Origin of the sequence: Streptomyces sp. NPDC053755 (genome assembly GCF_040677675.1) — a bacterium.
GTDB lineage: Bacteria > Actinomycetota > Actinomycetes > Streptomycetales > Streptomycetaceae > Streptomyces.
This window is the reverse complement of record NZ_JBFASK010000021.1, coordinates 1-54105: the sequence shown is the minus strand read 5'-3', so window position 1 is coordinate 54105 and position 54105 is coordinate 1. Positions and strand designations below refer to the sequence as shown.

Annotated in this window: 60 protein-coding genes (1 of these 60 only partly in view); 6 read left to right on the top strand and 54 right to left on the bottom strand. The window is 70.1% G+C overall.

Annotated elements, in window-relative coordinates:
- Nucleotides 1-616, bottom strand: the 5' portion of a protein-coding gene (gene tsaB / locus AB0K65_RS20780; protein WP_365718537.1) for a tRNA (adenosine(37)-N6)-threonylcarbamoyltransferase complex dimerization subunit type 1 TsaB. Its footprint begins 38 nt before the window's first position; the window shows 616 of its 654 coding nt (coding positions 1-616); it begins with the start codon at nucleotides 614-616; its stop codon lies off the left edge, out of view.
- A 101-nt stretch (nucleotides 617-717) separates the two neighbouring features.
- Here tsaB and AB0K65_RS20775 point away from each other — a divergent pair, with 101 nt between their 5' ends.
- Nucleotides 718-1281: a hypothetical protein gene (locus AB0K65_RS20775; protein ID WP_365718535.1), complete on the top strand. Its 564-nt coding sequence runs from the start codon at nucleotides 718-720 to the stop codon at nucleotides 1279-1281.
- Nucleotides 1282-1507: 226 nt separating this feature from the next.
- Here AB0K65_RS20775 and AB0K65_RS20770 read toward each other — a convergent pair whose 3' ends face one another.
- The 8 genes from AB0K65_RS20770 to AB0K65_RS20735 form a co-directional block, all read right to left on the bottom strand.
- Complete coding sequence (locus AB0K65_RS20770) at nucleotides 1508-1678, bottom strand: hypothetical protein (RefSeq protein WP_365718533.1); 171 nt, start codon at nucleotides 1676-1678, stop codon at nucleotides 1508-1510.
- Nucleotides 1679-1800: 122 nt separating this feature from the next.
- Nucleotides 1801-2295 (bottom strand): tRNA (adenosine(37)-N6)-threonylcarbamoyltransferase complex ATPase subunit type 1 TsaE, encoded by a 495-nt coding sequence (tsaE, locus tag AB0K65_RS20765; RefSeq protein WP_365718531.1) that lies wholly within the window; start codon nucleotides 2293-2295, stop codon nucleotides 1801-1803.
- A 10-nt stretch (nucleotides 2296-2305) separates the two neighbouring features.
- The gene (locus AB0K65_RS20760; protein ID WP_365718529.1) at nucleotides 2306-3481 is read right to left on the bottom strand and encodes an alpha/beta hydrolase; all 1176 of its coding nucleotides are present in this window, start codon (nucleotides 3479-3481) and stop codon (nucleotides 2306-2308) included.
- Between the two features lie 63 nt (nucleotides 3482-3544).
- Nucleotides 3545-4708: an alanine racemase gene (alr, locus tag AB0K65_RS20755; protein WP_365718527.1), complete on the bottom strand. Its 1164-nt coding sequence runs from the start codon at nucleotides 4706-4708 to the stop codon at nucleotides 3545-3547.
- 438 nt (nucleotides 4709-5146) lie between these two features.
- On the bottom strand, nucleotides 5147-6622 hold the full coding sequence (locus AB0K65_RS20750; protein ID WP_365718525.1) for an NAD(P)H-hydrate dehydratase: 1476 nt from the start codon (nucleotides 6620-6622) through the stop codon (nucleotides 5147-5149).
- Between the two features lie 292 nt (nucleotides 6623-6914).
- Entirely contained in the window at nucleotides 6915-7283 is a 369-nt protein-coding gene (locus AB0K65_RS20745) for a holo-ACP synthase (protein WP_365718523.1), read from the bottom strand.
- A 4-nt stretch (nucleotides 7284-7287) separates the two neighbouring features.
- Nucleotides 7288-9135 carry a glutamine--fructose-6-phosphate transaminase (isomerizing) gene (gene glmS, locus AB0K65_RS20740; RefSeq protein WP_365718522.1) on the bottom strand — a complete coding sequence of 616 codons (1848 nt, stop codon included), beginning with the start codon at nucleotides 9133-9135 and terminating at the stop codon, nucleotides 7288-7290.
- A 39-nt stretch (nucleotides 9136-9174) separates the two neighbouring features.
- Nucleotides 9175-9933 carry a hypothetical protein gene (locus AB0K65_RS20735; protein ID WP_365718520.1) on the bottom strand — a complete coding sequence of 253 codons (759 nt, stop codon included), beginning with the start codon at nucleotides 9931-9933 and terminating at the stop codon, nucleotides 9175-9177.
- 740 nt (nucleotides 9934-10673) lie between these two features.
- On the opposite strand from AB0K65_RS20735, the gene AB0K65_RS20730 reads away from it, so the two are divergent.
- From AB0K65_RS20730 to AB0K65_RS20720, 3 genes are read left to right on the top strand one after another with little or no spacing between them, the layout of a single operon-like run.
- Complete coding sequence (locus AB0K65_RS20730) at nucleotides 10674-11768, top strand: acyltransferase (RefSeq protein WP_365718518.1); 1095 nt, start codon at nucleotides 10674-10676, stop codon at nucleotides 11766-11768.
- Between the two features lie 46 nt (nucleotides 11769-11814).
- Entirely contained in the window at nucleotides 11815-12846 is a 1032-nt protein-coding gene (gene coaA / locus AB0K65_RS20725; RefSeq protein WP_365718516.1) for a type I pantothenate kinase, read from the top strand.
- Between the two features lie 20 nt (nucleotides 12847-12866).
- On the top strand, nucleotides 12867-13850 hold the full coding sequence (locus tag AB0K65_RS20720) for a DUF389 domain-containing protein (protein ID WP_365718514.1): 984 nt from the start codon (nucleotides 12867-12869) through the stop codon (nucleotides 13848-13850).
- 12 nt (nucleotides 13851-13862) lie between these two features.
- Here the strand turns inward: AB0K65_RS20720 and glmM are convergent, their stop codons facing one another.
- The 4 genes from glmM to AB0K65_RS20700 form a co-directional block, all read right to left on the bottom strand.
- Nucleotides 13863-15221: a phosphoglucosamine mutase gene (glmM, locus tag AB0K65_RS20715; protein ID WP_365718511.1), complete on the bottom strand. Its 1359-nt coding sequence runs from the start codon at nucleotides 15219-15221 to the stop codon at nucleotides 13863-13865.
- A gap of 178 nt (nucleotides 15222-15399) precedes the next feature.
- A complete protein-coding gene (gene rpsI, locus AB0K65_RS20710) occupies nucleotides 15400-15918 on the bottom strand; it encodes a 30S ribosomal protein S9 (protein ID WP_365718509.1) in 519 nt (172 codons plus the stop codon).
- A gap of 42 nt (nucleotides 15919-15960) precedes the next feature.
- Nucleotides 15961-16404, bottom strand: a complete 444-nt coding sequence (gene rplM / locus AB0K65_RS20705; RefSeq protein WP_365718507.1) for a 50S ribosomal protein L13 — start codon at nucleotides 16402-16404, stop codon at nucleotides 15961-15963.
- A gap of 219 nt (nucleotides 16405-16623) precedes the next feature.
- Nucleotides 16624-18246, bottom strand: a complete 1623-nt coding sequence (locus AB0K65_RS20700; protein ID WP_365718505.1) for an ATP-binding cassette domain-containing protein — start codon at nucleotides 18244-18246, stop codon at nucleotides 16624-16626.
- Between the two features lie 56 nt (nucleotides 18247-18302).
- On the opposite strand from AB0K65_RS20700, the gene AB0K65_RS20695 reads away from it, so the two are divergent.
- Complete coding sequence (locus AB0K65_RS20695; protein ID WP_365718503.1) at nucleotides 18303-19187, top strand: hypothetical protein; 885 nt, start codon at nucleotides 18303-18305, stop codon at nucleotides 19185-19187.
- Here the strand turns inward: AB0K65_RS20695 and AB0K65_RS20690 are convergent.
- From AB0K65_RS20690 to AB0K65_RS20515, 36 genes are all read right to left on the bottom strand, one after another.
- A complete protein-coding gene (locus AB0K65_RS20690) occupies nucleotides 19133-20659 on the bottom strand; it encodes a glycosyltransferase family 39 protein (protein ID WP_365718501.1) in 1527 nt (508 codons plus the stop codon). The genes AB0K65_RS20695 and AB0K65_RS20690 overlap by 55 nt on opposite strands.
- Complete coding sequence (locus AB0K65_RS20685) at nucleotides 20656-22251, bottom strand: glycosyltransferase family 39 protein (RefSeq protein WP_365718499.1); 1596 nt, start codon at nucleotides 22249-22251, stop codon at nucleotides 20656-20658. The genes AB0K65_RS20690 and AB0K65_RS20685 overlap by 4 nt, the downstream gene beginning before the upstream one ends.
- Entirely contained in the window at nucleotides 22248-23243 is a 996-nt protein-coding gene (locus AB0K65_RS20680; protein WP_365718497.1) for a glycosyl hydrolase, read from the bottom strand. The genes AB0K65_RS20685 and AB0K65_RS20680 overlap by 4 nt, the downstream gene beginning before the upstream one ends.
- Nucleotides 23243-24613, bottom strand: a complete 1371-nt coding sequence (locus AB0K65_RS20675) for a glycosyltransferase family 2 protein (RefSeq protein ID WP_365718645.1) — start codon at nucleotides 24611-24613, stop codon at nucleotides 23243-23245. Before AB0K65_RS20675 ends, AB0K65_RS20680 begins: the two co-directional genes overlap by 1 nt.
- A gap of 380 nt (nucleotides 24614-24993) precedes the next feature.
- A complete protein-coding gene (gene truA / locus AB0K65_RS20670) occupies nucleotides 24994-25848 on the bottom strand; it encodes a tRNA pseudouridine(38-40) synthase TruA (RefSeq protein ID WP_365718495.1) in 855 nt (284 codons plus the stop codon).
- An 88-nt stretch (nucleotides 25849-25936) separates the two neighbouring features.
- Nucleotides 25937-26431 carry a 50S ribosomal protein L17 gene (gene rplQ / locus AB0K65_RS20665; protein WP_365718493.1) on the bottom strand — a complete coding sequence of 165 codons (495 nt, stop codon included), beginning with the start codon at nucleotides 26429-26431 and terminating at the stop codon, nucleotides 25937-25939.
- Nucleotides 26432-26638: 207 nt separating this feature from the next.
- A complete protein-coding gene (locus tag AB0K65_RS20660; RefSeq protein WP_069171149.1) occupies nucleotides 26639-27661 on the bottom strand; it encodes a DNA-directed RNA polymerase subunit alpha in 1023 nt (340 codons plus the stop codon).
- Between the two features lie 134 nt (nucleotides 27662-27795).
- The gene (rpsK, locus tag AB0K65_RS20655; RefSeq protein ID WP_003956432.1) at nucleotides 27796-28200 is read right to left on the bottom strand and encodes a 30S ribosomal protein S11; all 405 of its coding nucleotides are present in this window, start codon (nucleotides 28198-28200) and stop codon (nucleotides 27796-27798) included.
- 66 nt (nucleotides 28201-28266) lie between these two features.
- Entirely contained in the window at nucleotides 28267-28647 is a 381-nt protein-coding gene (gene rpsM / locus AB0K65_RS20650) for a 30S ribosomal protein S13 (RefSeq protein ID WP_365718491.1), read from the bottom strand.
- Nucleotides 28648-28845: 198 nt separating this feature from the next.
- Nucleotides 28846-28959, bottom strand: a complete 114-nt coding sequence (rpmJ, locus tag AB0K65_RS20645; protein WP_003956441.1) for a 50S ribosomal protein L36 — start codon at nucleotides 28957-28959, stop codon at nucleotides 28846-28848.
- Nucleotides 28960-29025: 66 nt separating this feature from the next.
- The gene (infA, locus tag AB0K65_RS20640) at nucleotides 29026-29247 is read right to left on the bottom strand and encodes a translation initiation factor IF-1 (RefSeq protein ID WP_003956442.1); all 222 of its coding nucleotides are present in this window, start codon (nucleotides 29245-29247) and stop codon (nucleotides 29026-29028) included.
- Between the two features lie 186 nt (nucleotides 29248-29433).
- Entirely contained in the window at nucleotides 29434-30270 is an 837-nt protein-coding gene (gene map, locus AB0K65_RS20635; protein ID WP_365718489.1) for a type I methionyl aminopeptidase, read from the bottom strand.
- Between the two features lie 107 nt (nucleotides 30271-30377).
- Nucleotides 30378-31028 carry an adenylate kinase gene (locus AB0K65_RS20630; protein ID WP_365718487.1) on the bottom strand — a complete coding sequence of 217 codons (651 nt, stop codon included), beginning with the start codon at nucleotides 31026-31028 and terminating at the stop codon, nucleotides 30378-30380.
- On the bottom strand, nucleotides 31028-32347 hold the full coding sequence (secY, locus tag AB0K65_RS20625) for a preprotein translocase subunit SecY (RefSeq protein WP_365718485.1): 1320 nt from the start codon (nucleotides 32345-32347) through the stop codon (nucleotides 31028-31030). The genes AB0K65_RS20630 and secY overlap by 1 nt, the downstream gene beginning before the upstream one ends.
- Before the next feature lie 213 nt (nucleotides 32348-32560).
- Nucleotides 32561-33016 carry a 50S ribosomal protein L15 gene (gene rplO, locus AB0K65_RS20620; protein ID WP_158989434.1) on the bottom strand — a complete coding sequence of 152 codons (456 nt, stop codon included), beginning with the start codon at nucleotides 33014-33016 and terminating at the stop codon, nucleotides 32561-32563.
- A gap of 1 nt (nucleotide 33017) precedes the next feature.
- Nucleotides 33018-33200, bottom strand: coding sequence for a 50S ribosomal protein L30 (gene rpmD, locus AB0K65_RS20615; protein ID WP_041130781.1), 183 nt, complete (start codon nucleotides 33198-33200; stop codon nucleotides 33018-33020).
- Nucleotides 33200-33802, bottom strand: a complete 603-nt coding sequence (gene rpsE / locus AB0K65_RS20610) for a 30S ribosomal protein S5 (RefSeq protein WP_015035588.1) — start codon at nucleotides 33800-33802, stop codon at nucleotides 33200-33202. The genes rpmD and rpsE overlap by 1 nt, the downstream gene beginning before the upstream one ends.
- Before the next feature lie 45 nt (nucleotides 33803-33847).
- Nucleotides 33848-34231 carry a 50S ribosomal protein L18 gene (rplR, locus tag AB0K65_RS20605; protein ID WP_056651228.1) on the bottom strand — a complete coding sequence of 128 codons (384 nt, stop codon included), beginning with the start codon at nucleotides 34229-34231 and terminating at the stop codon, nucleotides 33848-33850.
- A gap of 3 nt (nucleotides 34232-34234) precedes the next feature.
- On the bottom strand, nucleotides 34235-34774 hold the full coding sequence (gene rplF / locus AB0K65_RS20600) for a 50S ribosomal protein L6 (RefSeq protein ID WP_365718481.1): 540 nt from the start codon (nucleotides 34772-34774) through the stop codon (nucleotides 34235-34237).
- Between the two features lie 21 nt (nucleotides 34775-34795).
- Nucleotides 34796-35194, bottom strand: a complete 399-nt coding sequence (gene rpsH / locus AB0K65_RS20595; protein WP_015035585.1) for a 30S ribosomal protein S8 — start codon at nucleotides 35192-35194, stop codon at nucleotides 34796-34798.
- A 209-nt stretch (nucleotides 35195-35403) separates the two neighbouring features.
- Nucleotides 35404-35589 (bottom strand): type Z 30S ribosomal protein S14, encoded by a 186-nt coding sequence (locus AB0K65_RS20590; protein ID WP_003956452.1) that lies wholly within the window; start codon nucleotides 35587-35589, stop codon nucleotides 35404-35406.
- Nucleotides 35590-35594: 5 nt separating this feature from the next.
- Entirely contained in the window at nucleotides 35595-36152 is a 558-nt protein-coding gene (rplE, locus tag AB0K65_RS20585) for a 50S ribosomal protein L5 (RefSeq protein ID WP_019329632.1), read from the bottom strand.
- Nucleotides 36152-36463 (bottom strand): 50S ribosomal protein L24, encoded by a 312-nt coding sequence (gene rplX, locus AB0K65_RS20580; protein WP_137993932.1) that lies wholly within the window; start codon nucleotides 36461-36463, stop codon nucleotides 36152-36154. Before rplX ends, rplE begins: the two co-directional genes overlap by 1 nt.
- Before the next feature lie 2 nt (nucleotides 36464-36465).
- The gene (rplN, locus tag AB0K65_RS20575) at nucleotides 36466-36834 is read right to left on the bottom strand and encodes a 50S ribosomal protein L14 (RefSeq protein WP_003956455.1); all 369 of its coding nucleotides are present in this window, start codon (nucleotides 36832-36834) and stop codon (nucleotides 36466-36468) included.
- A 100-nt stretch (nucleotides 36835-36934) separates the two neighbouring features.
- Nucleotides 36935-37219, bottom strand: a complete 285-nt coding sequence (gene rpsQ, locus AB0K65_RS20570) for a 30S ribosomal protein S17 (RefSeq protein ID WP_158989424.1) — start codon at nucleotides 37217-37219, stop codon at nucleotides 36935-36937.
- On the bottom strand, nucleotides 37219-37443 hold the full coding sequence (rpmC, locus tag AB0K65_RS20565; RefSeq protein ID WP_017239580.1) for a 50S ribosomal protein L29: 225 nt from the start codon (nucleotides 37441-37443) through the stop codon (nucleotides 37219-37221). Before rpmC ends, rpsQ begins: the two co-directional genes overlap by 1 nt.
- Nucleotides 37443-37862, bottom strand: coding sequence for a 50S ribosomal protein L16 (gene rplP / locus AB0K65_RS20560; RefSeq protein WP_015035580.1), 420 nt, complete (start codon nucleotides 37860-37862; stop codon nucleotides 37443-37445). Before rplP ends, rpmC begins: the two co-directional genes overlap by 1 nt.
- Before the next feature lie 5 nt (nucleotides 37863-37867).
- Nucleotides 37868-38716, bottom strand: coding sequence for a 30S ribosomal protein S3 (gene rpsC, locus AB0K65_RS20555; RefSeq protein WP_017239578.1), 849 nt, complete (start codon nucleotides 38714-38716; stop codon nucleotides 37868-37870).
- Nucleotides 38716-39063, bottom strand: coding sequence for a 50S ribosomal protein L22 (gene rplV, locus AB0K65_RS20550; RefSeq protein ID WP_041662774.1), 348 nt, complete (start codon nucleotides 39061-39063; stop codon nucleotides 38716-38718). Before rplV ends, rpsC begins: the two co-directional genes overlap by 1 nt.
- Before the next feature lie 42 nt (nucleotides 39064-39105).
- On the bottom strand, nucleotides 39106-39387 hold the full coding sequence (rpsS, locus tag AB0K65_RS20545) for a 30S ribosomal protein S19 (RefSeq protein WP_019888752.1): 282 nt from the start codon (nucleotides 39385-39387) through the stop codon (nucleotides 39106-39108).
- 12 nt (nucleotides 39388-39399) lie between these two features.
- Nucleotides 39400-40236: a 50S ribosomal protein L2 gene (rplB, locus tag AB0K65_RS20540; protein WP_365718475.1), complete on the bottom strand. Its 837-nt coding sequence runs from the start codon at nucleotides 40234-40236 to the stop codon at nucleotides 39400-39402.
- Nucleotides 40237-40275: 39 nt separating this feature from the next.
- A complete protein-coding gene (gene rplW / locus AB0K65_RS20535; RefSeq protein WP_158989420.1) occupies nucleotides 40276-40599 on the bottom strand; it encodes a 50S ribosomal protein L23 in 324 nt (107 codons plus the stop codon).
- Nucleotides 40599-41249, bottom strand: coding sequence for a 50S ribosomal protein L4 (gene rplD / locus AB0K65_RS20530; protein ID WP_158989419.1), 651 nt, complete (start codon nucleotides 41247-41249; stop codon nucleotides 40599-40601). Before rplD ends, rplW begins: the two co-directional genes overlap by 1 nt.
- A gap of 7 nt (nucleotides 41250-41256) precedes the next feature.
- The gene (rplC, locus tag AB0K65_RS20525; RefSeq protein ID WP_147980750.1) at nucleotides 41257-41901 is read right to left on the bottom strand and encodes a 50S ribosomal protein L3; all 645 of its coding nucleotides are present in this window, start codon (nucleotides 41899-41901) and stop codon (nucleotides 41257-41259) included.
- A gap of 13 nt (nucleotides 41902-41914) precedes the next feature.
- Nucleotides 41915-42223 (bottom strand): 30S ribosomal protein S10, encoded by a 309-nt coding sequence (rpsJ, locus tag AB0K65_RS20520; protein ID WP_003948644.1) that lies wholly within the window; start codon nucleotides 42221-42223, stop codon nucleotides 41915-41917.
- A 466-nt stretch (nucleotides 42224-42689) separates the two neighbouring features.
- Entirely contained in the window at nucleotides 42690-43820 is a 1131-nt protein-coding gene (locus AB0K65_RS20515) for a hypothetical protein (RefSeq protein ID WP_365718472.1), read from the bottom strand.
- Between the two features lie 324 nt (nucleotides 43821-44144).
- Here AB0K65_RS20515 and AB0K65_RS20510 point away from each other — a divergent pair, with 324 nt between their 5' ends.
- On the top strand, nucleotides 44145-46199 hold the full coding sequence (locus AB0K65_RS20510) for a PIG-L family deacetylase (protein WP_365718469.1): 2055 nt from the start codon (nucleotides 44145-44147) through the stop codon (nucleotides 46197-46199).
- A 60-nt stretch (nucleotides 46200-46259) separates the two neighbouring features.
- Here the strand turns inward: AB0K65_RS20510 and AB0K65_RS20505 are convergent, their stop codons facing one another.
- The 5 genes from AB0K65_RS20505 to rpsL all read right to left on the bottom strand — a co-directional run bounded on the left by AB0K65_RS20505 (nucleotide 46260) and on the right by rpsL (nucleotide 53462).
- Nucleotides 46260-48881 carry an N-acetylmuramoyl-L-alanine amidase gene (locus AB0K65_RS20505; protein ID WP_365718467.1) on the bottom strand — a complete coding sequence of 874 codons (2622 nt, stop codon included), beginning with the start codon at nucleotides 48879-48881 and terminating at the stop codon, nucleotides 46260-46262.
- A 220-nt stretch (nucleotides 48882-49101) separates the two neighbouring features.
- Complete coding sequence (gene tuf / locus AB0K65_RS20500; RefSeq protein ID WP_147980746.1) at nucleotides 49102-50295, bottom strand: elongation factor Tu; 1194 nt, start codon at nucleotides 50293-50295, stop codon at nucleotides 49102-49104.
- 153 nt (nucleotides 50296-50448) lie between these two features.
- The gene (gene fusA, locus AB0K65_RS20495; protein ID WP_365718465.1) at nucleotides 50449-52578 is read right to left on the bottom strand and encodes an elongation factor G; all 2130 of its coding nucleotides are present in this window, start codon (nucleotides 52576-52578) and stop codon (nucleotides 50449-50451) included.
- 39 nt (nucleotides 52579-52617) lie between these two features.
- Nucleotides 52618-53088, bottom strand: coding sequence for a 30S ribosomal protein S7 (gene rpsG / locus AB0K65_RS20490; protein ID WP_003966970.1), 471 nt, complete (start codon nucleotides 53086-53088; stop codon nucleotides 52618-52620).
- Nucleotides 53089-53090: 2 nt separating this feature from the next.
- The gene (gene rpsL / locus AB0K65_RS20485) at nucleotides 53091-53462 is read right to left on the bottom strand and encodes a 30S ribosomal protein S12 (protein WP_003948652.1); all 372 of its coding nucleotides are present in this window, start codon (nucleotides 53460-53462) and stop codon (nucleotides 53091-53093) included.
- Nucleotides 53463-54105 lie beyond the last annotated feature (643 nt).

Below are 54105 nucleotides of genomic sequence, written 5' to 3'. Positions count from 1 at the left end.
GCGCGTCGGGGCGGCGCAGGTACATCGGCAGCGGGTCGAGGAAGTCCGTCCCGGCGGCGAGCTTCTCCGCGGCGAGGGCCGCGAGCGCGGCGGCGGACTGGTGCTCGGGGTCGCGGGCGTCGGCGAAGACCTCGGGGTAGAGGCGCGCGCCGGCGCCGACGGCGGGGAGCCCGGCGACGTCCTCGGCGATCTCCGCGGGCCGGTCGACGGCCGCGTCGGTCACCCGCGTACGGGAGTCGTCGTAGCGCGCCCAGTAGACCTCCTTGCGGCGCGCGTCCGTCGCGACGACGAACGGCTCCTCGATCCCGGAGGCGTACGCCAGCCCGTCCAGCGTGCACAGGCCGTGCACCGGCACGCCGAGCGCGGAGGAGAAGGCGGCGGCGGTGACCAGGCCGACCCGCAGACCGGTGTACGGTCCCGGCCCGACGCCGACGACGATGCCGGTGACGGCGTCGAGCGTCAGTCCGGACTCCGTGAGGACCCGGTGGACGGCGGGCAGCAGCAGCTCCCCGTGGCGGCGGGCGTCGATCTGCCGCGACTGGGCGACGACGGAGTCGCCGTCGTGGAGGGCGACGGTGACGGCGGGTGTGGCGGTATCCATGGCGAGCAAGAGCACGCAAACAGCCTACGGCTCCCGGCACCCGGGCACGGCGCCCCGTGGCACCGCACGGCTGCTGCTACCGTCACCACCGATACATACGTGCGGAGGAGGCCACGGTGGCAAGGAGCAGCTCGGGATTCGTGGCCGGGCTCACCGCGGCGGCGCTCGCGGCGGTCGCCTTCCTCGCCTATCAGGCGTCGGCGAACGCCCCGGCCGATGTGTCGGCCAAGCCTCGGACGCCGGCCGCGGCGCCCTCGGCGGAGCCGACCGGCGGGCCGAAGCCCAAGCCCAAGGACCCCCTCGCCGTCCCCGGGAACTCCGGCAGCGGCGCCCGCGTCGTGTACGCGCTGTCCGAGCGCCGCGTGTGGCTGGTGGACGCGAAGGGCCAGGCGACGCACACCTTCTCGGTGGCGCCGAGCACGGTCGACCCGAAGCCGGGGGCGTACAAGGTGACCTCGCGGTCGGGCTCGGTGACCGGTTCGGACGGCGTGAAGATCGAGCACGTGGTGCGGTTCGCGACGGTCGACGACGTCACGGTCGGTTTCAGCGCGGCGGTCGACGGCTCGCTCCCGACGCCGGATCCGACGCGGAAGACCGGCGGCATCCGCATGAAGCGGGCGGACGGCGACGCGATGTGGACGTTCGCCGCGATCGGCGCGAAGGTCGTCGTCGTCGCGTAGCGGTCCCCTCCCGTCCACGGCCAGCCCTCCGGGGGCGGCACATCACCCGCAGGGATGAGGGCGGGAACGGCGGACCGGCGGGGAGAGCGGTGCTCGGGGATCAGGCCGCGCCCGCGGACGTCGCCGCCCGCCTCGCCGCAAGGGACGTCGCCGCCCGCCCCGGACCGGGGCCGGGCCTCGGGCGCCGACCGCTCGCGGGGCAGGCGGGACTCTCTCGCGACGCGCCTCAGGCGGCCTCGCGGCGCGCGGGAGCCTCGGGCTCGATGTCCGGGGCGGCCTCGGGCTGCTCGTCCGGCTCGCGCGGCGGGGTCGAGACCGCGCTCGCCGCGGCACAGGACGCCAGGAGATCGCTCATCGTGATCCGGTCCGCTGCGCGTGCCCGCTCTGGCGTCGCCATGAATGCCTCCCGTAGGTTAGGTACACCTAACCAGCTTGTGCCTCCATGTCACCACGGCTCGTACGACCGATGCAACATCTTCCCGACACCTTGTCGGAACCTACGTACGTTCCCTTACCCCGTCAGCCCCGGAGGTCAAGCTTCGCGTCCGCCCAGCGGTCGCCGATCCCGCGCAGGACGACGGTGCGCCGGTCGTCGTCGGTGTCCCCGACGACCCGGTGGATGAGGACGTGCAGCCGGTCGTCCGTCAGGTCCTCGACCTTGCCGTCGCCCCACTCCACGACCACCACCGACTCGGGCAGCGAGACGTCGAGGTCGAGGTCCTCCATCTCGTCCAGGCCGCCGCCGAGGCGGTACGCGTCGACGTGCACCAGGGACGGGCCGCCGACCAGGGACGGGTGGACGCGGGCGATGACGAACGTCGGCGAGGTGACGGCGCCCCGGACGCCGAGGCCCTCCCCCAGGCCGCGGGTCAGCGTCGTCTTCCCCGCACCCAGCTCGCCGGTGAGCATCACGAGATCACCGGGGCGCAGGAGTGCGGAGAGACGGCGGCCGATCTCCCGCATCTCCTCGGGGGAGTCGACATCGAGCGTGGCTGCGTTGTGCGGTGCTTCCATACGGGCCAACTTATCCGTTGCCCGAGCCCGCTTTCGCGCCCGTCGGGGAGGGGACCGCGCCGACCCGGACGAGGAGGTCGGCCAGCCGGTCGGTGACCGCCTCGGGGTGCTCCAGCATGACCAGGTGGCCGGCGTCGGGGACGATGACCAGCTCGCTGTCCGGCAGCAGGTCCGCGATGGCCTCGGTGTGCGAGCTGGGGGTGACCAGGTCGCGGTCGCCGGCCAGCGCGAGCACGGGCACCTCGCGGAAGACGGGCAGCGCGGCCGCCTTGTCGTGCTCGCTGAAGGCCGGGTAGAACTCGGCGACCACGTCGATCGGGGTCGCCTCGATCATCCGCTCCGCGAACCGGGCGACCGCCGGATCCACGTCCTTCGACGAGAACGAGTACTTCTTGATGAGCCCGGCGAAGAGGTCGGCGGTGGCCCTGCGGCCCCGTTCGACCAGCTCCGCCTGCGTGCCGAGCGCCTTCAGGACACCGGGCAGGACACGCCGTATCGCGTTGACCCCCGCCGTGGGGAGCCCGTAGTTCACCTCGCCGAGCCTGCCGCAGGACGTGCCGACGAAGGCGACGCCGACGACCCGTTCCCGGATCAGCTCGGGATACCGGTCGGCGAGCGCCATGATCGTCATGCCGCCCATGGAGTGGCCGACCAGGACCAGCGGCCCCTCGGGCGCGGCCGCGTCGATGACCGCCTTCAGGTCGCGGCCCAGCTGGTCGATGGTGACGGGCACCCCGTCGGGTCCGGCCTGGGCGACCCCGCGGGCCGAGCGTCCGTGACTGCGCTGGTCCCAGTGGACGGTGCGGACCAGTCCGCGCAGGGCGGCCCGCTGGAAGTGCCAGGAGTCCTGGCCGAGGCAGTACCCGTGGCTGAAGACGACGGTGACGGGGGCGGGTGCCTTGCGGCCGAAGAGGCGCCGCCTGCGCGGGGCTCCGGCCTCGGGATCCACCTCGTCGATCTCGTAGTACAGCTCGGTGGTGTCGTCGGCGAGAGCCTTGCCCGGTGTGCCCCGCAGGGCGCCGTAGGGGGCGGAGGCGTCCAGGGCGAGCCGGGCCTTCTGCCGCATGCCGCGTCCGACGGTGAGCCGTTCGAGGGCGACGCCCGCGGCGGCGCCGGCCGCGAGCACGCCTATCGCGGCGCCCGCGAACCCGGCGCGGCGCCAGGGGTCGGTGCTGGACTCGCTCACTCCCGCTCCTTGATGACTCGTACCGCTCGTCGGTCCGGTTCCGGCTCGCCTTCCGGCGTGACGCTAGCCGTCCGACTCGTTCAGATAGACGCGCGGGACGCGCCCGCCGATGCGGGTGACGATCTCGTACGCGATCGTGTCCGCGGCCGCGGCCCAGTCCTCGGCGGTGGGCTCGCCCCGGTCGCCGGGGCCGAAGAGCAGCGCCTCGGCGCCGGCCTCGACCCGGTCGCCGCCCAGGTCGACCACGAACTGGTCCATGGCGACCCGGCCGGCCACCCGGCGGACCCTGTCGCCGACGAGGACGGGCCCGCGGCCGGAGGCGTGGCGCGGGATCCCGTCGGCGTAACCGAGGGGGACGAGGCCGAGGCGGGTCTCGCCCTCGGTGACGTAGTGGTGTCCGTAACTGACGCCGTGCCCGGCCGGCACCTGCTTCACGAGCGCGACGCTCGCCTTGAGCGACATCACGGGCCGCAGGCCGAAGTCGCCCGGGGTGCCCATCTCGGGGCTGGGCGAGACGCCGTACATGGCGATGCCGGGCCGGACGAGGTCGAAGTAGGTCTCGGGAAGGGACAGGGTGGCCGCCGAGTTGGCGAGGTGCCGGACCTCCGGCTCGACGCCGGCCTTCTCGGCGTACTCCAGCATCGTGCGGAAGACGTCGAGCTGGGCGGCGATGGAGGGGTGGCCCGGTTCGTCGGCGCAGGCGAGGTGCGACCACAGGCCGGTGACCCGCACCAGGCCCTGGCTCTCGGCCTTCAGGGCCTCGCCGACGAGCTGCGGCCAGTCGGCGGGCTGGCAGCCGTTGCGGCCGAGCCCGGTGTCGGCCTTGAGCTGGATCCGCGCCGGCCTGTCCGCCTCGCGCGCCGCTTCGACGACCTCGCGCAGGGCCCACAGGCCGCTGACCGCCATGTCGAGGCCGGCCTCGATCCCGGCCGCCCACGGGTCGCCGGGGGTCCAGAGCCAGCACAGGACGCGGGCGTCCGCCTCCGTGATCCCGGCCGCGCGCAGGGCCAGCGCCTCGTGCGGGGTGGCGGTGCCGAGCCAGGTGGCGCCCGCCTCGAGAGCGGCGCGGGCGCAGGGCAGGGCGCCGTGTCCGTACGCGTCCGCCTTGACCACGGCCATGACCTGGGCGTGGGGCGCGACGCGGGCGCGGAGCGTGCGGACGTTCGCACGCAGCGCGCCGAGGTCGATCTCGGCGCGTGCTCGGCGGGGCGGCGGTGTCTCAGTCATCGCGCCCAGTCTCTCAGGTGTCGGCTCCCGGGCCGCTTTTCCCCGCCTGTCGACCCGGTCACCCCGTCGTGCCCCGCTCCTCGTTGCGCACCGCGGCCCCCCGGCCCGGACGCGGCGAGGGCGGCGCGACGCCCGGCCGACGGCCGGGCGGACCAGGGCCCGCGGGGAACGGGCCGCCGGCCGGGGAGCGTGGGGGCCGGCTCGGGGTCACCCGGCTGGCGGCCTCAGCGCGGGGGCGCCGGGGGCGGGCGGGGTGACACGCCACGCCCGGGTGGGACCTTGCGCACGAAGCCGACGAGGGCGGGTCGGGCGCGGTGACGACGTCACGCGCGAAGCCGCCGGGGCCCCCGGCCCGCCACCCGGCGGGAAACGCCCGCGCACGCGTCGCGAGGGTGCGTGCCGGGCCTCGCGGCCCCGGCGAGGCGTACCGGACACGGCCTACGACGTCACGTCACGCCACGCGCCGGGCAGGGCCTCCGCCACCTCGGTCGCCGTGACCGGGGCGCCGCCGGAGGCGCGGCGGGCCGCGAGGCCGTGGAGGTACGCCGCCACCGACCCGGCGTCCAGGGCCGGCAGGCCCGCCGCGAGCAGCGAGCCCGCGAGGCCGGACAGGACGTCGCCGCTGCCGGCCGTGGCCAGCCACGACGTGCCCGTCGGGTTGACCCGCACCGCCGCCCCCGCGGTCTCCCGGACCTCTCCCTCCACCGAACCGCCCGGCCCGCCCGGCGCGGCCACCAGCGTCGTCGACCCCTTGAGCAGCACCGTCGCGCCGAAGCGCTCCGCCAGTTCCCGTACCGCCGCGAGCCGCCCCGCCTCGACCTCCTCGCGGGAGACGCCGAGCAGCGCCGCCGCCTCGCCGGCGTGCGGGGTGAGCAGCGTCGGGGCGGTGCGCCCGCGCACGACCGACACCGGCAGGTCCCGCAGACCGTCCGCGTCCACCAGGACCGGTACGTCCGAGGCCAGGACCTCCTCGGCCCCCGGCCCGTCGCCGAGGCCCGGGCCGACCACCCAGGCCTGGACCCGTCCGGCCTTGCGCGGCGGACCGGCGTGCACCAGCGTCTCGGGGAAGCGGGCGATCACCGCGTCCCCGGCGGGACCCACGTACCGCACCGCGCCCGCCCCGCCCCGCAGCGCCCCCGACACCGCGAGGACGGCCGCGCCCGGGTAGCGCGCGGAGCCGGCGACCACGCCCACGACGCCGCGCCGGTACTTGTCGCTCTCCGCACCGGGCACGGGCAGCAGCCCGGCGACGTCCTCGTGCTGGAGGGCCTCCAGTTCGGCCACCGACGGCAGATGGTCCGCGAGGCCGATGTCGACGAGCCGCAGCGCCCCGGCGTACTCCCGGGCGGGATCGATCAGCAGCCCGGGCTTGTACGCGCCGAACGTCACCGTCGCGTCCGCCCGCAGCGCCTCCCCCGCCACCTGCCCGGTGTCCGCGTCGACACCGCTCGGCAGGTCGACGGCGACGACGACCGCGTCCGATCCGCGCGCCGCCCGGGCGACCGGGACCGCGTCCGGCCGCAGGCCGCCGCGCCCTCCGATGCCGGTGATCCCGTCCAGGACGAGATCGGCGGCCGCCAGGGGCTCGAAGGGATCGTCCTCCGCCACGCGCCCGCCGGCCGCCCGCAGCGCCCCGAGACCGCCCTCGTGGGCGCGCGAACCGAGCAGGACGGCCGTCACGCCCGCCCCCCGCCGCGCGAGCCGCGCGCCGGCGTACAGCGCGTCGCCGCCGTTGTCCCCGCTGCCGACGAGGAGGACGACTCTCGCTCCGTACACCCGGCCGCGCCCCAGGAGCGAGACGCAGGCTGCGGCGAGTCCGGCCGCGGCCCGGTGCATCAGCGCGTCCTGCGGCAGACGGCTCATCAGCTCGGCCTCTGCGGCCCGTACGGTCTCCACGCGGTAAGCGGTACGCATGTCCCGCAGTCTGCCGCACCGCCCAAGCCGCCGCCCGGCCAGGACCGTTGCGCCGGGCCGGGTTCGGAAGGGCCGCGCCCGGGTCACTTCATGGTCCGCGCCCGGGTCCGGGACCGCGCCTGGGCCCACGCGGGTCCGGGTCCACGCGCGGGTCCGGGACCGCGCCCGGGCCCACACGCGAGTCCGGGCCAGGGTCCAGATCCGGGTCCGCGCCCGGGCGGAGGGCCCACGCGCGGGGCCCGGCCGTCGCGCGGCCGGGCCCTCGTTGCTCACCTCGCGCGCGGCGCGTGCCTCACCCCTCGGCGATCACCACCGCCGACGCCACCCCCGCGTCATGGCTGAGCGAGACGTGCCAGTGCTGCACCCCCAGCTCCGCCGCCCGCGCCGCCACCGTCCCGCGCACCCGCAGCCGGGGCCGCCCGCTCTCCTCGACGTACACCTCCGCGTCCGTCCAGTGCAGACCGGCGGGGGCGCCGAGCGCCTTGGCCAACGCCTCCTTCGCGGCGAAGCGGACGGCCAGCGAGGCGGCCCCCCGCCGCTCGCCGCTCGGCAGCAGCAGCTCCCCGTCGACGAAGAGCCGCCCGAGCAGCCCGGGGGTCCGCTCCAGAGAGGCCGCGAAGCGGTCCACCTCGGCCACGTCGATCCCCACCCCGATGATCATTCGCTCACTCCACGGTCACGGATTTCGCCAGGTTGCGCGGCTGGTCCACCTCGTTGCCGCGCGCCGTCGCCAGTTCGCAGGCGAAGACCTGGAGCGGGACGGTGGAGACCAGCGGCTGGAGCAGCGTAGGCGTTGCGGGGATGCGGATGAGGTGGTCGGCGTACGGGGCGACGGCCTCGTCGCCCTCCTCAGCGATCACGATGGTCCGCGCGCCGCGGGCCCGGATCTCCTGGATGTTGGAGACGACCTTGTCGTGGAGGACGGACCGGCCCTTGGGGGACGGCACCACCACGACGACCGGCAGGTCCTCCTCGATGAGCGCGATCGGCCCGTGCTTGAGCTCCCCGGCGGCGAAGCCCTCGGCGTGCATGTACGCGAGTTCCTTCAGCTTCAGCGCGCCTTCCAGGGCCACGGGGTAGCCGACGTGCCGGCCGAGGAAGAGGACCGTGTCCTTGTGCGCGAGCGAGCGGGCCAGCTCGCGCACCGGCTCCATGGTCTCCAGGACCCGCTCGACCTCGTCGCCGATCCGGGCGAGCTCCCGGATCACGGCGCCGATCTCGTCGCCCCACTTCGTCCCCCGCACCTGCCCCAGGTACAGCGCGACCAGGTAGCACGCCACGAGCTGCGTCAGGAACGCCTTGGTGGACGCGACGGCGACCTCGGGGCCGGCGTGCGTGTAGAGGACGGCGTCCGACTCCCTCGGGATGGTGGAGCCGTTCGTGTTGCAGATGGCGAGCACCTTCGCGCCCTGCTCGCGGGCGTGCCGCAGGGCCATCAGGGTGTCCATGGTCTCGCCGGACTGGGAGATCGCGATGACGAGGGTGCGCCGGTCGAGGATCGGGTCGCGGTAGCGGAACTCGCTGGCCAGCTCGACCTCGCAGGGGATGCGGGTCCAGTGCTCGATGGCGTACTTCGCGATGAGGCCGGAGTGGAAGGCGGTGCCGCAGGCGATGATGACGACCTTGTCGGCCTCGCGCAGCACGGTGGCGGGGATGCGCACCTCGTCGAGCCTGAGACGGCCCTCGGCGTCGATGCGGCCGAGGAGGGTGTCGGCGACGGCCTTCGGCTGCTCGGCGATCTCCTTGAGCATGAAGTAGTCGTAGCCGCCCTTCTCGGCGGCCGAGGCGTCCCAGTCGACGTGGTACGACCGGACCTCGGCGGGCGCCCCGTCGAAGTCGGTGACGGTCACCCCGTCGCGCCGCAGTTCGACGACCTGGTCCTGTCCCAGCTCGATGGCGGCCCGGGTGTGGGCGATGAACGCGGCCACGTCCGAGGCCAGGAAGAACTCGCCCTCGCCGACCCCGACCACCAGGGGGGAGTTGCGGCGGGCCCCGACGACCACGTCGGGGTCGTCGGCGTGGACGGCGACCAGCGTGAACGCGCCGTCGAGGCGGCGGCACACCATGCGCATCGACTCGGCGAGGTCCCCGCAGGAGGAGAACTGCTCGGCCAGGAGGTGGGCCACGACCTCGGTGTCCGTCTCGGACGCGAGGTCGTGGCCGCGCTCCTGCAGTTCCGCGCGCAGGGCGGCGAAGTTCTCGATGATGCCGTTGTGGACGACGGCCACGCGCCCCGCGTTGTCGAGGTGCGGGTGCGCGTTGGCGTCGGTCGGGCCGCCGTGCGTGGCCCACCGGGTGTGCCCGATGCCGGTGGAGCCGCTCGGCAGCGGCCGGTCCACCAGTTCCTTCTCGAGATTGACGAGCTTGCCCGCCTTCTTCGCCGCGGCGAGCCCTCCGTCGGAGAGCACCGCGACGCCGGCCGAGTCGTAGCCCCGGTACTCGAGCCGCTTGAGGCCCGCGATCACCACATCAAGCGCCGACTGCCCGCCGACGTAACCCACGATTCCGCACATGGCGGCAGCCTACGACCGAAGGCGGCCGTCGGCCCGGACTCAGCGCAGCTTGGCGGCCTGCGCGTCGACGACGGCCTTGGGCAACGCCTTGACCTCGCCGGAGAGGCTGAGGGAGGCGAAGGAGGCCAGCGTGTTGCCCTTGCGGAAGACCACGAGCTTGGTGACGAAGGGCTGCCCCTCCATGTCGACGGTGACGGTCCAGGCGAGCGCCTCGTCGCCGGCGGTCAGACCGCTCTCGGGGGCGACCTTGCCGACCTTCGTCTTGGTGCCGCTCGCCATGACGGTGAAGCCGCCGGCGCACTCGGTCCCGGCGGTCTTGAGCGAGGCGAACGCCTTCTCGGCGCCCTGACCGCCGTACGAACCGAGGGTCACGTCGGTCACGGGGGCACCGAGGGCGCCCATGATGTCGTCCGCGGACCCGGCCTTGCCCTTCTTCACCTCGACGGCCTTGCGCTGCACGCTGGCGCCCGGGTCGCCGGGGGCCACGTGCGAGACGGCCTCGGCGAGCGGCTCGCAGGCCGGCTTGTCGGCGCCGACGTCGCCGGAGTGCAGGATCTCGGCCGCCTTCGGCTTCTGCACCTGGTGGTCCTTGAGGTCGGCCTGCTCGACGATCAGCTTCTCCAGCTCACCGGCGGAGAGCGCCTTCACGTCGGGCTTGGCCGCGGCGGACGCGGACGCGTCGTTCTCGCCCTTCGGCTTCCCGTCGTTCGCGTCCCCACTGCACGCGGTGAGCAGCAGCGCCAGGGACCCGGCGGTGGCGGCGACAGCGGCCGTACGACGGAAGGAGGTGGCTCGCATGGTTCAACTCTCTGCTCGGACTCGTCAATCTGTGCGAACCCTATGTACGCGGCCGGTGACGCGGTCCATCGGGGTGGCCGGTTCCCGCGCCGCCCCACGGACCCGCCGGACGCCCGCCGAGTGGCGCCCGCCCCGGCGAATGCGCGCGTGACCTTCACCACGAACGAAAGGCAAAATGGTTTCACTTTCTCTACATGAATACCGCGAGTCGTCCCAGCGAATACACCCGTGACCTGCGACACAGAACCGAAATCGAATAGGGGTGGCCGATCGCAGGGAATGGCTGAGCCCCGAGGACCCCGCCGCCGATCCCGCATGCCGGTACGGAGAGGCGTCCTGCCGGGCGGGGAACGGAGAGTCACACCATCCGAAAAATGGCCCCGTGTCCTGATTTGCTCCGCAATAGCGTTCCGCACCGGGGGGTAATTGGCCGCCGATACGGCCTTCCGCCGATCTTGTATTGCCGTGATACGTTCCCGGCAACGGAAATTTCATCGAGAATCGACCGACGGCCCAGATCCGGCTTTTATGCGAGGAACGCTGGGCCTGCCGATCCTCCAATGGTGATCACGCGTCGGGCACCCATGCCTCCGTCACCTGGGGGCTTGAGGGGTGCGGACATTTCTACTCTCACCGACGACCGGGTCCTGCCCGCGGCGCACGCGGGCACGCCGGTCGACGCGAAGCGGTCCTCAGGGCCCCCCGGGACCCGGCGGGCGATGCCGCTGGGCGGGACGCGGGTGGACTCCCTGACGGGGCTGCGCTGGTTCGCGGCCCTCGGGGTCTACTTCTTCCACGCCCGGTGGTACTTCGACGAATCCGAGACGCTCATGCAGCTCTCGGCCATCGGATACGAAGGCGTGCCGTTCTTCTTCATCCTGTCCGGGTTCGTCATGACCTGGGTCGCCCGGCCCGAGGACACCACGCTCAGGTTCTACTGGCGGCGGTTCGCCCGTATCTGGCCGCTGCTCGCCGTGACCACCGTCGTGGTCGTGGCGCTCCTGACGTGGTGGTGGCGTCTCCCGGTCGACAAGGCGGACGTCCTCTGGACGCTCACCTTCGCCCAGGCATGGAGCCGAGAGCACTTCGAAAGCCTGAACGCGGTCACCTGGACCTTGTCCGTGGAAGCCTTCTTCTACCTGCTCTTCCCCCTGCTCTACCGGCTGCTCTCCCGCTGCTCCTCGGCAGCGCTGGTGGTCTTCTCCGCTCTCTCCGTGGCCGCCACGGCCGGCACGCGTCTTCTGACCGCGCGCCACGACTTCACCCCCGAGACGGAGCGCTTCATCGTCGCCTCGCCTCTCTCCATGACGTCGATGTTCGTCCTGGGGCTCTGCGCCGCCCTACTCGTGCGCCGCGGATGGCGGCCTCCGTTCGGCTCCGGCGTCGCCCTCGTCCTGACGGCCGGGTCGGCCCTGCTGTGCTGGCTCTGGGCGCGTCATCCCGATGCCGTGCCGGGGATCGCCCCGAAGTACGGAGTCTTCGACACCCTCCTCATGCCGGCCTTCACCCTGCTGATCGTCACGGCGACCCTGCGGGACGTGAGAGGCAGGCGCTCCCTCCTCCGCTCCAAGCCGCTGGTGAAGCTCGGCGAGTGGTCCTTCGCCTTCTACATCTCCCACGTGGTCGTCCTGCGGGCGCTCAGTCACCTCGGCATGGTGCCCAGTGACGGGCTGCGCCGGGACGCCGTGGAGGTCGTGATCGTGGCCCTGGCCACCGTGGTCGTCGCCGCGGTCCTGCACGAGTGCGTCGAGAAACCGGCCGAGCGGCGGCTGCGGCGGATGCTGCCGTCCCGCGGAGCAGGTGCGCGCCCGTCCGTCGCCCCCTCGTCCACGTGACCCACCCCACCACCCACAACCGCGCCGCACCCCCGACAATGGCCGTGTGATCACTTCGGCGCCACGAAGCGCGCCCGGCAACGGCAACAGCCAAGGCAAGGGCAACGGCAAGGGCAACGGCACCGGCCAGCGCCGGGCCGAGGTCTCGCCGTACGTCGACCTCACGCGCGACGAGTGGAGCGCGCTGCGCGACAAGACGCCGCTGCCTCTCTCCGCGGACGAGGTCGAGCGGCTGCGCGGTCTCGGGGACGTCATCGACCTCGACGAGGTGCGGGACGTCTACCTCCCGCTGTCCCGGCTGCTCAACCTGTACGTGCAGGCCACCAGCGGCCTGCGGGGCGCCCTGAACACCTTCCTCGGGGAGAACGCCGAGCAGCGCGGCACCCCCTTCGTGATAGGCGTCGCCGGCTCCGTCGCCGTCGGCAAGTCGACGGTGGCCCGGCTCCTCCAGGCGCTGCTCGCCCGCTGGCCCGAGCACCCGCGCGTGGAGCTGGTGACCACCGACGGCTTCCTGCTGCCGATGGAGGAGCTCAAGGCCCGCGGGCTGCTGTCCCGGAAGGGGTTCCCCGAGTCGTACGACCGCCGGGCGCTGACCCGGTTCGTCGCGGACATCAAGGCCGGGAAGGACGAGGTCACCGCCCCCGTCTACTCCCACCTGATCTACGACATCGTCCCCGGCGAGCGGCTCGTCGTGCGCCGCCCCGACATCCTGATCGTCGAGGGGCTCAACGTCCTCCAGCCGGCGCTGCCCGGCAAGGACGGCCGCACCCGGGTCGGTCTGGCCGACTACTTCGACTTCTCGGTGTACGTCGACGCCCGCCCCGAGGACATCGAGGGCTGGTACCTCAACCGCTTCCGCAAGCTGCGCGACACCGCCTTCCAGAACCCGTCCTCGTACTTCCAGCGCTACACCCAGGTCTCCGAGGAGGAGGCCCTGGACTACGCCCGCACGATGTGGCGCACCATCAACAAGGTGAACCTGCTGGAGAACGTGGCCCCGACGCGCGGCCGTGCGACCCTCGTCGTCCGGAAGGGCCCGGACCACAAGGTCCAGCGCCTGTCCCTGCGCAAGCTCTGATCCCCCGTTAGGGTGCGGCCATGCTGCACCTTCGGATGATCGTTCCGGCCGACCGTACGGAAGCCGTTCTCGACCTGATCGGCGAGACCGTGGGCACCGCTCATCTCGCGGTGGTCTCCGGGGCCGCTCGCGACCCGGTCGGGGACATCGTCCTGTGCGACGTGGCCCGCGAGGCGTGCGACGAGCTTCTGCACCGCCTGCGGAAGCTGGGGATCGACAAGGACGGCTCGATCGCGGTCGGGGACATCGGCGTGTCCCTCTCGGAGCGTGCCGAGCACGCCGAGAGGGAGGCGCCGGGCGAGGGCGCCGACGCGGTGGTGTGGGAGCAGCTGACCGAGGCGACCCACGAGGAGTCGACCCTCTCCTACACCTATCTGCTCTTCATCTGCCTGGCGACGATGATCGCCGCCTGCGGTGTGGTCCTCGACAACGCGGTCCTGATCGTGGGCGCGATGGCCGTCGGCCCGGAGTTCGGTCCGCTCGCCGGGATCTGTACGGGCCTGGTGCGGCGCGCTCCGAGGCTGGCCTGGCGCTCGCTGAACGCCCTCCTCGTGGGATTCGCGGCCGCGATCGTGACGACGACCCTGTTCAGCCTGCTGATGGACGCGACGGGCCAGTTCGAGGTGTCCATGCTCAACGAGCCGCGCCCCAACACCGGCTTCATCTGGCAGCCCGACCCCTTCTCCTTCGTCGTGGCCGTCCTCGCGGGGGTGGCCGGCATGCTCTCGCTGACGTCGGCGAAGTCCGGGGCGCTGGTGGGTGTCGCCATCTCGGTGACGACCGTCCCGGCCGCCGCGAACGCGGCGGTGGCCCTCAGCTACGGCGAGCTGGGCCAGATGTGGGGCTCCGTCGAGCAGCTGCTCCTGAACCTGCTCGGCATCATCGTGGCCGGTGTCCTCACGCTCGCCTGCTGGAAAGTGCTGTGGCGTACCCAGCGGGGGCGGATGACCCGCCCGCCGGGTACGCCACAGGACACGAGCGCACGGGACGTGGGGAAGAGCTAGCCCACCCTCGCCTCAGCCCAGCGCCGACTTCACGACGTCGGCCAGGCGTCCCGCCACCGCGCGCGCCTGCTCGATGTCGGCCGCCTCCACCATGACCCGTACCAGCGGCTCCGTCCCGGAGGACCGCAGCAGCACGCGGCCGGTGGTGCCCAGTTCGCGCTCGGCCTCGGTGACGGCTCCGGCCAGCTCGGCCGAGGTGGTCACCCGTGACTTGTCGACGTCCGGCACGTTGATGAGGACCTGCGGCAGGCGCTCCATCACGGCGGCCAGCTCCGCGAGCGACCGGCCCGTGGCCGCGACCCGGGCCGCGAGCATCAGGCCGGTGAGGGTGCCGTCACCGGTGGTCGCGTGGTCGAGGACGATCACGTGGCCGGACTGCTCGCCGCCCAGGGCGTAGCCGTGCTCCTTCATGGACTCCAGGACGTACCGGTCGCCGACGCCCGTCTGCACCAGCTGCAGCCCCTCCCGCTCCATGGCGAGCTTGAAGCCGAGGTTGGACATCACGGTCCCGACGACGGTGTCGCCGCGCAGCGTCCCCGCCTCGCGCATGGCGAGCGCGAGCACCGCGAGGATCTGGTCGCCGTCGACCTCCTGGCCCGCTGCGTCGACGGCGAGGCAGCGGTCCGCGTCGCCGTCGTGGGCGATGCCGAGGTCCGCGCCGTGCTCGACGACCGCGGCCTTCAGCAGGTCCAGGTGCGTGGAGCCGCAGCCGTCGTTGATGTTGAGCCCGTCGGGGCTGGCACCGATCGTGACGACTTCGGCGCCGGCCCGGGAGAACGCCTCGGGCGACACGCGCGCGGCCGCACCGTGCGCCTCGTCGAGGACGACCTTCAGGCCGTCGAGCCGGTTCGGCAGGACGGCGATGAGATGGGCGACGTACTTGTCGAAGCCCTCGTCGTAGTCGCGGACCCGGCCGACGCCGGCGCCGGTCGGGCGCTCCCACGGGGCACCGGTGCGGTGCTCCTCGTAGACGGACTCGATCCGGTCCTCCAGCTCGTCCGCGAGCTTGTGGCCGCCGCGGGCGAAGAACTTGATGCCGTTGTCGGGCATGGCGTTGTGGCTCGCGGAGAGCATCACGCCGAGGTCGGCGCCGAGCGCGCCGGTGAGGTAGGCGACGGCAGGAGTCGGCAGCACGCCGACGCGCAGGACGTCCACGCCCGCGCTCGCGAGGCCGGCCACGACGGCGGCCTCCAGGAACTCTCCCGACGCACGCGGGTCGCGACCGACCACCGCGGTCGGGCGATGGCCTTCAAAGGTGCCCGCCTCGGCGAGCACATGCGCCGCGGCGACCGACAGACCGAGCGCGAGCTCCGCCGTCAGATCCGCGTTGGCAACACCGCGCACACCGTCCGTGCCGAAGAGTCGTCCCACCACTGTCCTCCGAAACTGCTACGAAAAATTGCGATCCCGTACGGATTCCTTGACGGCCGATGCCCGTTTGACCGCAGAATCCGCCCAGAAGTGCCCGAGGTGATGAAAAGACGTACGCCCCGGCAGCACGGGCAGTGCCGCCGGGGCGTACGTACGAACCAGGACGAGCAGGCGCGATTTAGCGCTTGCTGTACTGCGGGGCCTTACGGGCCTTCTTGAGACCGGCCTTCTTGCGCTCGACCGCACGGTCGTCGCGGGAGAGGAAGCCGGCCTTCTTCAGGGCGCCGCGGTTGTTCTCCACGTCCGCCTCGTTCAGCGCGCGGGCCACGCCGAGGCGCAGGGCGCCGGCCTGACCCGAGACGCCGCCACCCGCGATGCGGGCGATGACGTCGTAGCGGTTGTCGAGCTCGAGCACCTTGAAGGGCTCGTTGACTTCCTGCTGGTGCACCTTGTTGGGGAAGTAGTCCTCAAGGGTGCGACCGTTGATCTTCCACTTGCCGGTGCCCGGAACGATCCGGACGCGGGCGATGGCGTTCTTGCGGCGGCCCAGGCCGGCGGCCGGCTGCGGGTCGCCGAAGCGGGACGCCAGGGACTCCGAGGTGTACTCACCCTCGACGGGGACCTCGGACTCGAAGGTGGTGACCTCGGCGTAGGTCTCCTCGCCCTCGATGGGGTTCTCAACAGTGGTCTCGGCCACGATGCTCCTCAGATTTCTTTTCGTCTTAGGGGGTGGCCGGAACTACTGCGCGACCTGGGTGATCTCGAACGGGACCGGCTGCTGAGCAGCGTGCGGGTGGTTCTCGCCCGCGTAGACCTTCAGCTTCGAGAGCATCTGACGGCCGAGGGTGTTCTTGGGGATCATGCCCTTGATGGCCTTCTCGACGGCCTTCTCGGGGTTCTTGTCCAGGAGCTCGTCGTAACGGACGGAGCGCAGACCACCCGGGAAGCCGGAGTGGCGGTACGCCAGCTTCTGGGTGCGCTTGTTGCCCGACAGGTGGACCTTGTCGGCGTTGATGATGATGACGAAGTCGCCCATGTCCATGTGGGGGGCGTAGATCGGCTTGTGCTTGCCTCGCAGGAGGTTCGCAGCCGTGGTCGCCAGACGGCCCAGGACGATGTCCCGCGCGTCGATGATGTGCCACTGGCGAGTGACATCGCCGGGCTTGGGGCTGTACGTACGCACTTCGTAGCCTTCGCTTCTTCAGTGGATGGAGTCCAGACACACCTGAAGCGATCATGCAGCTGGGGCCTGCACTGCCGGGAACACCGCCCGTATGCGAGCCACTGGTAACTGCTCCAGGGAACCTGCGTAAGGGCCCTTCGCGTGAGAACGACGAAGCCACTACGCATAACAAACCGCAACAGTACCCGCGCCACCCCGGACGGGTCAAAACGCGCCGCCCTACCGCGCCCGGTCCACCCGCCGCTCGTCCCACACCGGCTCCGTCGTCTCCCGTACGACGCCGTCCGAGCCGAAGACCAGGAACCGGTCGAAGGTCTTCGCGAACCACCGGTCGTGCGTGACGGCCAGGACGGTCCCCTCGTACGACTCCAGGCCGTCCTGGAGGGCCTCCGCCGACTCCAGGTCGAGGTTGTCCGTCGGCTCGTCGAGCAGCAGCGCCGTCGTCCCGGACAGCTCCAGGAGCAGGATCTGGAAGCGGGCCTGCTGGCCGCCGGAGAGCTTCTCGAACGGCTGGTCCCCCTGCCCCTCCAGCTCGTAGCGCCGCAGGACGGACATGGCCCCGCCCCGGTCCTTGGCGTGCTCCGACCACAGGATGTCCACCAGGGTCCGGCCCTGGAGCTCCGGGTGGGCGTGGGTCTGGGCGAAGTGGCCGGGCACCACCCTGGCCCCCAGCTTCCAGGTGCCCGTGTGGGCGACCGACGGGTCCCCGGCGAGCAGCCGCAGGAAGTGGGACTTCCCCGACCCGTTGGAGCCGAGGACACCGATCCGTTCGCCGTAGAAGATCTCCAGCGAGAACGGCTTCATCAGGCCGGACAGCTCCAGGTTCTCGCAGGTCACGGCGCGCACGCCGGTACGGCCGCCGCGCAGCCGCATCCGGATGTCCTGCTCGCGCGGCGGCTCCGGAGGCGGGCCCGCCTCCTCGAACTTCCGCAGCCGCGTCTGGGCGGCCGCGTAGCGGGAGGCCATCTCGTGGCTCACCGCCGCCGCCTGCCGCAGATTGACCACCAGCTTCTTCAGCTGCGCGTGCTTCTCCTCCCAGCGGCGCTTCAGCTCCTCGAAGCGGGCGAACCGCTCCCGCCGCGCGTCGTGGAAGGTCGCGAAGCCGCCGCCGTGCACCCACACGTCCGACCCGGCCGGCCCCGGCTCGACCGCGACGATCTTCTGGGCGGCCCGCGCGAGCAGCTCCCGGTCGTGGGAGATGAAGAGCACGGTCTTACGGGTCTCCCGCAGCCGCTCCTCCAGCCATCGCTTGCCGGGGACGTCGAGGTAGTTGTCCGGCTCGTCGAGCAGCAGCACCTCGTCCGTACCCCGCAGCAGGGACTCGAGGACCAGCCGCTTCTGCTCGCCGCCGCTGAGCGTGCGCACCTCGCGGAACTGCGCCTTCTCGTACGGGACGCCCAGCGCCGCCGTCGTGCACATGTCCCAGAGGGTCTCTGCCTCGTACCCCTGGACCTCCGCCCAGTCGCTGAGCGCCTGGGCGTACCTCATCTGGGCGGCCTCGTCGTCGACCGTCATGATCAGGTGCTCGGCCTCGTCGACCGCCTTCGCCGCCTCGCGGATCCGCGGCTGGGCGACGGAGACCAGCAGGTCGCGGACGGTGCGCTCGTCGCGCACCGAACCGACGAACTGCGGCATCACGCCGAGCCCGCCGCTGACGGTGACGGTGCCGCCGTGCGGCTGCAGCTCACCGGCGATCATGCGGAGCAGTGTGGTCTTCCCGGCGCCGTTGGCGCCGACGAGGGCGACCACGGCGCCCTCGCCCACCCGGAAGGAGGCGTCGGCGAGCAGCACCCTCCCGTCCGGAAGGTAGTACTCCAGGTGCGCGGCCTCGACATGTCCCATGCGGGGCATTGTCGCCGCCCGTACCGGTGTCTCCCAACCGGTTTAGGATGCGCGGCATGAGCTTTGGGGGACCGCAGTGGCCGCAGGGGTCGCAGCAGCAGCCGTACGGACAGCAGCCGAACCCGTTTCCGGGGGCGCAGGCGCCGGGGACACCGGACTGGGGCGCCCTCGCCGACGCGTCCGCGGCCCGTAGCCGGCGCAAGCGCTGGCTGATGATCGGCGGCGGCACGCTCGCCACGCTCGCGGTCGGCGCCATCGTCGCCACCGCGATCGTCAGCGGCGGTGACGGCGACACCGCCAAGAACGGCGGCACCACCCCCACCGGCTCCGTGGGCGCCGGCGCATCCCCCACCCCGGAGCCGACGTTCTCCTCCGTGGCCCCGCCGCCCCCGCCGGACCCCATGGACTACATCTCCGACGAGAAGAAGGACAAGGCACCGCTCAGCGCCGAGGGACTCTTCCCGGGCAGGAAGTTCACGATGAACGACCGCGCCTACGCGAAGGGCGCGACCTCGGCCACGACGAACTGCGCGGGCGTCACCCAGGGCGCGCTCGGCTCCGTCCTGGAGAAGAACGGCTGCGACCGGCTGCTGCGCGCCACCTACGTGAAGGACGGGGTCGCCATCACGGTCGGCGTGGCCCTCTTCTCCACCGAGGCCGAGGCCCTCAAGGCGAAGAACCAGGCCGAGGGCGGCATCGCCCCGCTCGCGGGCGCCGGGGTGGCCGACTTCTGCCGCGCCACGGTCTGCCTGCGCCGCGCGAACGCGATCGGGCGGTACGCCTACTTCACCCAGGCGGGCTTCACCAGCGGCAAGAAGGTCACCTCGGCGGACAAGGCCGTCTTCCAGGCCAGCGACGACCTGGGCACCTTCGCCTTCAACCAGATCTACGCCCGCGGCCGCACCCAGGCCGCCGCGGCGGCGGGCGCGCCCGGGGAGTGAGGGCGGCGCTCCAGGAGCTGGACCGTCATGAGGTGCAGCCGCTCGGTGCGGACCACCGCGAAGCCGTGCCTCAGCGCCTTCGCCTTCGGTGTCGACGCGCCGTCGTCGCCGGGCGCGACGAACCACACCCGGGCGGCGCCGGCCAGCCGCTCGGCGGAGGGCTCGTACTCGTACGCTTCGAACCACCCCCTCTTCTGCGGTGCCCCCTTCATCAGCACGTCCCTGGGCCGGGAGCCGTCGCGTAGCTGGTAGGCCAACGCCATGCGCGAGCTGAGGCTGCGGTGGTAGAGGATGGCGTCGCCGGGCCGCTGGGCGGCCTTCACGACACGGGCCGCACCCGCGTAGTCGGGCTCGAACACGAGGTCCTGCCGGGCCTTGCCCAGCGCGGGGGCGAGCGGGACCGCGAGGAGGGCCGAGGCGGCGGCCCCCATGAGCACGCCCCGCGTCCACCACCAGAGGCCCTTCCGGCCCTCCCCGGTGACCACGTCGTGGCACCGGACGGCGCCCACCGCGGCGAGCAGGGTCCAGGCCGGGACGGTGAACAGCAGGTACCGGGGCAGGAAGAGGTGCAGCCAAGGGCCGGTCAGGGCGGTCGCCACCGCAGGGAGCAGCGCCCAGACGGCGAGGAAGGGCAGCGCCCCCCGGCCGGGGGCGAGCCGGCGCACCGCCCCCGCGCCCAGGAGTACGAGCACCAGCACCACGCCGAACGCGACCCATGACCCGAACAGGTCCGCCCCGTACATGCCGATCCTCCGGCCGGACAGGTCGTTCCAGGCGATCTGACCGCTCTGCGCCGTTCCCCGGTAGACCATGGGAAGGACGCAGGACGTGCCGACGAGCGCCGCGCAGCCGAACGCCCACGGCGCCACGGCGTCACCGCCCCTGCGGGCGTGCGCGACGGCCAGGGCGTGGGCCGCGAGGACGGCGAGCGCGACCATGTGGCTGAAGCCGGTCAGCGCGACCGCCGCCGTGTAGCCCGCCCAGGTCCGCAGACACGGCCGGTCGAGGGCTCGGAGCAGCAGCAGCGTGGCCGTCAGCGCGAAGAGCATCGCGAAGGCGTAGGGGCGGGCCTCCTGCCCGTACCGGGTGACGGTGGGGACCAGGGCGAAGAGCAGCCCGGCCACGACTCCGGCGCGGGTGGTCAGGAGCCGGCGGCCGACGAGGGCCACCAGCCCCGCCGAGACCCCCATCGCGAGCGCCTCGGGGAGGCGCAGGGCGGCCTCCGAGACGCCCGCCAGCCAGGTCCAGGCGCGCATGGCGGTGTAGAACGGCACGAAGACGATGTCGATGTTGTCCGTGAGACGGGCGAAGTCCCGGTACGACAGGGTGGTCGCCCACCAGGTGGCGTACTCGTCGAACCACAGCTGGCGGCGGCCGAGGCCCGGCAGGATGACGGCGAGCGCGAGGGCGGTGGGCGCCAGGAAGCAGGCGAGGGCGCGACGCCGCTCGGCACGTCCCGTCGGCGGGCTCACCTCTTCACCCAGATCCGGTAGTCGCCGGGCCCTCCGCCGAGCCGGTAGGGCACGACGCCGAGCAGACGGTAGCGGCCGCTGTCCTTCAGCGCCTCGGTGACGATGGCGTCCATCCGCGTCCGTCCGTCCAGGACGACCAGGTCGAACCAGCCGTCGTCGAGCGCCTCGCGGTGGCCGTCGGCGCCTGTGTGGAGGGCGCCCCCGGCGTCGCGGTAGCCGATGCCGTGGAGGGAGGTCCAGCGCGCCTGGTCGGTGATGTCCCGGAGGTAGTAGACGGGCACGTGGGGCTGGGACGCGAGATAGCGCCCGGCGCCCGGGGTCACGTACTGCCGCAGCGACGCGGCGAGCCGGTCCGACTCGGGCCAGGAGACGAAGCGTTCGGCCGACTGGGCCGCGCCCAGGCAGAGCGTGAGCACCCACAGGCCGCAGGCGAGCTGCGGATGACGGACGTGGGCGCCGACGAGCCTCGTCAGGCCGACCCCCGCCATCGGCGCGGCGAACAACAGCCCGAACCCCAGGTGCTTGTAGAGCGCGACGTGCGCCGCGAGGTGGATCTGACAGGCCGGGGCGAGCAGCGCCGTCCCGCACAGCACCAGCCCCAGCGACACCCGCCAGGCCCGGCCGGGGACACCGGACAGGCGGGCCCGCGGTGACTCGTTCATCCGCCCGCGGCGGGCGTACGCCACCGCGCCGAAGCACGCGGTCAGAAAGAGCAGACCGCCCCAGCCCGCCGACTTCGCGAGGAGGTCCAGGGCCGTGTCGGTGCCGTCCGGGCGGGCCGTGGTGGTGGCGGGGGCGCCGTCGAACAGCCCGGTCCACCGGAGGCCCGCCACCAGCAGACCTCCGGTGGCCGGCGCGAACAGGGCCGCCCGGACCAGTCCCGCTCTGCCCCGGTGCGGCCACGAGACCAGCGCGGCGAGCAGGACCAAGGTCGGCAGATACAGCGCGGAGGCGTGGTTCGTCACCACCGCGAGCGCGGCGGCCGGCGCCGCGAGCAGCACCATGGCCGGGTGCGCCCGGGCGGTCCGGACGACGATCCAGGCCGTCAGCGCGAGCAGGAAGACCGCCGGCGCGTCGTTGGTGGCGAAGTTGCCGAGCACGATCGTCGACTGGGTCACCGCGTAGAGCGCCGCCGCGGCCAGCGCCGCCCGCTCGTTGAACAGCCGGCGGGTGAGCGCGTACAGCAGCGTCGTGGCGCCGAGCATGGACAGCAGGCTGAGCAGGCGGGCGCCGGTGAGTCCGAACCACTCGTCGACCAGGGCGGCGAGGGCGGGATAGAGGACCGGGGACCCGGAGAGGTGACTTCCGTGGTCCGTCGGCATCTCGGTCCCGTGCAGCAGGTGCGCGAGCTGCGCGTGTCCCGCGCTCAGGAACAGGGCCTCGTCCTGGTGGGCGGTGTTCTCCAGGCGCAGCGCGAGGGCCGCCTGCAGGGCCAGGACCGTGAGGAGGACCGCCCGCGCGATCCACCTGCGCCGCGGACCGCCCGCGGTGCTCCAGGCCGCTTCCGGGGGGCTCGGGACGCTGTACGCCGGTCCGCCCGGGGGCCGGGAGGCCGGGGGGAGCACCCCGGCGCGTGGCTCGGTGGAGGTCATGAGGCCCTCCGGACGTCGAAGCCGTAGAGGTCGTCCGCGGCCAGGCGCCTGAACTCGTCGAGCCCGTCCGGGCCCTGGGCCAGTCGCCAGTCGGCGCGGGGCGCCTTGTGGTCGAACCAGACGAAGCCGAGGATGTCGGGGTTCGCCCTCACCCCTTCGAAGAGCTGCCGCATGTCGGCGCTTCTGCGTCCGCCGGGCTCGGCGGCCGTCTCGAGGATCAGCAGGGGCTTGGAGCTGAAGGTGCGGACCTGTTCGATGGTCGGCCCGAAGAGTTCGGCGAAGGTGTCCGGCGGGTCGTCGTAGGTGAAGTAGCCGACCATGCCCACCCAGTCGACGAACGCGTCTCCCGGGTAGTACGGCTCCAGCGCCACGTCCTTCACGGGGTTGACGACGTTCGGCGACCAGGCCCAGATCACGTTGGCCGCGCCGACCTCCGTGAAGACGTCGTGGATGTGGCGCCAGGCGTCGACGTAGACCTCGGGCGTGGTGTGTTCCGTGCCCCAACGGTCCCAGAAACCGTTCATCTCGTCGGCGAAGGTGATGACGACGGGCAGGTTGAGCTTCCGTACCCCGCTCGCGTACTTCTCGATGTACGGGTCCGAGGCGCCGGAGGCGATCTCCTTCAGGGAGGTGCCGAAGGGCTCCCAGGACACGACGGTCAGCGCGCCCGACTGCCAGGCGTTGCGCACACCGCTGACGTCGAACCCGTCGCCCCAGGCCGCGTAGTAGCCGATGAGGTTGGGCCGCTTGCCGACCCTGTCGGCGTAGTCGTCGACCGGCTTCATGGAGTTCGGCGCCCCCGCCACCGACGTGCCGAAGTACTTCTTCGCCGGGTGCAGCAAGGGCCGCACGTCGTAGGGGAGTTCGGGCGCCGTCCGGGGCGCCGCGGGGTGCGGGGCCGGCGCGGCCGCACGCGGATCCGGCGCGCACCCCGTCAGGGCGAGCAGTGCGGCGAGGAGCAGCGCCGCCGCTGCGATGACACGCGGGCCCATCAGTCGTCCCCTTCCGTCCGGGGCTGTACGAGAGCCCGGCCGACGATCAGTGCGTAGAAGAGTCCGGAGGAGAGCAGCAGGGCGAAGTCGTAGGCGTCGAGCGTGAGCGTCCGCCAGACCGCGGCCGTCACCCAGACCACGGCGGTGCCACCGCCCCAGAGCCACAGTCCGGCCCGGAACCGTCCGGTCCCGTCCCCCCTGGCCTGGCTGGATCCGGTGGCCTGCCAGCCCCGGCGCCGTCCGGCCAGGCAGTCCCAGATCGCGAAGACGTGCGCCCAGCCGTACATCATGCGGACGGCCCAGGCCTCCAGGCGGTAGGGAACGCGGTGCCACAGGGGGAAGACGACCGTGGTGTAGACGATGCTGGGCAGCACCAGCCAGAGGAACTCCACCCGTGGCTTGTCCGGGAAGGCCAGCAGCAGGACGATCGGGACGAGGGGGGCGGCGAAGGTGAAGAGCGCCGTGTGGAGGTAGTAGAAGAACCCGGACAGATAGCACAGGCGGCTGCCGAAGGTGAGCTTCGCCTGCCAGAACTTCAGGCTGCCCAGCAGGCTCATGGAGCCGGCGCACCAGCGGTACTGCTGGTTGAAGAAGGCTCCGGCGGTGTCCGGGCACACCCCTGCCGACAGGGCCACGGGCACATAGCGCAGGTCCCAGCCGAGGCAGCGCAGGTCGAAGCCGGTGTGGACGTCCTCGGAGTGCTCGATCAGCGTGGTCCCGCCGTTCTCCGCCAGCGCCGCCCGCCGGTAGACGGCGCAGCTGCCGACACAGATGGCGCCGTCACGGCCCTGCCGGGAGACCTGGACGGCGCGGTAGAAGAGTTCCTGTACGGCCCCGGCTCCGCGTTCGATCCAGTTCTGCGCGTCGAGGACCCGGAAGTACTGCGGTGACTGGACGATCGCGGTCCGCCCGTCCGTCTCCAGGTACGGGAGCAGTTCGTCGAGCAGGTCGGCGCGCGGGGCGAAGTCGGCGTCGAGGACGAGGATGTAGGTGCCGTCCGACTGGCCGAAGCCGAAGTGCAGGTTGCCCGCCTTCTTGAACCAGCCGCGTTCGGGGCGGCTGCCGTAGCGGAAGCCGAAGTCAGCGGCCATCGCGCGCAGTTCGGGGGCGGCCGAGTCGTCGAGGACGTACGGCACGCAGACGCCGGGGTACCGGTCGGCCAGTGCCCGCACATGGGTCCAGGTGTTGTGCAGCACCTCGATGGGTTCGCCGCACACCGGCAGGAAGACGTCCACCGAGGGGTGGGCGGCGGGTCGCCAGGAGCGCACCAGCCGGCGGTGCCGGGCGAGGTCGAAGTCCCGGGTGAAGGCGTTCACCCGCAGGGAGACGAGGTAGTAGACCACCGTGAAGGTGAGGAGGGGGGCGAACATCCACAGCAGGGGCGTGGAGGACGCCAGCCGGAACTGGCTGACCGCCAGGCAGCCGACGCTGATCAGCGAACTGGCCGTCAGCACCCAGAGGTGGCGCCGGGCGTAGCCGTCCCGTTCCTCGTCGGTGGGGGGTGCCGGCAGCAGGCCGGACGGAGCCGATCCCGGATCGTCCCTCGCCGGCCGCGGTCGTGGCCGTTGTCGTCCTGTGGCGAGCCCGGTCGCACGGGCGGCCTCGGTTGCACTCATCTGAACTCCCGACCGCCCTCCTCGCACCGAACGAGGTGGCGTGCCGGAAATCTATGGCGGGAGCGGACGAGCGCCCTGGCGACGCGGCTGCACGCGATTGCCTTTTAACCCGAAATGCCGGAATAAACGATAAGTCAGCAGCAGCCACTTCCGGGCAGGGTCCGCTTGTTGCGGGCCTCCACGTTACGGGCGGCCAGCAGGTCGTCCGCCGGGTAGCCGACCTCTTCGAGGGTCAGCCCGTGCGGGCGCACCACGTGCACCGCCGAGTCCCGCACGCCCGCCGCGAGCACCTTCGCCGGCCAGTCCACCGGCCGGTGCCCGTCGCCCACGAACAGCAGCGCGCCCACCAGCGAACGGACCATGTTGTGGCAGAAGGCGTCCGCCTTCACCGTCGCCTCCAGCACACCGCCGGGCCGCCGCTCCCAGCGCAGCTCCTGGAGCGTGCGGATGGTGGTGGCACCCTCGCGCTTCTTGCAGTAGGCGGCGAAGTCGTGCTCCCCCACCAGCCGCTCGGCGGCGGCGTTCATGGCGTCCATGTCGAGGGTCCAGTCGTGCCAGAGGACATGGCCGCGCAGGAGCGGGTCGACCCCGCCGGGGTCGTCGGTCACCCGGTAGGCGTAGCGGCGCCAGATCGCGGAGAAGCGGGCGTTGAACCCGGCCGGCGCCTCCGTGAGCCGCCAGATCCGGACGTCGTGGGAGAGGCGTCCCGCGAGCCGCCGCAGCAGCTTGTCCCGGTGCTCGCTCCACAGCTCGACGGGCAGGTCCACGTGGGCGACCTGCCCCCGCGCGTGCACACCGGCGTCGGTGCGGCCGGCGACGGTCAGCTCGTACGTCTCCTGGGAGCGGGTCACGGTCTTCAGGGCGGCCTCGATGTCACCCTGGACCGTCCGCTGCCCCTGAGCCTGCTTGGCCCACCCGGAGAAGTCCTTGCCGTCATAGGACAGGTCGAGCCGGATGCGTACGAACCCGGCCTGCACGTCGTCGCTCACGCGCTGCTTCCTCTCGAACCCTCTGCGTACGGGAGCGGGCCCGTACCCCAGGGGTACGGGCCCGCCCACGAGAAAAACGGAAGAACGCTTACGCGTCCTTCGCCTCCTCGGCCGGAGCCTCGGCGGCGTCCTCGGCCTTGGTCTCCTCGACCTTGGCCTCGTCCGACTCCTTGACCGCACGCTTGGTGGCGGCCTCGGCCTCGGCGACGGTCGCCTTCTTGGCGATCTCGCCCTCGACCAGCTCGATCACGGCCATCGGGGCGTTGTCGCCACGACGGTTGCCGATCTTGGTGATGCGGGTGTAGCCACCCGGGCGCTCGGAGTAGCGCGGCGCGATCTCGGTGAAGAGGGTGTGGACGATGCCCTTGTCGGTGATCGTCTGCAGCACCAGGCGACGGTTGTGGATGTCGCCCTTCTTCGCCTTGGTGATCAGGCGCTCGGCGACCGGACGCAGGCGGCGGGCCTTGGCCTCGGTCGTCGTGATGCGGCCGTGCTCGAAGAGCGACTTCGCCAGGTTCGCGAGCAGCAGACGCTCGTGAGCGGCGCTGCCGCCGAGGCGGGCACCCTTGGTGGGACGCGGCATGGTGTTTCTCCTTGTGATCTGCACCGGCCGTGTGAGGTACCGGTGTCAGTGTCCGCGCGGGCGTCTGCCCGACGGAGATCCGGGCTACCCCCGTAGGGGGGCGCCCGGAGGGGGCGCGGGGCGGTGTCGATGTGCGACTCCGTCGCGTGGGCGCGACAAGCCGCAGCGCACCCGCGCCCGAAGTACGGGCCGGAACGGCCCGAGCTCCTAGTACTGCTCGGTCTCGACGAAGCCCGCGTCCGCGTCGTCGTCGGCGCCGAAGGCGTCGGCGGCGGCGGTCGGGTCGAATCCGGGCGGGCTGTCCTTGAGGGCCAGGCCCATGCCGGCCAGCTTCGCCTTGACCTCGTCGATCGACTTCGCACCGAAGTTGCGGATGTCGAGCAGGTCGGCCTCGGAGCGCGCCACGAGCTCACCCACGGAGTGGATGCCCTCACGCTTGAGGCAGTTGTACGAACGAACGGTGAGCTCGAGCTCCTCGATCGGCAGCGCCAGGTCGGCGGCGAGGGCGGCGTCCGTCGGGGACGGGCCCATGTCGATGCCCTCGGCGTCGATGTTGAGCTCGCGCGCCAGACCGAACAGCTCGACCAGGGTCTTGCCGGCGGACGCCATGGCGTCACGCGGCCGCATGGCCTGCTTGGTCTCGACGTCGACGATCAGCTTGTCGAAGTCGGTGCGCTGCTCGACACGGGTCGCCTCGACCTTGTACGTGACCTTGAGCACCGGGGAGTAGATGGAGTCGACCGGGATGCGGCCGATCTCCTGGCCCAGCTGCTTGTTCTGCACGGCGGAGACGTAGCCGCGACCGCGCTCGACGGTCAGCTCCATCTCCAGCTTGCCCTTGCCGTTCAGCGTGGCGAGCACCAGGTCGGGGTTGTGCACCTCGACACCGGCCGGCGGGGCGATGTCGGCAGCGGTCACCAGGCCGGGACCCTGCTTGCGCAGGTACATCACGACCGGCTCGTCGTGCTCCGAGGAGACGACCAGCTGCTTGATGTTGAGGATGAGGTCGGTGACGTCCTCCTTGACGCCCGGCACGGTGGTGAACTCGTGCAGGACACCGTCGATGCGGATGGACGTGACGGCCGCACCCGGGATCGAGGAGAGGAGCGTACGACGGAGGCTGTTGCCGAGCGTGTAGCCGAAGCCCGGCTCCAGGGGCTCGATGACGAACCGCGAGCGGAATTCGTCGACGACCTCTTCGGTCAGCGAAGGACGCTGAGCGATCAGCATGGTGTGTGTTCCTTCAGTCGTGGACGCCCACTATTTGACGCCCGACAGGTACTGCTCGTACTGCAAGGGTACGGGCGGCACGGCCCCCGAAAGGGTCGTACCGCCCGGACACCCAGACCGTCGCCGGTCGTGCGTCAGACGCGACGACGCTTCGGCGGACGGCAGCCGTTGTGCGGCGTGGGGGTGACGTCCTGGATCGAACCGACCTCGAGGCCCGTGGCCTGGAGGGAGCGGATCGCGGTCTCGCGGCCGGAGCCCGGACCCTTGACGAAGACGTCGACCTTGCGCATGCCGTGCTCCTGCGCGCGACGGGCGGCCGACTCGGCGGCCATCTGCGCGGCGAAGGGGGTGGACTTGCGCGAGCCCTTGAAGCCGACGTGGCCGGCGGAGGCCCAGGAGATCACGTTGCCGGACGGGTCCGTGATCGAGACGATCGTGTTGTTGAACGTGCTCTTGATGTGCGCGTGGCCGTGAGCGACGTTCTTCTTTTCCTTGCGGCGCACCTTCTTGGCAGCGCCCTGACGACCCTTGGGGGGCATCTATATCTCCTACGGGAGGTGGTCGGTCCTACAGCGAAGACCGTGTGGTCAAGCGTCCGCTGAGGACTACTTCTTGCCCGGCTTCTTCTTACCGGCGATGGCGCGACGCGGGCCCTTGCGGGTACGGGCGTTCGTGCTGGTGCGCTGGCCGTGGACCGGAAGGCCACGACGGTGACGCAGACCCTGGTAGCAGCCGATCTCGACCTTGCGGCGGATGTCGGCCTGGATCTCGCGGCGGAGGTCACCCTCGGTCTGGAGGTTGGCGTCCACGTACTCGCGGATCTTGACCAGGTCCTCTTCGGCCAGGTCACGAACGCGGGTGTTCGGGTTCACGCCGGTGGAGGCGAGGATCTCCTTGGACCGGGTGCGCCCGATACCGAAGACGTAGGTGAGTGCGATCTCCACACGCTTTTCGCGCGGGATGTCAACACCGGAAACGCGTGCCATTCAATGGCTCCTGTGTGTTCGGGGGTCTTCCGCAAAGCCGCTCCCGACCGCCGACCCCTCGGATTCGAGAAGTGGTACGTCCGGGTCCCCGGCCCCCGCCGGAGGTGCCGCCGACCCTTACGGGCTGGGCGGGCCTTGCGTATGTACGTTGCTTGCGTCGCGCGAAGAACTGCGGAGGTGCAGGTCGGTCGGCGTGCGTCAGCCCTGGCGCTGCTTGTGGCGCAGGTTGTCGCAGATGACCATGACCCGGCCGTGACGGCGGATCACCTTGCACTTGTCGCAGATCTTCTTGACGCTCGGCTTGACCTTCATGGGATGTGAGGTTCTCCGGGTCAGTGCCACCACCCGCGCACGGAAGATGCGGGGTGCGGGCAAGATCTACTTGTACCGGTAGACGATCCGGCCACGCGTCAGGTCGTACGGAGAGAGCTCCACGACGACCCGGTCGTCCGGAAGGATTCGGATGTAGTGCATCCGCATCTTGCCGGAGATGTGCGCGAGGACCTTGTGACCGTTCTGGAGCTCCACCTTGAACATGGCGTTCGGGAGGGACTCGATCACGGTGCCCTCGATTTCGATGGCACCTTGCTTCTTGGCCACGCTTCGCCTTTCGAATCGGCTACCTTGATCGACTCTCGATCCGGGTGAGGACACACGGGTACACGAGAGCCGACGCATCAGTCTACGTCAGGCACCTGGAAAAGACGAATCCGGGAAGTTTGCCCACCCGGCAAGATCCTTACGCAAGGAGCCACGCCGCAGTCCGCACCGCCGGCGTCCCGGCGGCTACGCCAGCGGGTCCGGCGCCGCCGTCACGCCCAGCTCGGCCAGCTTCGCCTTGCCGCCGTCGGGGGCCGTCAGGACGAGCGGGCCGGCCTCCGTGAGGGCGACCGAGTGCTCCCAGTGGGAGGACCAGGTGCCGTCCGTCGTGATGACCGTCCAGTCGTCGGCGAGGACCTCCGTCCGCGGCGTGCCCAGGGAGACCATCGGCTCGATCGCCAGGCAGAAGCCGGGGACCAGCTTCGGGCCCTTGCCGCGCTTGCGGGAGACGTAGTTCAGCAGGTGCGGGTCCATGTGCATCTCGGTGCCGATGCCGTGGCCGCCGTAGTCCTCGACGATGCCGTACTTGCCGCCGCCCGGCTTCGGCTGGCGGCGGATGTACGTCTCGATCGCGCGCGAGATGTCCACCAGCCGGTTGCCGTTCCGCATGGCGGCGATACCGGCCCACATCGACTCCTCGGTGACCCGGGAGAGCTCGATCAGCTCCGGGGCGTGCCCCGAGCCCACGAAGGCCGTGTACGCCGCGTCCCCGTGCCAGCCGTCGATGATGGCGCCGCAGTCGATCGAGATGATGTCCCCGTCCTTCAGGACGGTCTTCTCGTCGGGGATGCCGTGGACGACGACCTCGTTCACCGAGGTGCAGATCGTCGCGGGGAAGCCGCCGTACCCGAGGAAGTTCGACTTGGCCCCGTGGTCGGCGATCACCTTGCGGGCGACCTCGTCCAGGTCCTTCGTCGTGGCGCCCGGCACGGCCGCCTCACGGGTCGCCGCATGGATGGCGGCGACGACCAGCCCCGCCTCGCGCATCTTCGCGATCTGCTCGGGGGTCTTGATCTGCACCATCGTGGCGGGGGCCTTTCCATCGGTTACGGGACGACAGAACAACGATACGGCCGCGGCGCCCCTGAGGGGCACCGCGGCCGTATCGCACGAACCGGGGTCGACCGAGGTCAGTTCTTCTTCAGGGCCGCCATCGCGCGGCCCGTGACCTCGTCCACCTTGCCGAGCGCCGAGATCGTCACGACCAGGTTCTGCGCCCGGTAGTAGTCGATGATCGGCTCGGTCTGCGTGTGGTAGACCTCCAGGCGCCGGCGGACGGTCGCCTCGGAGTCGTCGTCACGCTGGTAGAGCTCGCCGCCGCACACGTCGCACACGCCCTCGGCCTTCGGCGGGGTGTACTCGACGTGGAAGACGTGCGCGCTGTCGTTGCGGCAGATGCGGCGCCCCGCGATCCGCTTCACGACCTCGTCCTCGGGGACCTCCAGGTCCAGGACCGCGTCGAGCTGCATGTCCTCGGCCTTCAGAACCACGTCCAGCGCCTCGGCCTGGGCCACGTTGCGCGGGAAGCCGTCGAGCAGGAAGCCGTTCGCGGCGTCCGGCTGCTCCATGCGGTCCTTGGCCATCCCGATGGTCACCTCGTCGGGCACGAGGTCGCCGGCGTCCATGAACGCCTTGGCCTTCACGCCCAGCTCCGTGCCCTGACTGATGTTGGCGCGGAACAGGTCACCCGTGGAGATGTGCGGGATGTCCAGGTTCTTGGCAAGGAACGCGGCCTGCGTACCCTTGCCGGCCCCGGGCGGTCCGACGAGGACGATTCGCATCAGCGGAGGAACCCTTCGTAATTGCGCTGCTGGAGCTGGCTCTCGATCTGCTTCACGGTCTCCAGCCCCACACCCACGATGATGAGGATGCTCGTCCCACCGAAGGGGAAGTTGGCATTGGCGCCACCGAAGCCTGCCAACGCCATTGTCGGCACAAGAGCGATCAGACCCAGATACAGCGAGCCCGGCCAAGTGATCCGGTTGAGCACGTAGCTCAGATACTCGGCAGTAGGTCGACCAGCCCGGATACCCGGGATGAAGCCACCATACTTCTTCATGTTGTCCGCGACTTCCTCGGGGTTGAACGAGATCGCCACGTAGAAGAAGGCGAAGAACACGATCAGGAGGAAGTACGTAGCGATGTAGTAGGGGTGGTCACCCTTGACGAAGTGGGCTTCGATCCAGGTCTTCCACCCGGCGGTGGAGCTGGAGAACTGGGCGATCAAGGCCGGGATGTAGAGCAGCGACGAGGCGAAGATGACGGGAATCACACCCGCCTGGTTCACCTTGAGCGGGATGTATGTGGACGTTCCGCCGTACGACCTGCGGCCGATCATCCGCTTCGCGTACTGCACCGGGATCCTGCGCTGGGCCTGCTCGACGAAGACGACGAGCGCCACCATCACGAAGCCGATCAGGATGACGGTGCCGAACTCGATCCAGCCCTTGGCGAGCTTGCCGCTCTCCTTGATGGCCCACAGCGCGCCCGGGAAGCCGGCGGCGATCGAGATGAACATCAGGATCGACATGCCGTTGCCGATGCCGCGGTCGGTGACGAGCTCACCGAGCCACATGACGACGGCGGTGCCCGCGGTCATCGTGATGACCATCGTGGCGGTCACGAAGATGGACTGGTCGGGGACGACCTGGTTGGCCACCGTGCAGCCGCTGAAGAGAGCGCCGGTGCGGGCGGTCGCCACGAGGCCGGTGCCCTGGAGGACGGCGAGAGCGATCGTCAGATAGCGCGTGTACTGCGTGATCTTGGCGGTGCCGGACTGCCCCTCCTTCTTGAGGGCCTCCAGGCGCGGGATCACGACGGTCAGCAGCTGCAGGATGATGCTCGCCGTGATGTACGGCATGATGCCGAGCGCGAAGATGGTGATCTGCAGCAGCGCCCCGCCACTGAACATGTTCACCAGGCCGAACAGGGAGTTGTTGCCCTGGCTGGCCTGGTCGACACACTGCTGGACGGCCTCGTAGCTGACACCGGGTACGGGGATGTGCGCCCCGAGCCGGTACAGCACGATGATGCCGAGCGTGAAGAGCAGCTTCTTGCGCAGGTCGGGCGTCTTGAACGCCCGGGCGAACGCGGTGAGCACGGTGCCTCCTGCGACCCCCGCGCCATGCGCATGAGGTGACGGTCTTGAGGTTCGACGAATAGGTAACGGTCACGAAAACCGTGCGGGCATACCGCACGGAGCCTAGACAGTGCACGCCACCTTACCGGCGACCATGCCCCCCTAGGAACGACCAACCGGGGATGCCCCTTTTGGGAGGCATCCCCGGTCGGATGTTCAGGCCATCGAGTCGTCTCAGACGAGCTCGGTGACGGTGCCGCCGGCGGCGGCGATCTTCTCCTTGGCGGAGCCGGAGACGGCGTCGACCGTCACCTGCAGCGCCACGGAGACCTCACCGGTGCCGAGCACCTTGACGAGGCTGTTCTTGCGCACCGCGCCCTTGGCGACCAGGTCGGCCACCGTGACCTCTCCACCCTCGGGGTAGAGAGCGCCGAGCTTGTCCAGGTTCACGACCTGGTACTCGGTGCGGAAGGGGTTCTTGAAGCCCTTCAGCTTCGGCAGGCGCATGTGGAGGGGCATCTGCCCACCCTCGAAGCGCTGCGGAACCTGGTAACGGGCCTTCGTGCCCTTGGTACCACGACCAGCGGTCTTACCCTTGGACGCCTCACCACGACCCACACGGGTCTTGGCGGTCTTGGCGCCCGGGGCAGGCCGGAGGTTGTGGGCCTTCAGCGGGTTGTTCTCCGCCATGTCAGTCAACCTCCTCAACCGTCACGAGGTGGCGGACGGTGTGCACCATGCCGCGGAACTCGGGGCGGTCCTCCTTGACAACCACGTCGCCGAGGCGCTTGAGCCCGAGCGAACGCAGGGTGTCGCGGTGGTTCTGCTTGCTGCCGATGTACGACTTCGTCTGCGTGACCTTGAGGCGAGCCATTACGCACCCGCCCCAGCACGCGCACGGAGGAGAGCCGCGGGAGCGACGTCCTCGAGGGGCAGACCACGGCGAGCCGCGATCTCCTCGGGACGCTGCAGGCCCTTCAGGGCCTCCACGGTCGCGTGCACGATGTTGATCGCGTTGTCGGAGCCGAGCGACTTCGACAGGATGTCGTGAACGCCGGCGCACTCGAGCACGGCACGCACCGGGCCACCGGCGATAACACCGGTACCGGGGGAAGCCGGCTTGAGCAGGACGACGCCCGCGGCCTTCTCGCCCTGGATCGGGTGAGGGATGGTGCCCTGGATGCGCGGAACCTTGAAGAAGTTCTTCTTGGCTTCCTCGACGCCCTTGGCGATGGCCGCGGGAACTTCCTTGGCCTTGCCGTAACCGACACCTACGGTGCCGTCACCGTCGCCCACCACGACCAGCGCGGTGAAGCTGAAGCGGCGACCACCCTTGACAACCTTGGCGACGCGGTTGATCGCGACAACGCGCTCAACGTACGCGGTCTTCTCGGCGGCAGCGCCACCGTCGCGGCCCTTCCGGTCCCGCCGCTCGCCGCCACCGGCACCGCTTCCGCGGCGCTGGGGTCCAGCCATTGGATTACCTCTCTCTGTTACGTCCGTTAGTCCCGGAACCGGGGCTTAGAACTTCAGCCCGGCTTCGCGGGCGGCGTCAGCCAGAGCGGCAATGCGCCCGGCGTACCTGTTGCCACCACGGTCGAACACGACAGCCTCGACACCGGCGGCCTTGGCGCGCTCGGCGACCAGGGAACCGACCTGCTTGGCCTGCGCGGACTTGTCACCCTCGCCGCCACGGATCGACGCGTCCAGGGTCGACGCGGACGCAAGGGTGTGACCCTTGAGGTCGTCGATGACCTGAGCGGTGATACCGCGGTTGGAACGCGTCACGACGAGGCGCGGACGCTCCGCCGTACCCGACACGTTCTTGCGGATGCGGATGTGGCGGCGCTTCTTGGCGGCGCCCTTGTAGGCGTCGCCCTTGGCGATCTTCACACCGTATGCCATGGCTTACTTACCAGCCTTTCCGACCTTGCGGCGGATGACCTCACCCGCATACTTCACGCCCTTGGCCTTGTAGGGGTCGGGCTTGCGAAGCTTGCGGATGTTGGCGGCGACCTCGCCGACCTTCTGCTTGTCGATGCCCTCGACCGAGAACTTGGTCGGCGACTCGACCTTGAACGAGATGCCCTCGGGCGCCTCGACCATGATCGGGTGGCTGTAGCCGAGCTGGAACTCCAGACCGGAGCCCTTCGCGGCGACGCGGTAACCGACACCGCTGATCTCGAGCGCCTTGATGTATCCCTGGGTCACACCGGTGATCATGTTGGCCACCAGCGTGCGGGACAGGCCGTGGAGGGCCTTGTTCTGACGCTCGTCGTTCGGGCGGGTGACGTTGAGAACGCCGTCCTCACCCTTAACGATCTCGATCGGCGCGGCGACGGTGTGGCTCAGGGTGCCCTTGGAACCCTTGACCGTGACCGTGCGGCCATCGATGGTGACGTCCACACCGGCGGGAACCTGGATAGGCAGCTTGCCAATACGCGACATTAGCTATTCCTCCGTTCCCGACTACCAGACGTAGGCGAGGACTTCCCCACCTACGCCCTTCTTGCCTGCCTGCTGGCCGGTCAGGAGACCGTGGGACGTGGAGATGATCGCCACGCCCAGGCCACCGAGGACCTTCGGCAGGTTGGTGGACTTCGCGTAAACCCGGAGGCCCGGCTTCGAGATCCGCTTGATGCCCGCGATGGAGCGCTCACGGTTCGGACCGAACTTGAGCTCCAGGACGAGGTTCTTGCCGACTTCGGCGTCCTCGACCTTCCAGCCCGTGATGAAGCCCTCCTGCTGGAGGATTTCCGCGATGTGAGACTTGATCTTGCTGTGCGGCATCGTCACGGAGTCGTGGTATGCCGAGTTCGCGTTACGCAGACGAGTCAGCATGTCCGCGATCGGATCAGTCATGGTCATGAATTGGCCTTCGGCCTCTCTCGCCGGGGTTTCCTGTATGCGCCATCCCTCTCCCCACACAGGGGCGGGACGGGTGCGGCGCGGGGACCTACGGCGTAGTAAGTCGTACGGGCGCAGACGCCCAACCCTCCTAGCCTAAGCCATGGAGAGGTGGGCCTCTGCAACCCTCTGCTTACCGAGAGACTCCGGTTACCCCTGAAGTACGGGGATTACCAGGAGCTCTTGGTCACGCCCGGCAGCTCGCCACGGTGAGCCATCTCACGAAGGCACACGCGGCACAGGCCGAACTTGCGGTACACGGAGTGGGGACGACCGCAGCGCTGGCAGCGCGTGTACGCACGCACACCGAACTTGGGCTTGCGGGCAGCCTTCGCGATGAGAGCCTTCTTCGCCATCTCGCTTACGCCTCCTTGAACGGGAAGCCGAGGTGACGGAGAAGGGCACGGCCCTCAGCGTCGTTGGTCGCCGTGGTGACCACGGTGATGTCCATACCCCGGACACGGTCGATCTTGTCCTGGTCGATCTCGTGGAACATGACCTGCTCCGTGAGACCGAAGGTGTAGTTGCCACGCCCGTCGAACTGCTTGGGGGACAGACCACGGAAGTCGCGGATGCGCGGAAGCGCGAGCGACAGGGTGCGGTCCAGGAACTCCCACATGCGGTCGCCACGGAGGGTGACGTGGGCACCGATCGGCTGTCCCTCACGCAGCTTGAACTGCGCGATGGACTTGCGGGCCTTGGTGACGGCCGGCTTCTGACCGGTGATCGTGGTGAGGTCGCGGATGGCGCCCTCGATCAGCTTGGAGTCGCGGGCGGCGTCGCCCACACCCATGTTGACCACGATCTTGACGAGGCCGGGAACCTGCATGACGTTCTCGTACGAGAACTCCTCACGCAGCTTGCCCGCGATCTCCTCGCGGTACTTCGTCTTGAGACGCGGAGTCGTGGTGGTAGCCATCAGATGTCCTCACCCGTCCGCTTGGCAACGCGGATCTTGTTGCCCTCGTCGTCGAAGCGGTAACCGACACGCGTGACGACCTTCTTGCCGTCCTTCTCCACGACGAGCTGAACGTTGCTCACGTGGACCGGCGCCTCGGTCGTGACGATGCCACCGGCCTGCGACGGGCCGGCCTTGGTGTGCTTCTTGACCCGGTTGACACCCTCGACCAGGACACGGTCCTCGCGGGGGAAGGCCGCGATGACCTTGCCCTGCTTGCCCTTGTCCTTACCGGTGATGACCTGGACCAGGTCGCCCTTCTTGATCTTCATGCTTACAGCACCTCCGGCGCGAGCGAGATGATCTTCATGAACTTCTTCTCGCGCAGCTCACGGCCCACCGGGCCGAAGATACGGGTGCCGCGAGGGTCGCCGTCGTTCTTCAGAATGACAGCGGCGTTCTCGTCGAAGCGGATGTACGAGCCGTCCTGGCGGCGGCGCTCCTTGACGGTGCGAACGATGACCGCCTTGACGACGTCACCCTTCTTCACGTTGCCACCGGGGATCGCGTCCTTGACGGTGGCGACGATGACGTCACCGATGCCCGCGTAGCGGCGACCGGAACCACCGAGAACACGGATGCAAAGGATCTCCTTGGCACCAGTGTTGTCGGCGACACGCAGTCGCGACTCCTGCTGGATCACGTCTATCTCCTGTTTGTCTGCCGGTTCCCGGCGAGGGGTCCGTCACCGGAACCCCTCGCCGAGCCTGGCGGAACTGACCCGAGGGAAACCCCTCGAGTAATTACTTGGCCTTCTCGAGGATCTCGACGACGCGCCAGTGCTTCGAGGCGGACAGCTTCCGGGTCTCCATCAGGAGGACGCGGTCGCCGACGCCGGCAGCGTTCTGCTCGTCGTGAGCCTTGAGCTTGTTGGTACGGCGGATGACCTTGCCGTACAGCGCGTGCTTGACGCGGTCCTCGACGGCGACGACGACGGTCTTGTCCATCTTGTCGCTGACGACCAGGCCCTCACGGACCTTGCGGGCGTTGCGCTCGGTCTTCTGCTCAGTCACATTGTTCTCGCTCATCAGGCGTTCTCCACCGTCTCGATGCCCAGCTCGCGCTCACGCATCAGGGTGTAGATCCGGGCGATGTCCTTACGGACGGACTTGAGCCGACCGTGGTTCTCGAGCTGGCCCGTCGCCGCCTGGAAGCGGAGGTTGAACAGCTCTTCCTTGGCCTCGCGGAGCTTGTTGAGAAGCTCCTCGTTGCCCAGCTCGCGCAGCTCGGACGCCTTGGTACCGGCCGACATCACAGCTCACCTGCCTCGCGCTTGACGATCTTGCACTTCATCGGCAGCTTGTGGGCGGCACGAGTCAGGGCCTCACGCGCGATCTTCTCGTTCGGGTAGGACAGCTCGAACATCACCCGACCGGGCTTGACGTTCGCGATCCACCACTCCGGCGAACCCTTACCGGAACCCATGCGGGTCTCGGCAGGCTTCTTGGTCAGCGGGCGGTCCGGGTAGATGTTGATCCAGACCTTGCCGCCACGCTTGATGTGGCGGGTCATCGCGATACGGGCCGCCTCGATCTGGCGGTTGGTCACGTACGCCGGAGTGAGGGCCTGAATGCCGTACTCGCCGAACGCAACCTGCGTACCACCCTTGGACATACCGCTGCGCTTCGGGTGGTGCTGCTTGCGGTGCTTGACCCTACGGGGGATCAGCATTTCGGTCAGGCCTCCGTTCCGGTGCTCTCAGCCGGAGCGGCAGCGGCGGCGGGAGCGTCGGCCTTGGGGGCCTCGGCAGCCGGCGCGGACTGCTGCTGCGGCTTGCGGCCGCGGCCGCCACGCTCGCCACCGCGGCCACCACGGCCGGCGGGACGGTCGCCAGCGCCTGCACCACGGGCCGGGCGGTTACCCGCACGGGCCGCGGCGTTCTCGGCGCGGACCTCGGCGATGTTCTTGACGTCGCCCTTGTAGATCCAGACCTTCACGCCGATGCGACCGAAGGTGGTCTTGGCCTCGAAGAAGCCGTAGTCGACGTTCGCGCGGAGCGTGTGCAGGGGCACACGGCCCTCGCGGTAGAACTCCGAGCGGGACATCTCGGCGCCGCCGAGACGGCCACCGCACTGGATCTTGATGCCCTTGGCGCCGGCCTTCATCGTGCCCTGCATGCTCTTACGCATGGCGCGACGGAAGGAGACGCGGGAGGAGAGCTGCTCGGCAACGGCCTGCGCGACCAGCTGAGCGTCCATCTCGGGGTTCTTGACCTCGAGGATGTTCAGCTGGACCTGCTTGCCCGTGAGCTTCTCGAGGTCGCCGCGGATGCGGTCGGCCTCGGCGCCACGGCGGCCGATGACGATGCCGGGACGAGCGGTGTGGATGTCCACCCGCACGCGGTCACGGGTGCGCTCGATCTCGACCTTCGAGATGCCGGCGCGCTCCATGCCGGACGTCATCATCCGACGGATGGCGACGTCTTCCTTGACGTAGTCCTTGTACAGCTTGTCGGCGTACCAGCGGGACTTGAAGTCCGTGGTGATGCCGAGCCGGAACCCATGCGGGTTAACCTTCTGGCCCATTACCGGGTTCCTTCCTTGCTGCTGACGACCACGGTGATGTGGCTGGTCCGCTTACGGATCCGGTAGGCGCGGCCCTGAGCACGCGGACGGAACCGCTTCAGGGTCGGGCCCTCATCCACGAACGCCTCGCTGATGTACAGCGAAGAGGCGTCACTGTGGTCGTAGTTGTGCGCGGCGTTGGCGATGGCGCTGTCCAGCACCTTGCCGACCGGCACGCTCGCGGCCTGCGGGGCGAAACGCAGGACCGCCTGAGCCTCCGTGGCATCCATGCCACGGATAAGGTCCACCACACGGCGGGCCTTCATGGGCGTAACGCGGATGTACCGCGCCTGGGCCCTGGCTTCCATGGTTGTCCTTCCAGTGTCTGTCATGGTCATTCCACCCCGCTACTAGCGGCGCTTCGACTTCCGGTCGTCCTTCACGTGACCCCGGAAGGTGCGCGTCGGCGAGAACTCGCCGAGCTTGTGGCCGACCATCGACTCGGTGACAAACACCGGAATGTGGGTCTTGCCGTTGTGCACCGCGATCGTGTGGCCGAGCATGGCCGGGATGATCATCGAGCGACGGGACCAGGTCTTGATGACGTTCTTGGTGCCGGCTTCGTTCTGGGCGTCCACCTTCTTTACGAGGTGGTCGTCGACGAAGGGCCCCTTCTTGAGACTGCGCGGCATCTAAACCCGCTCCTAGCGCTTCTTGTTCGTCTTGCGGCGGCGGACGATGTACTTGCTCGAAGCCTTCTTCGGCGAGCGAGTACGACCCTCCTTCTGACCCCACGGGGAGACCGGGTGGCGACCACCGGAGGTCTTGCCCTCACCACCACCGTGCGGGTGGTCGACCGGGTTCATCGCCACACCGCGAACGGTCGGGCGAACGCCCAGCCAGCGCTTGCGGCCGGCCTTGCCCCAGTTGATGTTCGACTGCTCGGCGTTGCCGACCTCGCCAACAGTGGCGCGGCAGCGGACGTCGACCAGACGGATCTCACCGGACGGCATACGAAGGTGGGCCATGGTGCCCTCCTTCGCCAGCAGCTGCACGGAGGCACCCGCGGAACGGGCGAACTTGGCGCCACCGCCGGGACGGAGCTCGATCGCGTGGATCGTGGTACCGACCGGGATGTTGCGGAGGGCCAGGTTGTTGCCGGGCTTGATGTCGGCGCCGGGGCCGTTCTCGACCCGGTCGCCCTGCGAGAGGCCACGCGGGGCGATGATGTAGCGCTTCTCGCCGTCCACGTAGTGGAGCAGCGCGATGCGCGCGGTGCGGTTCGGGTCGTACTCGATGTGAGCGACCTTGGCCGGCACGCCGTCCTTGTCGTGACGACGGAAGTCGATCACGCGGTAGGCGCGCTTGTGGCCACCGCCCTGGTGACGGACGGTCACACGACCGGTGTTGTTACGGCCGCCCTTGCTGTGCAGCGGGCGGACCAGCGACTTCTCCGGCGTGGACCGCGTGATCTCGACGAAGTCGGCTACGGAGGAGCCACGGCGGCCCGGCGTAGTCGGCTTGTACTTGCGGATTCCCATTTCTCAGTCCTCGTCCGATTCCGGACGACTCGACCGCCGTCAGGCGGTCGGGCCGCCGAAGATGTCGATACGGTTGCCCTCGGCAAGGGTCACGATGGCGCGCTTGGTGTTGGCACGCTTGCCGAAACCGGTGCGGGTGCGCTTGCGCTTGCCCTGACGGTTGATCGTGTTGACCCCGGTGACCTTGACCGAGAAGACCGCCTCGACGGCCTGCTTGATCTGGGTCTTGTTGGATCCGGGCGCGACGATGAACGTGTACTTGTTCTCGTCGAGCAGCGCGTAGCTCTTCTCGGAGACAACCGGCTTGACGAGGATGTCGCGCGGGTCCGTGAAGGTCTTGCTGGTGATCGTGGCCTCGGACATCAGGCCTCGCTCCCTTCGGTCTCAGCGGTCTGGGGGCCAGACACGAAGGACTCGAAGGCGGCCTTGGTGAAGACCACGTCGTCGGAGACGATCACGTCGTACGTGTTGAGCTGGCCCGGCTCCAGGATGTGAACCTGGGGCAGGTTGCGGGCGGAGAGCCACGCGGCCTCGTCGGCGCGGTCGACGACCAGGAGCAGGTTCTTGCGCTCCGAGATCTTGCCGAACAGCGTCTTCGCGGCCTTGGTGGAGACCTCACCCTCGACCACGCCGGTGACGACGTGGATGCGGGAGTGGCGCGCCCGGTCCGAGAGGGCACCGCGCAGGGCGGCGGCCTTCATCTTCTTCGGGGTGCGCTGCGAGTAGTCACGCGGCACGGGGCCGTGGACGACGCCACCGCCGGCGAACTGCGGCGCACGGGTCGAACCCTGGCGCGCGCGGCCGGTGCCCTTCTGGCGGTAGGGCTTCTTGCCACCACCGCGGACTTCGCCACGGCGCTTGGTCTTGTGCGTGCCCTGACGGGCAGCGGCCAGCTGGGCGACGACGACCTGGTGGATCAGCGGAACGCTGGTCTTCGCGTCGAAGATCTCCGCGGGGAGCTCGACGGTCCCGGCCTTGTCGCCTGCCGGCGAAAGGATGTCAATGGTGCTCATCGGTTCCTCAAACCCCCTTGGCCGCGGTACGGACCAGGACGAGGCCACCGTTCGGGCCGGGGACCGCGCCCTTGATGAGCAGCAGACCCTTCTCCGCGTCAACGGCGTGGACGGTCAGGTTCTGGGTGGTGACCCGCTCGTTGCCCATGCGACCCGCCATGCGGAGGCCCTTGAACACACGGCCCGGGGTGGCGCAGCCACCGATGGAACCGGGGGAGCGGTGCTTGCGCTGCGTGCCGTGACCGGCGCCGAGGCCCTTGAAGTTGTGACGCTTCATGACACCGGCGAAGCCCTTGCCCTTGCTCTTGCCGGTGACGTCGACCTTGACGCCCGACTCGAACACGGCGGCGGTGATCTCCTGGCCGAGCGTGTACTCGCTGGCGTCAGCGGTACGAAGCTCCACCAGGTGGCGGCGCGGGGTGACGTCTGCCTTGGCGAAGTGACCCTTGAGGGGCTTGTTCACCTTGCGCGGGTCGATCTCGCCGAAGGCGATCTGGACCGACTCGTAGCCGTCGATGTCGTTGGTGCGCACCTGGGTGACGACGCACGGCCCGGCCTTGACGACGGTCACCGGGACGACCCGGTTGTTCTCGTCCCAGACCTGGGTCATGCCGAGCTTCTCGCCCAGGACGCCCTTAATGTTCTTTGCCATCTCGCGCGTCACCTCAGAGCTTGATCTCGATGTCGACGCCCGCCGGCAGGTCGAGACGCATGAGCGAGTCGACCGTCTTCGGCGTGGGGTCGAGGATGTCGATGAGGCGCTTGTGCGTGCGCATCTCGAAGTGCTCGCGCGAGTCCTTGTACTTGTGCGGCGACTTGATGACGCAGTACACGTTCTTCTCAGTGGGCAGCGGCACCGGGCCCGCGACCGACGCACCAGTGCGGGTCACCGTCTCGACGATCTTCTTCGCCGAGGAGTCGATGACCTCGTGGTCGTAGGCCTTGAGCCGGATGCGGATCTTCTGTCCCGCCATGGCTACTCAGTAGTCCTGTCTCTCGTAACGCTCTGGAACTCGGGGCTTCTCTTGACTCCGCCTCCGACCCACGCGGTCGGGCGTGTCGCACTCCCTCTACGCAGAAATCCCTGAGGATTTCCCAACCAAGGGGGTGCGGTCCCTGTGACCGCGAGCCGGGGGCAGAACACCCGCCGAGTGCCTGGTCGGTACCCCGCTGACGCTTCCCAGAAGATTCCCGTACGTCCGACCCGCGTGGGGTCGACGAGTACTGTGGGACTCGCTTCCGGTCCTCCCGACGGGAGGCGCGCAGCATCGGCACTCAACCGAGCAACCCCGACAGTCTGCCATACGGGGGCATCCGGCCGCCAATCGGGGCGCAAGACTGTACCCCACGTCACGTACGGGTACACGCGGGGTCACGGGCGAACGGGTCCGCTCCCCCGGCGGCACGGCCGGGGACGAACGGACCCGCTCCCCCGGCGGCTCAGCTGCGGGTGACCGTGCCGCACTCCTGCGGGCGGTCGTCCAGGCTCGTGCTGCGGTCGTACGGATCCACGGTCGGACCCGAGCGCGCCGGGCCGGGATCGGCGAGCAGGTCCTCCCGGAACATCGGGTGGTAGAAGCCGTCCTCGGGACGGCCGCAGTCGTCGTTGCCGACGGTCGAGTTCCAGCTGTTCACCCCCAACAGCCCCTGGGTCACGGCGAATCGGGCCGGGTCGGCGAAGGAGAACGTGATCACGCGGCGGACGATCGTCCGGGTCACCTCGTCGGCGCCGGGCCGGGTCTTCACCACCGGGTAGACGAAGGTGTGGTCGGCGTGGACCAGGACCTCGCCGGCGTCCTTCCCCTCGCCCTTCTCCACGGTCATCCGTCCGCGGACCTTCACCACGCCGCCCACGAGCCGCACCTCGCGCGGGTCGAAACGGCTGAAGAACATCGTCGGTCGGAGTTCCTCGGTGGGCGCGGCCAGGGACCGCTCCGCGTCCGGCCGGAGGCCCTCGTACTTCGGGTCGAGCAGCGCGAGCGCGGCGGCGGGCTTCCCGCCCTCGAGCACGGCCGGATCGAGGTTGGCCGCGACCAGGAACGCCTTGGCCTTCTCCAGCGCCGCTCTCGTACGCTCCTTCGACATCCAGCCGACGGCCTTCGCCGGAGGCAGCTCGATGCCCGCGGCCCCGTCCGCCCAGCGCAGGGCCGGGGACCCCCGGAAGGGCTCCTTCAGGGTCGGGGCGTCCGGGAACGCCTCCTGCGCGGGGGCGGCGGAGGGCGGCGCGGTCTCGGCGGCCAAGGGGGCCGTCTCCGTACCACCGGGCCAGCCGTCCGGAAGCCGGTCGGTCAGCAGCTCAGGGCGCAGGGCCACGAGGCCGAGGCCGACCACGAGCACCATCCCCAGGACGCCCTTCGCCTGGCGCCGGGCGTTGCGGCGACCGTCCATCTCACGCCACGCGGGCCCCGTGCGCCGGCCTTCCGCCTGCTCGGCGGGCCGGGCCGGAGCGGCCTTGCGCGCGAAGCGCCGCCGACGCGGCTTGCGCACCCCCGCGCCGAGCCCTTCCAGCTCGGCGGCGCTGACGATCGCGGCCCATTCCTCGTCGGAGACCGACGGTTCCTTCTCGCTCATGTGCCCCACCCCTGTCGAACGTGTCGGACCGGAGACTCTCACGGGGCGGGGCACCACGAAAAGGCAGGTCAGCGCGGTCGCCGATCCGTGGCCCGAGCGCCGGGCGGCGAGCGCACGGACCGGCGTAGGCGCTGGACACGGGCGAGAGGGGCCGTGCCTCTCCCCCGGCTCCGGGGCGGCCGGCAGGCCCGCGCGGACCGGCCGCCGGACCCCGGCGGTGTGACCTGCGTCCATGTGACCGACTCCCGTACAACCTTTCGCACGCGGCCATCGTCTTCCCAGGCGCTCGATGACCGGATACACAGCGCGGGGGAAGCACCACCAGTGGACGACACATCCGTATCCGGGGCCTACCGGCCCCGCCGGCGCGGGGTGCTCGCCACCGCCGTCGCCGCGGCCGCCCTCGCGGGGAGCGCCGCCCTCGCCGGGTGCTCCGTCCCCGCGCCCCGCCGGTCCGCCCCCACGGCCGACCCGGCGCCCGGGATGCCGATCGCCCGTTCCCCGCGCGCCCGGCTGATGCAGTTCGCCGCGCACCCGGACGACGACCTCTACTTCATGAACCCGGACACCCGGCGCTTGCTCGACGCCGGTGTCCCCCTCGTCTCCGTCTACGTCACCGCCGGCGAGCACACCGGCGTGAACCGCGTCAAAGGAATGCCGGCGACGGCACCCGACAAGGCCGCCTACTCCTCGGCCCGGCACCAGGGCCTGCGCCAGGCCTACGCCGAGGCGATCGGGCTCGACCGGTTCACTCCCTGGGACCGGGGCGTCGTCACCCTGCGCGGGGGCCGCCGGGCCGAGATCGACACGCTGACCCACGGAGGACGCCGGGTCGAGCTGATCTTCCTCAACCTGCCGATGCACACCCCGCGCCGCTACATGGCCCTGCCCGCCCTCTGGAACGACCGCGCCCTCGAACTGCCCACCCACGTCTCCGCCGGCTCCCCCGTCGACCGCTCCCAGCCGTACGACCACGAAGGTCTCGTCGACGTCCTCGTGGGCCTCCTGGAGCGGTACCGGCCCACCGTCGTCCAGACCCTCGACCCGGACCCGGACATCCAGCTCGGCGACGAGGCCGCCCGCAAGCGCGACAGCGAGCAGCCCGGCTACTCCGACCACGGCGACCACACCGCCGTCGCCTGCTTCTCGTGGGCCTCGCTCATCCGCTGGGTCGCCGACTCCGCCCGGGACGGCGAGCCGGTACCGGCGTTCACCACGACGGCGTTCCGCGGCTACTACAACCGCCACTGGCCGAAGAACCTCCCCCCGCAGGTCCTCGCGGAGAAGGCCGGACACCTCGTCGCGTACGGCGGCGACCCGTCCTGGGAGTGCGGCAACCCCTCCGGCTGCGGCGACTACGGCGTCGGCGGCGACCGCCCCCTCACCAACCGGAAGGGCTGGGTACGCGCCACCCACCACCGCTGGCCGGGCCGCGGGCCGGCCGTCCTCGCCCAGCCCGACGGGCGGCTCGTCGCCTACGGGGTGCTCGGCCTGCGCGCGGTCCGCTGGCGCGAGACGGAGAAGGGCTCGGGCCTCTGGGGCGAACCGGAGGACCTCGGGGGCGGCCCGCTCGCGCCGGAGCTGGGCTCGGCCCTGCTGCCCGACGGCCGGGTGCTCCTCGTCGGCGTGCGTTTCGCCGCCCTCGGCGGCCACGGCGGCCCGAACAGGCGTGAGGTCGTCCTGCTGGAGCAGCGCTCCCCCGGCGGCCCCTTCCACGCCTGGCGGGGTCTCGGCAATCCGGAGCGCGGCGACGACCGGGGCCGCCGGATCGGCGTGCCGGTGGCCGTCACCGCCCCCGACGGCCGGGTCCACCTCTTCGTACGCGACGCGGGCAAGGGCGTGTCGACGCGGGTACGGGACACCGCCGGCGTCTGGAGCCCCTGGCGCGCCCTTCGGGGGGACGCGGAGGTCCAGGACGGGCTGACGGCCCTCGCCGACGGCGCCGGTCGGGTCCACCTCCTGGCGGCGGGACGGGAGGGCGTGGAGCACTGGATCGACGGCGTTCCCGCCGCGCCGCTCCCGGGTGCCGGCGACCCCGTCGCCGCGGTCCCCGCCCCGCGCCGCCCCGACGGCGTGGAGGTGTACCGCCGCGAGCCCGCCGCCAAGGAACTCCTGTCGAGCGGCGGCGGGGACGCGGCCTTCGACGGCTACGGCCTGGTGACCGCGGCCGCCGACGCCCGGTCGACCGTCCTGCTCGGCAAGGACCTCCGCGGCCGGCTCCAGCTGCGCCGCGGCGGCCGCCTGCACACCCGTACCCAGGGCCCGGCACCGGTGGGGGGCGCCGCCCTGCTGCTCGGCGCGGACGGAGCCACCGCCGTCGGCCTGGGCGCCGACGCCCGCCCGTGGACGTGGCGGCCCGAGCGGGGCGCACGAAGCTGAACGCGGCTCGGGCCCGCCTCCCCGGAGGGAGACGGGCCCGAGCCTTCGCGCGCGGTCAGATCACCGGGTGAAGTAACCCGTGATGTCGGCGATCAGGTCGACCGATCCCGCGTGGTTGTAGAAGCTGACCTTGCCGTTCACGACCGGGACGACCACGAGGTTCGGGATCGTCTGCCCGGCGGTGAAGTTCAGGTTCGACGCGCTCGTCCGGGTCGTCCCGTCCGGGTAGACCGAGACGAAGCTCCCCGAGGTGGGGTTGGTCGCCGTCACGTTGAGGACCACGGCGGTCACGCCCGTGGCGGGCACGCCCTGGACGCCCGCGACCGGCAGCGTCACGACGCTGCCGCCGGCGACCGGGGCCTTGGCGACGCCGAGGCCGGACCGGGTGTCCATCAGCCGCTTCGGACCCAGGTTGATGTGGGACGCGCCCTCACCACCGGAGGTGAAGTAGCCGGTGATGTCCGCGATCAGGTCCACGGAGCCGGAGCGGTTGTAGAAGCTGACCTTGCCGTCCACGACCGGGACGACCACGAGGTTCGGGATCGTCTGCCCGGCGGTGAAGTTCAGGTTCGACGCGCTCGTCCGGGTCGTCCCGCTGGGGTAGACCGAGACGTAGCTCGCCGAGGTCGGGGCGGTCGCCGTCACGTTGAGGACCACGGCGGTCACGCCGGCCTCCGGAACGCCCTGCACGCCCGCGACCGGCAGCGTCACGACGCTGTCCGGGCCGACCTTGGCCTTCGGCACACCGAGACCGGAACGCGTGTCCATGAGCCGCAGCGGGCCGTGGTTGACGTGCGTGGAGCCCGTGGTGTCGGTCGTGTAGTAGCCGGTGATGTCGGCGATCAGGTCGACGGTGCCGGCGTGGTTGTAGAAGCTGACCTTGCCGTTCACGACCGGGACGACGACCAGGTTGGGGATCGTCTTGCCGGCGGTGAAGTTCAGGTTCGACGCGCTCGTGCGGGCCGTGCCGTTCGGGTAGACCGACACGAAGCTCGTCGCCGTGGGGGCGGTCGCGGTCACGTTCAGCACGACGGCGCCGACGTTGGTGGCCGGGATGCCGTTGGCACCGGTGACCTGGAGGGTCACCACACCGGCGGGGCCGACCTTGGCCTTCGGCACACCGAGACCGGCCCGGGTGTCCATCAGGCGGGTCGGGGTGACGGGCTTGAACGTCTTGGGGCCGGGGACGGTCACCGTGACGGCCGGGGTGGTGGTCGTCTTGCCGGACGTGTGCGTGGCCCGGACGGCGACCTGGTGGGCGCCGTAGCCCGTGACCGTGGCCGAGGCGCTCCGCATGTGACCCCAGGACCAGGTCGCCACCTGGCCGTCGACGAGCAGCTCGAACTTGTGGACGAGGGCGTTCGGGGTGCTCGTGGACCAGTCGACCGTCAGCGGGCCCGGCGTCTCGTAGCCACTGCCGGCCGCGGTCGCGCCGCCGGATATGGAGTCGATCTTCAGGTTGGCGACGGTGCCGGAGGCGTAGCTGCGGATGGTCGGCAGCTGCGGGTAGAGCATGTTGCCCGGGCACTGGGTGTTGAAGCCGTTGCGGTGACCGGAGATGGCGTCGAACGAGTACGTCTGGCCCGTCGTGAACGAGGTGCCGAAGTAGTTGGTCTGCGTGGCGCCCGCGGTCAGCGTGGCCTTGCTCAGCGGGTCGACGCCGTACTGCCCGAGCTTGTACGCGGCCACGCGCGAGGCGGAGATCAGCGCCGCGTTCGAGGCGGCCTGGCTGGTGTAGTCACCGATGATCGAGACACTGGTGGACTCGGAGTTCCAGCCGTAGGTGTGCGCGCCGAGGACCGGCTGGTCGATGCCGCCCTGGCGGCCCTCGAAGATGGTCCCGCACTTGTCGACGAGGAAGTTGTAGCCCAGGTCGCGCCACCCGTTGGTCTTCACGTGGTAGACGTGGATGGACTTGACGACGGCCGCGGACTCCGAGCATTCGTAGTCGGCGTTCGTCGTGTGGTGGACGAAGACCGCCTTGATCTTGCCTCCGGGGAGGTAGATCGGGCCCTCGTCGTTCAGGCTCTCGTCCGCCTCCCACGCGGCGCGGGTGACGACCTTGGGCTGCGGGGCGGTCGACGCCGGGCCGGTGGGGGTCGGCGGGACGTCCGCGGAGAAGGCGGCGGGCTCGGCGTTCAGCTCGCCGTCCTCCTTGGCCTCCGAGGCGGCGGCACCCGGGTCGACCATCTCCAGCCGCAGACCGGCCGGCAGCGTGCCGGCGGCGGCTCCGTCGCTGACCCTCACCTCGGCGCCGTCGGAGGCGCCCACCCAGACCGGCTCGGTGGAGCCACGGGCGCCGGCGCGCTTGCCGTCGAGCAGCGCCGGATACGGCTCCAGCTCCTGCCAGCCGGTCCACTCACCGGTCTCGGCGTCGCGCGTGCGCGCCTCGATCTTCCCCTTGACCGTCTCCTCGGGATCGCTCCAGGAGACGCCGAGGAGGCCGAACGGCTCGGTGGTCCGCTGGGTGAGGACGGCCTCGCCCTTGCCCTTGTCGGTCAGCGCCAGCTTGTGCAGCTCGCTCTTGCCGGAAGCGTGGTCGCCGGTCTCGGTGCTGTACACGCCGGGCTTGTCCGCGGGCGCGCCGTTCTCCTCGGTGCCGAAGACGGCTCCGTTGGCGGCGGCCTGGATGCCCAGGACCGTGACGACCCCGATGGCGGTCCCGATGGCGGTCCGGCGCACGCGCGCCGCCACTGTCGTACGTCTCGCTCGACGTCCCGAACTCAAGTTGTCTCCCACCCCTGATGGACATGACACGGCCAATCGAACGCATGCTACTGGCCGGCAATGACACTCCCCTCACCGGGGTGGAAGACGGAAAGCCCCCGTCCGCCGTGAACGGCGGTACGGGGGCTCTCTGTTGACGCTCCGTCAGGAGCGGCACAGGTGAGACGATCGACAATTACTTGTTGATCTTGACGACCTGGCCGGCGCCCACGGTCCGGCCACCCTCACGGATGGCGAACTTCAGGCCCTCCTCCATGGCGACGGGCTGGATCAGCTCGACGGTCATGGAGGTGTTGTCGCCCGGCATGACCATCTCGGTGCCCTCGGGGAGGGTCACGACGCCGGTCACGTCCGTGGTACGGAAGTAGAACTGCGGGCGGTAGTTGTTGAAGAACGGGGTGTGACGGCCACCCTCGTCCTTCGACAGGATGTAGGCCTGGGCCTCGAAGCTCGTGTGCGGCGTGACCGAACCGGGCTTGATGATGACCTGGCCGCGCTCGACGTCCTCGCGCTTGATGCCACGGAGGAGCAGACCGACGTTCTCACCGGCCTGGCCCTCGTCGAGCAGCTTGCGGAACATCTCGATGCCGGTGACCGTGGTGGTGACCTTCTCGGTCTTGATACCGACGATGTCGACGGTCTCGTTGACCTTGAGGACACCACGCTCGATACGACCGGTGACGACGGTGCCACGACCGGTGATCGTGAAGACGTCCTCGATCGGCATCAGGAACGGCTTGTCGACGTCACGCTCGGGCTGCGGGATCGCCTCGTCGACGGCGGCCATCAGGTTCAGGACCGACTGGCCCCACTCCTTGTCGCCCTCGAGCGCCTTGAGCGCCGAGACCTTGACGACCGGCAGGTCGTCGCCCGGGAACTCGTACTCGGAGAGGAGCTCACGCACCTCGAGCTCGACGAGCTCCAGGATCTCCTCGTCGTCCACCATGTCGGCCTTGTTCAGGGCGACGACGATGTACGGAACGCCGACCTGGCGGGCCAGGAGCACGTGCTCCTTGGTCTGCGGCATCGGGCCGTCGGTGGCGGCGACCACGAGGATGGCGCCGTCCATCTGCGCGGCACCCGTGATCATGTTCTTGATGTAGTCCGCGTGACCGGGGCAGTCGACGTGGGCGTAGTGACGCGACTCGGTCTGGTACTCGACGTGCGCGATGGAGATGGTGATACCGCGCTGGCGCTCCTCAGGAGCCTTGTCGATCTGGTCGAAGGCCGAGGCCTCGTTCAGGTCCGGGTACGCGTCGTGCAGCACCTTGGTAATGGCGGCCGTGAGGGTCGTCTTACCGTGGTCAATGTGACCGATGGTGCCGATGTTGACGTGCGGCTTAGTCCGCTCGAACTTCGCCTTCGCCACTGGGTCCTCCTGTGGAGTGGTTCTGTACGCCTTGCTTCATCGGCGCCAGGTGATCTTTGCTGGGATGCCAGGCGCCGGGGCCCGAACCCTCGGGTTTTCGGGGGAACGAGCCCCGGCGACTGGTGTCAAGCCTAAAGCGTGAACTTGGGAGAGTTACTCGCCCTTGGCCTTCGCGATGATCTCCTCGGCGACGTTCCGCGGAACCTCGGCGTAGGAGTCGAACTGCATCGAGTAGCTTGCGCGACCCGAGGTCTTGCTGCGGAGGTCGCCGACGTAGCCGAACATCTCCGAAAGGGGCACGAGGCCCTTCACGACGCGAGCGCCGCTGCGCTCCTCCATGGCCTGAATCTGACCACGGCGGGAGTTGATGTCACCGATGACCTCGCCCATGTAGTCCTCGGGCGTGGTGACCTCGACGGACATCATCGGCTCGAGGATCACGGGGGAGGCCTTGCGCGCGGCCTCCTTGAACGCCTGCGAACCGGCGATCTTGAACGCGAGCTCGGAGGAGTCGACCTCGTGGTAGCCACCGTCGAGAAGAATGACGCGGACGCCCGTCATCTCGTAGCCGGCCAGGATGCCGAACTGCATGGCCTCCTGCGCACCGGCGTCGACCGAAGGGATGTACTCCTTCGGGATGCGGCCACCGGTGACCTTGTTCACGAACTCGTACGAGGCGTCGCCGCCCTCGATGGGCTCGATCGCGATCTGCACCTTGGCGAACTGACCGGTACCACCGGTCTGCTTCTTGTGGGTGAAGTCCACGCGCTCGACGGCCTTGCGGATCGTCTCGCGGTAGGCGACCTGCGGCTTGCCGACGTTCGCCTCGACCTTGAACTCGCGACGCATACGGTCGACGAGGATGTCGAGGTGAAGCTCGCCCATACCACCGATGATGGTCTGGCCGGTCTCCTCGTCCGAGTGAACCTGGAAGGAGGGGTCCTCCTCCGCGAGACGCTGGATGGCGACACCCAGCTTCTCCTGGTCACCCTTGGACTTGGGCTCGATCGCGACCTGGATGACCGGCGCCGGGAAGTCCATGGACTCCAGGATCACCGGGTTCTTCTCGTCGCACAGCGTCTCACCGGTGGTGGTCTGCTTCAGGCCCATGACGGCGACGATGTCGCCGGCGCCCACCGAGTCGATCTCCTCACGCTTGTTCGCGTGCATGCGGTAGATCTTGCCGATGCGCTCACGCTTGCCCTTGACGGAGTTCAGCACCGAGGTGCCGGCCTCCAGGCGGCCGGAGTAGATCCGGACGAAGGTGAGCTTACCGAGGTGCGGGTCGCTCGCGATCTTGAAGGCGAGCGCGGACAGCGGCTCGGCCTCGGACGGCTTGCGCTTGACGACCAGCTCCGCGTCCTTGACGTCGTGGCCCTCGATGGCCTCGACGTCCAGGGGGGAGGGGAGGTAGCGCACGACGGCGTCGAGCAGGGGCTGAACGCCCTTGTTCTTGAACGCGGTGCCACAGAAGACGGGAGTGATCGTCTTCTCGCCGCCACCCTTGCCGGAGGCGATGGTGATACGACGGATCGCGGCGTACAGCTGCTCCTCGGTGGGCTCCTGGCCCTCGAGGAAGAGCTCCATGATCTCTTCGTCGTTCTCGGCGACGGTCTCGACCAGCTTGCCGCGCCACTCTTCAGCGGCCTCGGTGTGCGTGGCCGGGATGTCGACGACGTCGTACATCTCGCCCTTGGTCGCTTCCGCGGACCAGACCAGGGCCTTCATGCGGACGAGGTCCACGACACCCTGGAAGTCCATCTCGGAACCGATGGGGAGCTGCATGACGATCGGGACGGCGCCGAGGCGCTCCACGATCATGTCGACGCAGCGGTGGAACTCGGCACCCGTACGGTCGAGCTTGTTGACGAAGCAGATACGCGGCACGCCGTAGCGGTCCGCCTGACGCCAGACAGTCTCGGACTGGGGCTCGACACCGGCGACGCCGTCGAACACCGTCACGGCACCGTCGAGCACGCGGAGCGAACGCTCCACCTCGACGGTGAAGTCGACGTGGCCCGGGGTGTCGATGATGTTGATGGTGTGGTCGACGTCCTCGAGCGGCCAGTGGCAGGTCGTCGCGGCGGACGTGATCGTGATGCCGCGCTCCTGCTCCTGCTCCATCCAGTCCATCGTGGCAGCGCCGTCGTGGACTTCACCGATCTTGTACGAGACGCCGGTGTAGAACAGGATCCGCTCGGTGGTGGTCGTCTTGCCCGCGTCGATGTGAGCCATGATGCCGATGTTGCGCACCTTGGCAAGGTCAAGCGAAGTGGTAGCCATATCGGCTCAGTCTTCTCTCGGTCTCGATGTGGGTTGCGACTACCAGCGGTAGTGCGCGAAGGCCTTGTTGGACTCGGCCATCTTGTGCGTGTCCTCACGCTTCTTGACCGAAGCACCGAGGCCGTTGGAGGCGTCGAGGAGCTCGTTCATGAGGCGCTCGGTCATGGTCTTCTCGCGACGGGCGCGGGAGTAACCCACGAGCCAGCGGAGCGCGAGGGTGGAGGCGCGACCGGGCTTGACCTCGATCGGCACCTGGTAGGTGGCGCCACCGACACGGCGGGACTTGACCTCGAGGGACGGCTTCACGTTCTCGAGGGCGCGCTTCAGCGTGATGACCGGGTCGTTGCCGGTCTTCTCGCGGAGGCCTTCCATGGCGCCGTAGACGATGCGCTCGGCGGTGGAACGCTTGCCGTCCAGCAGGATCTTGTTGATCAGCGAGGTGACAAGAGGAGAGCTGTAGACCGGGTCGATGATGACCGGGCGCTTCGGGGCGGGGCCCTTACGAGGCATTCTTACTTCTCCTTCTTGGCGCCGTAGCGGCTGCGAGCCTGCTTACGGTTCTTGACGCCCTGCGTGTCGAGGGAACCGCGGATGATCTTGTAACGAACACCCGGCAGGTCCTTCACACGGCCACCACGCACGAGCACGATGGAGTGCTCCTGCAGGTTGTGACCCTCACCCGGGATGTAGGCCGTGACCTCGATGCCGGAGGTCAGACGCACACGCGCGACCTTACGGAGGGCCGAGTTCGGCTTCTTCGGGGTGGTCGTGAACACACGCGTGCAGACGCCGCGACGCTGAGGGGAACCCTCGAGTGCGGGCGTCTTGTTCTTCTCGACCTTGTCCTGCCGGCCCTTCCGGACCAGCTGCTGGATCGTAGGCACTACTTCTCCGGTTTCTGTGTGCCGTCGTAAAACTAACCTGGAACATCGCCGACCCACGCGGTCGGGTGTGTCGAATACTGCGGACCCCCGCGGGAAGCGGAGAAGGCGCAGATTGCGGTGGCCGTTGACGGACTCGCCATGCGGTTGAGGACACGCACACGAGCCCAGGCACACCCCAGGCACAAGGTCTGAGCGTACCTACCGTATGGACTCCGGTCAAAACAAATGCCCACGCGCGCGAAGCGCGGAACGGCCCCGGAGAAGGCGGACGCGCGAACGGCCGTGGATCGAGGGGCGATCGGGCGGAAACCGGACGTCCGGGAGCGGTGAGGATCGGCGGCACGGGCCGGGCGGGCCGGCGGGGAGCGGGGGCGCGGCGCGGGGCGGCGACGGACCTCGCCACCGCGCGAAGCCGCCGTGGTGGGGTCATCCCGGCAACGCTCCGGGCCCTCGGTGCGGCCCTGCCCCGGCCCCACGCCGCGGGAGGCGGCCCCCGCTCGCCTCGCGGGCCCGAGAACGCCCCCAGGCCGCCCGTGGGCACCGCCATGGCCTGCCGCCGACTCCCGCTTGCCGGGGCGGGGGCCCCGGCGCCGGGGCCACCAAGGACGCCCGCCGTCTCGCCGGCTCCACCACCGGAATCGTC

What these genes read in the sequence shown, in the direction of transcription:
- AB0K65_RS20770 (WP_365718533.1), bottom strand. Translation starts at nt 1,678, where the DNA reads ATGGCGACGCCAGAGCGGGCACGCGCAGCGGACCGGATCACGATGAGC.
- tsaE (WP_365718531.1), bottom strand. Translation starts at nt 2,295, where the DNA reads ATGGAAGCACCGCACAACGCAGCCACGCTCGATGTCGACTCCCCCGAG.
- alr (WP_365718527.1), bottom strand. Translation starts at nt 4,708, where the DNA reads ATGACTGAGACACCGCCGCCCCGCCGAGCACGCGCCGAGATCGACCTC.
- AB0K65_RS20750 (WP_365718525.1), bottom strand. Translation starts at nt 6,622, where the DNA reads ATGCGTACCGCTTACCGCGTGGAGACCGTACGGGCCGCAGAGGCCGAG.
- AB0K65_RS20745 (WP_365718523.1), bottom strand. Translation starts at nt 7,283, where the DNA reads ATGATCATCGGGGTGGGGATCGACGTGGCCGAGGTGGACCGCTTCGCG.
- glmS (WP_365718522.1), bottom strand. Translation starts at nt 9,135, where the DNA reads ATGTGCGGAATCGTGGGTTACGTCGGCGGGCAGTCGGCGCTTGATGTG.
- AB0K65_RS20735 (WP_365718520.1), bottom strand. Translation starts at nt 9,933, where the DNA reads ATGCGAGCCACCTCCTTCCGTCGTACGGCCGCTGTCGCCGCCACCGCC.
- AB0K65_RS20720 (WP_365718514.1), top strand. Translation starts at nt 12,867, where the DNA reads ATGCTGCACCTTCGGATGATCGTTCCGGCCGACCGTACGGAAGCCGTT.
- AB0K65_RS20700 (WP_365718505.1), bottom strand. Translation starts at nt 18,246, where the DNA reads ATGGGACATGTCGAGGCCGCGCACCTGGAGTACTACCTTCCGGACGGG.
- AB0K65_RS20695 (WP_365718503.1), top strand. Translation starts at nt 18,303, where the DNA reads ATGAGCTTTGGGGGACCGCAGTGGCCGCAGGGGTCGCAGCAGCAGCCG.
- AB0K65_RS20685 (WP_365718499.1), bottom strand. Translation starts at nt 22,251, where the DNA reads ATGACCTCCACCGAGCCACGCGCCGGGGTGCTCCCCCCGGCCTCCCGG.
- AB0K65_RS20680 (WP_365718497.1), bottom strand. Translation starts at nt 23,243, where the DNA reads ATGGGCCCGCGTGTCATCGCAGCGGCGGCGCTGCTCCTCGCCGCACTG.
- AB0K65_RS20675 (WP_365718645.1), bottom strand. Translation starts at nt 24,613, where the DNA reads ATGTTCGCCCCCCTCCTCACCTTCACGGTGGTCTACTACCTCGTCTCC.
- rplQ (WP_365718493.1), bottom strand. Translation starts at nt 26,431, where the DNA reads ATGCCGCGTCCCACCAAGGGTGCCCGCCTCGGCGGCAGCGCCGCTCAC.
- AB0K65_RS20660 (WP_069171149.1), bottom strand. Translation starts at nt 27,661, where the DNA reads ATGCTGATCGCTCAGCGTCCTTCGCTGACCGAAGAGGTCGTCGACGAA.
- rpsK (WP_003956432.1), bottom strand. Translation starts at nt 28,200, where the DNA reads ATGCCCCCCAAGGGTCGTCAGGGCGCTGCCAAGAAGGTGCGCCGCAAG.
- rpsM (WP_365718491.1), bottom strand. Translation starts at nt 28,647, where the DNA reads ATGGCACGCGTTTCCGGTGTTGACATCCCGCGCGAAAAGCGTGTGGAG.
- rpmJ (WP_003956441.1), bottom strand. Translation starts at nt 28,959, where the DNA reads ATGAAGGTCAAGCCGAGCGTCAAGAAGATCTGCGACAAGTGCAAGGTG.
- map (WP_365718489.1), bottom strand. Translation starts at nt 30,270, where the DNA reads ATGGTGCAGATCAAGACCCCCGAGCAGATCGCGAAGATGCGCGAGGCG.
- AB0K65_RS20630 (WP_365718487.1), bottom strand. Translation starts at nt 31,028, where the DNA reads ATGCGAATCGTCCTCGTCGGACCGCCCGGGGCCGGCAAGGGTACGCAG.
- rplO (WP_158989434.1), bottom strand. Translation starts at nt 33,016, where the DNA reads ATGGCGGAGAACAACCCGCTGAAGGCCCACAACCTCCGGCCTGCCCCG.
- rpmD (WP_041130781.1), bottom strand. Translation starts at nt 33,200, where the DNA reads ATGGCTCGCCTCAAGGTCACGCAGACGAAGTCGTACATCGGCAGCAAG.
- rpsE (WP_015035588.1), bottom strand. Translation starts at nt 33,802, where the DNA reads ATGGCTGGACCCCAGCGCCGCGGAAGCGGTGCCGGTGGCGGCGAGCGG.
- rplR (WP_056651228.1), bottom strand. Translation starts at nt 34,231, where the DNA reads ATGGCATACGGTGTGAAGATCGCCAAGGGCGACGCCTACAAGGGCGCC.
- rplF (WP_365718481.1), bottom strand. Translation starts at nt 34,774, where the DNA reads ATGTCGCGTATTGGCAAGCTGCCTATCCAGGTTCCCGCCGGTGTGGAC.
- rpsH (WP_015035585.1), bottom strand. Translation starts at nt 35,194, where the DNA reads ATGACCATGACTGATCCGATCGCGGACATGCTGACTCGTCTGCGTAAC.
- AB0K65_RS20590 (WP_003956452.1), bottom strand. Translation starts at nt 35,589, where the DNA reads ATGGCGAAGAAGGCTCTCATCGCGAAGGCTGCCCGCAAGCCCAAGTTC.
- rplE (WP_019329632.1), bottom strand. Translation starts at nt 36,152, where the DNA reads ATGGCTACCACCACGACTCCGCGTCTCAAGACGAAGTACCGCGAGGAG.
- rplX (WP_137993932.1), bottom strand. Translation starts at nt 36,463, where the DNA reads ATGAAGATCAAGAAGGGCGACCTGGTCCAGGTCATCACCGGTAAGGAC.
- rpsQ (WP_158989424.1), bottom strand. Translation starts at nt 37,219, where the DNA reads ATGAGCGAGAACAATGTGACTGAGCAGAAGACCGAGCGCAACGCCCGC.
- rpmC (WP_017239580.1), bottom strand. Translation starts at nt 37,443, where the DNA reads ATGTCGGCCGGTACCAAGGCGTCCGAGCTGCGCGAGCTGGGCAACGAG.
- rplP (WP_015035580.1), bottom strand. Translation starts at nt 37,862, where the DNA reads ATGCTGATCCCCCGTAGGGTCAAGCACCGCAAGCAGCACCACCCGAAG.
- rpsC (WP_017239578.1), bottom strand. Translation starts at nt 38,716, where the DNA reads ATGGGCCAGAAGGTTAACCCGCATGGGTTCCGGCTCGGCATCACCACG.
- rplV (WP_041662774.1), bottom strand. Translation starts at nt 39,063, where the DNA reads ATGGAAGCCAGGGCCCAGGCGCGGTACATCCGCGTTACGCCCATGAAG.
- rpsS (WP_019888752.1), bottom strand. Translation starts at nt 39,387, where the DNA reads ATGCCGCGCAGTCTCAAGAAGGGGCCCTTCGTCGACGACCACCTCGTA.
- rplB (WP_365718475.1), bottom strand. Translation starts at nt 40,236, where the DNA reads ATGGGAATCCGCAAGTACAAGCCGACTACGCCGGGCCGCCGTGGCTCC.
- rplW (WP_158989420.1), bottom strand. Translation starts at nt 40,599, where the DNA reads ATGTCCGAGGCCACGATCACCAGCAAGACCTTCACGGACCCGCGCGAC.
- rplD (WP_158989419.1), bottom strand. Translation starts at nt 41,249, where the DNA reads ATGAGCACCATTGACATCCTTTCGCCGGCAGGCGACAAGGCCGGGACC.
- rplC (WP_147980750.1), bottom strand. Translation starts at nt 41,901, where the DNA reads ATGGCAAAGAACATTAAGGGCGTCCTGGGCGAGAAGCTCGGCATGACC.
- rpsJ (WP_003948644.1), bottom strand. Translation starts at nt 42,223, where the DNA reads ATGGCGGGACAGAAGATCCGCATCCGGCTCAAGGCCTACGACCACGAG.
- AB0K65_RS20515 (WP_365718472.1), bottom strand. Translation starts at nt 43,820, where the DNA reads ATGAGCGAGAAGGAACCGTCGGTCTCCGACGAGGAATGGGCCGCGATC.
- fusA (WP_365718465.1), bottom strand. Translation starts at nt 52,578, where the DNA reads ATGGCTACCACTTCGCTTGACCTTGCCAAGGTGCGCAACATCGGCATC.
- rpsG (WP_003966970.1), bottom strand. Translation starts at nt 53,088, where the DNA reads ATGCCTCGTAAGGGCCCCGCCCCGAAGCGCCCGGTCATCATCGACCCG.